Here is a 57,671-nt window from a genome sequence, read left to right as displayed (position 1 = left end):
AAATTTTGACTTCACCCTCTGGCTCGCTCCCCTCGGTATCCCCCTCTTTAGGAGCCGCTGCCTCGGAATCTTGAAGCTCGCTTTCTAATGCTGCCTCTTTCTCCAAAAACGCCGTCCAGACTTCATTTTGCTGTTGTACTTGATTCACTGCCTCTGCGGGAGTGAACTCCAGCACTTCCTCCTCTGTCGGCACTTTAAGCACCTGACCGACTTTCAAACCATTAATATTATCTTGCAGAAAAGCATTGGGATTAGCTCGCTGCAAGGCCAACATCATTTGTTGAGGGGTAATAGAGGAACTGGGCCGCACCTGTTGCGCGATGGGCCACAAGGTCTCAGCCGGCTGAGTAGGCCCATAGGTAGAAGAATCCGTCTCAGCCGTTGAAGAGGTTCTGGTGGCCTCAGCATTTGGCTCTGGAGTCAAAGCCATGGGGAGAGGGGTGGTCTTCTGCGGTACAGCCGACTCTCCTGGACTTTGCACACCTACAGCAGAGCTGGCGATGGCAGGCCCTGGCTCTAGCAGGAAAGGGGGATCCAAGAGCACTGTGTACTCCCGCATTAGCTGGCCCTGCGGCCAAGTCACAGCGAGTAAGAAGTTGAGGAAGGGCTCGCGGATAGGACCTTGCGAAGTCACTTCCACAATGATGTCACCCGTCTCTTTACGCAGCGGGCGAAAACGGAGCTTGCCCAGCACCAAAGCGCGATCGAGTCCTGCCCGAAAAAAATCTTCACTAGACGCCAGTTTTACATTGATATCTTCTAAAGGTGTATCCCGTACCGCATGCAGCACAATCTCTGCTCTAAACGGCTGATTAAGCCCCGACTTCAGCTCGATCCCCCCTAACCCCAGAGAATGAGCCTCCCAGGGTGAAGAGGCCGCTAACAACCCCGCTACCGATACGCTGACGATCGTCTTCCGCACCATTCAATTGCTCCCCATCTACAATCCAGAGCTCCGATCTAGAACCCGCGCGGCGATCGCACCAAGGCCTAATTGACTAGGCCAAGCGTTCTTATGACAAAGGGTTATAGGTAATCTTTAATTAACAATTCCGCGATTTGGATGCTATTTAACGCCGCGCCCTTGCGGACGTTATCGGCCACAATCCACAGGTCTATACCCCTGGGATGGGAAATATCTTCCCGAATGCGTCCCACAAAGACAGGATCCTTGCCCGAAGCCTCAGTAACCGCGGTGGGATACCCTCCATTTTTGTGCTCATCAAAAACCACAATACCCGGTGCTTTCTGCAACAACGCTTTAACCTCAGGTGCCGTAATTTTGGTCCGGGTTTCCAAGTGCACGGCCTCGGAATGTCCATAAAAAACAGGCACCCGTACCGCGGTTGGATTCAGCAAAACAGACTTATCCTCCATAATTTTTTGTGTTTCCCACACCATTTTCATTTCTTCCCGGGTATAACCGTTGTCCTGAAATGCGTCGATCTGGGGCAATACATTAAAGGCAATTTGCTTGGGATAAGCCTTTGGCGAAATGGGGCGCCCATTCAGCAGTGCGGAAGTTTGCTGTGCCAACTCCTCAATGGCTTCTTTGCCTGTGCCAGAAACCGCTTGGTAGGTGGCCACATTAATGCGTTCAATACCCACCGCATCATAAATAGGCTTTAGGGCCACTACCATTTGGATAGTCGAACAATTGGGATTGGCAATAATTCCATGGTCCTTATAACCTTCAATGGCCTGGGGATTAACCTCGGGGACCACTAAGGGAATCTCGTCGTCGTAGCGAAACTGCGAGGTGTTATCCACCACGACGCAACCTGCAGCAGCAGCTTTAGGAGCATACTCGGCTGAGACTTTGGCGCCTGCGGAAAATAAGCCAATCTGAACCTTAGAAAAGTCAAAGTCGGCCAGATTCTCCACAACCACTTTTTTCCGGCCAAATGACAACTGTTCACCCGCAGAGCGCTCGCTCGCCAGCGGGTAAAGCTGACGGATCGGAAAATCCCGCTGGTCCAGGATTTCCATCATAGCCTGCCCCACAGCTCCGGTTGCCCCAACGACGGCCACATCAAATGTTCTGCTCATATAAACTCCGTTTTTAGGTTAAATATTAATACTCCGCTTAAAAATCAATCAGGCGTATTGATTAAGGCTTCCACGACAGCATCCCCCATGGCCCCGGTGCTCACCTGGCTCATTCCTGGAGAATAAATATCGGGGGTTCGTAACCCTTGGTCTAGCACGGTACCCACAGCTTTTTCGAGGCGTGTGGCAGGGGCGGGCTCGTTAAAAGAATAGCGCAACATCATCGCCACGGAGAGAATAGTCGCCAGGGGATTGGCGATCCCTTGACCGGCGATATCCGGTGCGGAGCCGTGGATGGGCTCGTACATTCCTTTCCCGCTCTGATCCAGGGAGGCGGAAGGCAGCATCCCAATTGATCCGGTCAGCATTGCAGCGCAATCTGACAGAATATCCCCAAACATATTCGTGGTCACCACGACGTCAAATTGCTTGGGGGCCCGAACGAGCTGCATGGCGGCATTGTCCACATACATATGGCTCAGTTCCACCTCAGGGAACTCTTTGGCCACCTCATTCACCACCTCACGCCACAGCTCGGTAACTTCAAGCACATTGGCTTTATCTACCGAGCAAACCCGACGACCCCGTTTCATGGCGATGGTAAAGGCGACCTGGGCAATGCGACGGATTTCCGACTCTTTATAAACCAGGGTATTAAATCCCTCCCGCTCGCCATTTTCAAGGCAGCGTACCCCCCGGGGTTGCCCAAAATAGATTCCACCGGTCAGTTCCCGCACTATCATTATATCCAACCCCGACACCACTTCCGGCTTGAGGGTGGAGGCCCCAACTAGCTGCGGATAAAGGATGGCGGGACGCAGATTAGCAAAAAGCTTAAGCGCAGAACGAATACCGAGTAACCCCTTTTCCGGGCGTACACTGATATCTAGAGTTTCCCACTTCGGACCCCCCACCGCTCCCAGCAAAATTGCATCCGAATCCTGGGCCAGAGCAAGGGTGTCATCAGGCAGCGGAGTCCCAGTGGCATCATAGGCGGCACCACCAATCAGACCCGACTCCATGACCAAATCTAGTCCCCAGTGCTCCTGCAATGCTGCCAACACCTTAACCGCTTCGGCGGTGATCTCAGAGCCAATCCCATCGCCGGCTAAAATGGCTACTTTTTTTCTCATTTAAAATCTTTTCTCTTCAAATAACCACGGTGCTTCAACCCGCCGCCCCTTTTCATAGGCACGAATCTCATCCACATACTGCAAGGTCAAACCAATCTCGTCCAACCCTTCGATAAGACAATGCTTACGGAATTCATCAATGGTAAAGGAAATCACCTTCCCTTCAGGGGTGGTCACTTCCTGGGCGGGTAAATCGACCCGTAGGCGGTAGCCCGGGGTAGCCTCGACCTGATTAAATAGATCATCCACAATACCTTCATCTAAAGTAATCGGCAGGAGACCATTTTTAAACGCATTATTATGAAAAATATCGGCAAAACTTGGAGCAATCACGACTCGAAAGCCATCATCCACCAATGCCCAGACGGCATGTTCCCGGCTTGAGCCGCAACCGAAGTTATTTCTCGCAAGCAAAATGCTAGCCCCTTGGTAGCGAGGCTGATTAAGGACAAATTCCGGATTAATAGGACGATTACGACAGTCCTTTCCAGGCTCTCCGTGATCTAAATAACGCCATTCATCAAACAGGTTGGGACCAAACCCAGTGCGTTTAATCGACTTTAGAAATTGCTTTGGAATGATTGCATCGGTATCGACATTGGCCCGATCAAGAGGGGCCACTAAACCTTTTACTACAGTAAACGGTTCCATAACAAAATATTTCCCTTAAAGAGCAATAATTTTAAAAAAACGGCGCGGGAATTCCCACCCCCCCTAGGGGGTTGGCTCAATTTCCCAGCTTTCAGCCCCCTTTCCTCTCATGATACTCTATAGCGGCTCTCATTTAGAGGAAACCCCGTTGGGCTTGGGATAAGGACGGCCAGACCGTCGGCGGCAAGGGGTGGATTGACAGCGTGTCTGGTCCCGCCGACCCCAGGCCGCTAAGGTCTAATTCAAATGGGAAATACTAACTATATGGAAGGTGGTATCTATTTGCTATCTACCAGCTAAACAACCGGCAGATTTGCTGGAGGCCATCCCTGGCTCGCACCCTGCGGGCGTGCCACGCACGATCCGACAGTAGCCTGTTAATCTTTTTCTTGCTCCAATAATTGCTCAACCATCGTTTCAATACGCTTTACGCGGTTGCGCATTTCAGTCATATGGGTTTCCATTTTTTCCATATGAGAGCCCATGTCGCTGTGACCCCCACTTTGACCTTGGCCGCCCATCATGCCACCATGACCGCCGCCTTCTCCCTGGCCGCCCATCATGCCACCATGACCGCCGCCTTCTCCCTGGCCGCCCATCATGCCGCCACGACCGCCGCCTTCTCCTTGGCCACCCATCATGCCGCCATGACCACCGCGTTCCTCCATTTGGCTACCGCCTGATCCAGCCGCTTCCTCACTTTCTTCCGCCTGAGCAACAGTCCCTACCAGAGCAATTAAAACACTCGCCGCAACAAGATGTGGTTTCATTGATGCTACTCCTAAATTCAAACTAGAACTTACTTAAAAGATAGTTCAAAGCAAGCTATAAAAAAATACGTTCAGATTGATCTTAATTTTTCCCACGCTCCTAGGGCTCTACTTCCTCCGATTCTACTTCTTCAGTGCTCTCAACCTGCATCGGCGAAACCGGAACACCCTCTTTTGTGGTTAATCCTTCAGCAGTGGCAGGCTCCTTGGCGGCTTCATCCACTTCTTCCGTAATGTCCACCTGAGCCGGGGATACCGGCATCCCCTCCTCTGTTGTCCTTTGGGGGGCTTCTTCTGGCTCGACCTTGAGTTTCTCTGCTTCGCCCTGTTCCATTGCGCCCTTTACAGCCTCTTCTCCCGGGCCCCTTTCAACGGGCTCCTGGGCACTTTGTTCTCCTTGTCCACAAGCCGCCAACGCAATGAGCAAGATCCCGCCAAAGAGGAACCCAGTGCTTCTGCTATTCATAATATTCTTCCCTCATTCCTATTTATCGAGAGCCTAGACAATGAAGTTTCAATTCGCTAGGGAATTTTTAGGTTAGATAGGGACGGTAGTTCAAGGCCGCCCAGGTAGCCAAAATTGAGATCTGCTATCTTCAAAATAGGAGACAGGTAATATCCCTACTCCCCCAGCAACCAAAAGCCTCTTCTTAGCTTGATGCCAAGACCCGCTTTCATGACTATACACAATACTGAAATTGCTGAAATTTTTAATACATTAGCCGATCTGCTTGAAATTGAAGGCGCCAATCCCTTCCGGGTGCGCGCCTACCGCAATGGAGCCCGCACGGTAGGAGGATTCTCCCAAAACATTGCCAGCCTCCTTAAGGAAGGAAAAGATTTAACTGAGCTACCCCACATTGGCTCCGACCTGGCGGATAAGATTCGGACCATTGTGGACACAGGTCGATTGCCACTCCTAGAGGAGGTCGAGCAGCGCACCCCTGAGGCCCTCAGCAAGCTCATGGCGATCCCTGGCCTTGGCGCCAAGCGGATTGCTGCCCTGCACCGGGAACTCAAGGTCGATAGCCTAGAAGATCTAAAACGGGTAATACGCATGGGCAAAGTCCGGGAACTAGAGGGGTTTGGCAAGAAAACAGAAGACTTAATCAAGGCGGGGATCGAACGTATTGCAAGCAGTGAAAAGCGCTTCCCGCTGCTGCAAGCCGAGTCCATTGTAAAGCCGCTGCTTGCCTATCTCGAAACCATTGCAGGGATCAAGGACATTGAAGTTGCCGGCAGTTACCGGCGCAGGAAAGAAACGGTAGGGGATCTAGATATTTTGGTTACCTGCAAGCGGGGATCCCCAGTCATGGAGCGTTTTGTCACCTATGAGGAAATAAAAAAGGTACTCTCCCAAGGGGAAACCCGGGCTACCGTCCTCCTACGCTCTGGAATCCAAGTCGACCTACGGGTGGTACCTCAAGTCAGTTATGGCGCCGCCCTGCACTATTTCACCGGTTCCCAGGCCCATAACATCGCCGTGCGTCAGATAGGCGTCAAAAAAAATCTAAAAATCAACGAATATGGCGTCTTTAAAGGAGAGCAACGGGTGGCGGGGGAAACCGAACAAGAGATATTTGAGCAAGTGGGTCTTCCCTACATTGAACCGGAGCTGCGGGAGGATCGGGGGGAAATCGAGGCCGCATTACAAGGCGCCTTGCCCCGACTCATTACCCTGGAGGATATTCGTGGCGATCTCCATTGCCATACCAAAGCCACGGATGGCAGTAACAGTCTAGAAGAAATGGCCCAAGCTGCTGCTGAGCGGGGCTATGAGTACTTGGCCATCACCGATCACTCCAAGCGTGTCTCTGTGGCCCATGGTTTGGATGAGAAGCAGCTCGCGCGCCACATTAAAGAAATTGATCGTCTCAATAAAAAACTTGACGGTATTGTTCTATTAAAATCCATCGAGCTAGACATTCTGGAAGATGGCGCCCTTGATCTTCCCGATTCCATCCTCAAGGAACTTGACCTGACGGTCTGTGCCATCCATTACCAATTTGGCCTCCCCCCTAAGAAACAAACAGAACGCATCCTGCGAGCCATGGATAATCCTTACTTTAATATCCTGGCTCATCCTTCCGGCCGACTCATCAATGAACGTGAACCTTACCCAATTGACCTAGAAAGAATCATGACAGGAGCCAAGGAGCGCGGTTGTTTCCTAGAGGTCAATGCCCAACCCGCCCGCCTTGATCTCACCGATATTCACTGCAAGACAGCAAAGGACTTAGGACTGAAAGTCGTTATCTCCACCGATGCCCATAATATTACCCACTTGGATTATATGCGGCTGGGGATTGGCCAGGCGCGCCGAGGATGGTTAGAGCCTGAAGATGTGCTGAACACGCGCCACCTTAGTGAGCTCAAAAAGCTGCTGAAACGGAACTAGGATGCCAGAATTACCCGATGTTGAAACCTTCAAACGCTATCTTGATGCCACGGCCCTGCACCAAACTATTGATAGTGTATCCGTCAAAGCAACCGTTCTCCTTAAGGATCTCTCGATACGCCACCTACAACATTGCTTAGAAAAGCGGCAATTGAAGGAGACCCAACGCCATGGGAAATACCTTTTTGTCAGCTTAGACGATGGCGATTGGCTAGTATTGCATTTCGGCATGACCGGCTACCTCCAATATTTTAAGCACCGCAAAGACTCCCCCCCTGACACGGGCTTACTCATTGGCTTCCAAAATGGCTATTACCTTAATTTTAAAAATTAATCGATTTTCAACTATTTTATGTCTGACTAAAGCATCCGGGAGAGAATCCTAGTCGTGGATATTGAGGCCAAGGTTGCCTTTTTAAGACAACCGGAAAACTATCCGGAGCAGCCGCTCCGCGTAGAGGTGGTGGAAACCCACATGTCCTGGGTCTTCATCACTCCCCATCGGGTCTACAAGCTAAAAAAACCGGTCTGTTACGAGTTTCTCGATTTCAGCACTGTCGCTGCCCGGCATCGGGACTGCCTAGAAGAGGTTCGATTAAACCGCCGCCTAGCCGGTGATGTCTATCTTGGCATCATTCCTCTAACCGTAGATGCTCAAGGAAACCTACAGCTAGGAAAAGACAGCCTCCCTGTAGACTGGTTGGTTCAGATGCGTCGCCTGCCAGCGGATCGCATGCTCGATAACGCACTCCAAAAACAGACCGTCCAAGAAACAGACATCCGCCGATTTACCCAAAAACTAGCAAACTTTTACCGCCATGCCGAACCCATCCCCATCGCTCCCTGGCAGTATCGGCAGCGCTTCGAACGGGATATCAAGGCCAACCAACGGGAATTGTCCCACCCCGACTTCGAACTCCCCCTGGCTCAAGTCATGGCCATTACCCAGGCTCAGCTTCACCTTCTAGAACAAGCTCCTGAGCTGTTCGACCAGCGGGTTAATCAAAAAAAAATCATCGAGGCCCATGGCGACCTCCGGCCGGAACATATTTGCCTCACCCCCGAACCAGTTTTTATTGATTGCTTGGAGTTCAAGCGGGAATTCCGTCTCCTGGACCCGGTGGACGAGCTCAGTTTTTTAGCCATCGAATGCGAACATGCCGAAGCCGCCTTTGTGGGAGATATCGTTTTTGATGCCTACCGGCACGCAACCCAAGACTACCCTGCCGAAGAATTGATCCGCTTCTATAAGAGCTACCGGGCCTCCCTCCGGGCCAAATTGGCCATCTGGCATCTGAAAGACTCTCCGGTCCGACAGCGGTCTAAATGGACTCGTCGGGCTAGGGAATACCTCCAACTTGCAAAGAAATATTCTCCCCTTGGAGCGAGTGCGCCCTGAGGGTATCCTTTGGATGTCCCGATTCGCTCCCGGCAAATCGATAATGAACTAAGCTATTAACAAAAGGTATAAAAGTAGGTCATAAGAAGTAAGTATCTCGGCAAAAATTTTGGGAGGAATGGGGTCGTTTTCGCGCTCCCCTACAAGCCGACAAGTAGCGTGCGCTACGCGCACTAAGAGGAGGAATGAGAGGCCAGGAAAACAAAACCCTCGAAACTTTCGCTAGGGTATTTACCTAAACATTTCAGGGGGTAATGTCATACCAATTTCATGTAATTTTGCATTCTATAGATTCAGTCTAAACAAGCATTTGAAGCCTCAATAAATTGCATTCTTTAACTAAATTGGTATCACTATACCCTCCCAACACATCTAGATATTAGAAAGGAGGTTTAAGATGCCCAATGGAATTCGCATTGGCCGCATTGCTGGGATTAATATTTACCTTGATTGGAGCCTCTCGATTATATTCTTGTTGCTCACCTTTAGCCTGGCGATGGGAGTCTTTCCCCGCTGGCACCCGGATTGGAGCCCAGGGGTGAGCTGGGGGACCGCTGTTGCAGCAGCTACGCTTTTTCTCGCCTCGGTTTTTATCCACGAACTTTCCCATGCCCTAGTAGGCCGTGCCCATGGCATTGAAATCAAGCGTATTACCCTTTTTATCTTTGGCGGTATCGCCCAACTGGAAAGTGAACCGAAGGCCTGGCGCGCTGAACTTTGGATGGCTATTGCCGGCCCCATCACCAGTCTCCTCCTCGGGTTAATATTTCTCTCCCTAGCTGGACTCACTGCAGGCCCTCTGGAAGTCGAACCAGAAAATCCCGCGGAGCTTTTTGCAGCCTTAAGCCCCCTATCCACATTGTTACTATGGTTAGGCCCAGTCAATATTATTCTAGGACTTTTTAATTTAGTCCCTGGGTTTCCCTTGGACGGGGGACGGGTTCTGCGGGCAATCATGTGGGGAATCACGGGCAGTCTTCGGCAGGCAACCCGTTGGGCTTCCCGAGCCGGTCAGGCCTTTGCTTGGATGCTTATTATCACTGGCTTTGCCATGATATTGGGCTTTCAGGTCCCTTTCTTTGGAACCGGTCTCGTGGGTGGGTTGTGGCTAGCCTTTATTGGATGGTTCCTAAATAATGCCGCCCTTGTCAGCTATCGGCAACTGCTAGTGCGGGAAGTCCTGGAAGATGTGCCAGTATCTCAAATTATGCAGACCGATTTTATCAAGGTAACCCCCGAAATGGAGGTCAGTGCTTTTGTGGACGAACATCTGATGCGCACCGAGCAGCGCGCTTTCCCTGTGGAGGAAAACAACCGTCTCGCCGGTATGATTTGTCTCTCCGATCTCCGCAAGATTAGCCGGGAAGCTTGGACAAGCACCACTATTCGTGACATTATGACGCCAGCAAGCGAAATCGCCCTCACCTCACCGGAAAAGGATGCAGCAGAGGCCCTTTTCACCTTAGCCCACCGCAATGTGAATCAACTGCCCGTGGTCGAAAAGGACAAAATCTGCGGGCTTATTCGCCGGGAAGACCTGCTCAAGTGGCTCTCCGTCTATGGCAAGCAGCACCTTGAGGAGTTGGAAAACAAACAGACTTTTCCGGGATAAAAACCGCACCCGAACTGGTCTCGAATTGGCAAAAAACAATAACAATAATGGAACAACGCACCCGTTCAACCCCCGTCTCTAAAGCGGGCCTAGTTTCCTGGGCTTTATACGACTGGGCCAACAGCGCCTTTGCGGCCGTGATTACCACGTTTGTGTTCGCCGCCTACTTCACCCGGCAAGTGGCAGAAAACGAGACCCTCGGTAGCGCCCAATGGGGCTACATGCTCAGTATCGCCGGACTTGCCATCGCCATCGGAGGACCTATCTTAGGGGCTGTAGCTGACCAAGGAGGCCGGCGCAAACCCTGGATTATCCTCTTCACGCTACTATGCGTAACGGCTACGGCGCTCCTATGGCTTGTCAAACCGGCACCTGGTTATGCCTGGCTGGCGCTGCTACTCGTCGGCTTAGGCACCCTGGGTTCTGAGTTTGCCTTCATCTTTTACAATGCCATGCTACCTGGATTGGCCGGACCAAAGTATGTGGGGCGATGGTCCGGCTGGGGCTGGAGTATCGGCTATGCGGGCGGGGTCGTCTGCTTGATCATTGCCCTCCTTGCTTTTATCCAAGGAGGCAACCATTGGTTTGGGCTGGATCCCGCTTCCGCTGAGCCCGTCCGCGCCACCTTTCCATTAGTCTCCGTGTGGTATTTGGTGTTTGCCATACCCCTCTTTCTCATCACCCCAGACACCCGGGGCACCGGCAAATCCCTATGGCGGGCGGTGCGGGATGGAATGCGGCAACTCTATGATTCCATTCGCCATGTACGCCGTTACAGCCATATTGTGCGCTTTCTCATTGCGCGCATGTTTTATATTGACGGCCTAGCGACCCTATTTGCTTTTGGTGGCGTCTACGCCGCCGGGACCTTCGATATGAACGAACAGGAAATTCTCCTCTTTGGGATTACCCTGAACATTACCGCCGGCCTGGGTGCTGCGGCTTTTGCCTGGGTGGATGATTGGATTGGCAGTAAACAGACCATCTTGCTGTCCCTTACCGGCTTGATCCTGCTGGCAACCGTGGTCTTGGTCGTGGAAACTTCAACTCTCTTTTGGAGCTTCGGGCTTCTGCTGGGGATATTTGTGGGCCCGGCACAGGCCGCAAGCCGATCTTATCTGGCACGCGCGGCCCCCGAATCCTTGCGGAATGAAATGTTCGGCCTGTTTGCTCTTTCCGGTAAGGTAACCTCTTTTCTCGGTCCCCTCTTGGTAGGTTGGGGGACTTACCTATCGGGCAGTCAGCGGATTGGCATGAGCACCATCGTTATTTTTTTTCTCATCGGTTTTATATTAATGCTGACTGTCCCATCCGCTAAAAAATAAGGATAAGACCGTCGATGAATAGCCGAATCACTTCCTTGCACACAGCCAAGACAAAATAACAGCCCAAACAGTCTTTTTTTGCTTATCATCAAGTTCCTGTTCTTGGAGAGGAGGTCTCGGCGCGTAAAGGAAAAGGAAAAAATAACCCAATAAACCCGCTGCGATAGAAGCTATAAAAATAGCTATTTTAGCCTCACTGACCAAAGGAGTAGCTTCAAACGCTAAACTGGTGATAAACAAGGCCACGGTAAAACCTATGCCCCCTAGCAGTGCGACTCCACTCATATGGGACCAGCTCACATGGGGAGGTAAAGCCGCCCACTTTAAACGAATAGCTAGCCAGCTACTCCCCAAAATACCCACATATTTACCGACTATCAGTGCCACCAAAATACCTAGAGCTACGGAACTTTCCAATGCTTTTTCAAAGCCCTCCAGTGACAATACAATCCCCGCATTCGCGAGCGCAAAAATAGGCAATACACAATAGCTCACCCAGGGGCGTATCAGTCGTTCCAAGCGCTCCACTGACTCTTCTGTATATCGAGTGAGTTCTTCCAATTGTCCGAGTAACATGGATGTTCGTTCATGCTCACCCTGCTGGATAGCCTCTTGAGCCTCTTTAACAAGGCGCCCTGCATAGTAAGTAAACTCTCCATATTGATAATAGCGGTGCGTCGGCGTGAGAAGGCCAATAATCACTCCAGCGATGGTGGGGTGGATACCCGATTTGAGCACTGCAAGCCAAAATAAAATCGCGATGAAGGCATAAATACCACGATTTTGTATCTCAATTTGCCGCAACCCCAACCAGAAAACAATCAGAGCTAACGCCACCCCTATCGCCCCTAGGGAGAGTTCTCCCGTATAGAATAGGGCAATTACCAAAACTCCCCCTATATCATCCACAATAGCAAAGGCAATCAGAAAAATTTTGAGTTCCCTCGGAATTCGGCTTCCCAGCAATGCCAGCAATCCCAAGGCAAACGCAATGTCGGTTGCCATGGGAATACCCCACCCTCTGGCTCCTTCGCTGTTCCAAGTGAAAACCAAATAAATCAAGATGGGGAGAATCATTCCCCCTAAGGCGGCAATTGCAGGTAAAGCAGCTTGGCGCCAGTTAGAAAGCTGGCCATGCACAAGCTCTCGTTTGATCTCCAGGCCCATAAGGAAAAAAAATAACACCATGAGGCCTTCATTGACCCAATGGTGGGCATCCATGGAGATTTGAAACACATTCAGGTCAATGGTAAGCACCGTCTCCCAAAGCTGACGATAAACGTGATCCCAAGGTGAATTAACCCAAACCAACGCGACCACTGTCCCAATGAGCAGCGACAAGCCACTGGCCTGTTCAGCATAGATAAATTGTTGAACAGGCAAGGAGATTTTGCGGGTAACCATCGAAAGCTCTGCCCGCACATGGGCCTCGCCTCGGGCTCGCGGGGGAACAGGCATTAATCAACCTTTTTGTTTCTTTAAAAAGAAGCGTTGGCAAAAAACTTTTAAAGTGTTCTCAATGGCCTTTATTAATTCTGGTATTGCTGCTGCTAAAGCTGGGTTAGAAACAGTGTTTTGTGAGTTAACCGTGGGCGCTTCAATCTCAATGCCATAAATAAAGAGCTGGGGAGGCAACTCCTCCAAGGCTGCCCCTAGAGCCAGGGTGGAAGCCAAATCAAAGCCGTGGGTCGAATAAGGACTTTCAAACACCGAAAGAGAGTCGAACTGGACACATTTAAGGGTGCCAGGAGTGGCACCAGACATCATGGCATCAATAATAATGCCTAGTTCTGCCCCCTTTAAAATTTCTAACAACCGGGGACCAGGGCGATCACAAAGGCAGGTCGTGACCATGCCAGTAGGTAGGACCTCCAATACTTTTGACCGCTCTAGAGCCTCAATAGCCTGCCAACCAATCTGATCATCCCCAAAGGGAGAACCCACCCCACAAATGCGTATTGGTGTTGCCATTATCCAAAAAATCTTCTACCCAATTTAGCTGCTGTCAATTCTTGGTAATTACATGAATTCATTATAATTGTAGACATTCTTTCAAGTTCTTGTAGGGGTCCGAAGGCAGAGGGAACTTCCTGCCCCCCTATGGGCCACATGAATCAGCTCATTTCAGCACTGGATAGCGACATGGGCTCATGGCAATAGCCTCCCGCTTACCCAGAACCCAGGCTAAATTGGAATAAACGGTTCCTTGGATATATTCTAGTTACTTAGAGAAACCTTCAGAACCCTGGTGACCCCTTCTGTCAACATAAAGAGTCAATCGTGTCGCAACCATTCTCACCAAAAGAAGCAACCCTTAACCCTGGGCAGGTCGTTGCCGTACGAGGAAATGTGGTCGATGTTCAATTCTCCCGACTACCGCCCCGCTATCGCCAGTTACGGACCAAAGGAGGCCAAGGGGATATTATTCTAGAGATCCAGTCCCATCTTAGCGCCAATAGGGCTCGCTGCATTGCTTTGACCACTACCCGGGGTTTGGCTCGCGGCGCCTCAGTGGTTGACACGGGAAAAATGCTCGATATCCCGGTAGGAGAAGCCCTGTTAGGCCGAATGCTGAATGTATTCGGTGACCCTATAGACAATAAGGGGACTCTGGATGCCTCCGAGCGTCTGCCTATCCATCGTACCCCTCTCCCCCTGGCCCAACGGGTCACTACCCGCAAGATCTTTGAAACCGGCATTAAAGCCGTGGACCTATTGGCGCCACTGGAGGAAGGGGGCAAAGCGGGCCTCTTTGGGGGCGCTGGGGTGGGTAAAACTGTGCTCATTACTGAAATGATTCATAACATGGTGGGACGCTACCAGGGGATTAGTCTCTTTTGTGGCATTGGCGAACGCAGCCGTGAAGCCGAAGAACTTTACCGGGACATGAAAGAGGCGGGGGTGTTAGACAATACCATCATGCTCTTCGGCCAGATGAATGAACCCCCTGGCGCCCGGTTTCGAGTGGGTCATGCAGCGCTCACCGTGGCCGAATATTTCCGCGACATTGCCAAGCGCAATGTGTTATTGCTTATCGACAACATCTTCCGCTTCATCCAGTCGGGCACCGAGGTTTCTGGCCTCATGGGGAAGATTCCTTCCCGAGTAGGCTACCAACCGACTTTGGGAACCGAATTGGCGGAGCTGGAAGAGCGGATCTGCAGCTCCGCCAGTGGCTCCATTACTTCAGTTCAAGCGGTTTATGTTCCCGCTGATGATCTCACCGATCCTTCTGCTACCCATACTTTTGCCCATCTCTCAGCTTCCATTGTGCTGTCTCGTAAAAAGGCCAGCCAAGGATTTTACCCGGCTATAGACCCCCTGCAATCGGACTCTAAAATGCTGACCCCCGGGGTAGTCGGCAAGCGCCATTACAAGGTTGCCCAGGAGGTACGGCGCACCCTGGCAGAGTATGAAGAACTCAAGGACATCATTTCCATGCTAGGGATTGAGGAACTGTCTCAAAAGGATCGGCAAACGGTAAGCCAAGCCCGTCGCCTGGAACGTTTTTTGACACAGCCCTTCTTCACCACCGAGCAGTTTACCGGCTATACCGGGAAAATGGTGCCTCTGGAGCAGACCATTGCGGGCTGCGAGGATATCTTAGCTGGAAAGTTTGCTGACTATGGGGAAAAAGACCTCTATATGATTGGCCCCATTGAAGAGGCGGAGGCCAAAAAGGCAAAAGCATGACGGAAAAAAAGATGCACCTGAAGGTACTGCTTCCCACGGAAGTTCTCGTTGATGAAGTCGTCAGTAAAGTCATCGCCGAAGCCCGAAATGGCGCCTTTTGTCTGCTACCACGACATATTGATTTCGTTGCTGCTCTGGTGCCAGGCATCCTGGTGTTTACCACCGAGGACAAAAGGGAAAACTACCTAGCTGTTGATGAAGGGACTTTAGTGAAATGTGGTCAGGAAGTGTTGATCTCTGTCCTCAATGGCGCTCGCAGTACTGATCTGGAAGACTTAAAGGCCATTGTTGAAGAAAATTTCCGGCATCTGGATGAGTATGAGCGACTCACCCGAACGGCCCTGGCCCGACTGGAAGCCGGCGTCATCCGCCGCTTTATGGAGCTGGAGGAATAACCTTATGGCTGAAAATCAAGAAGACCCAAAACCGGTTACGCCTGAAAATCATTTTGGCAAAAACGTAGGCCGTAAAGCAAAACGAAAAATCCAGGCTAAAAAGGAAAAAAACCCGCCTACCTGGTTCTGGCTGGGAATGTTTGGCTTAGTCGGCTGGTCTGTTGCCGTACCGACCCTAATAGGGGTAGCCCTAGGAATATGGATCGATGCGACTTGGCCAAGCAAGGTATCCTGGACCCTGAATTTACTCATTGTGGGAATCATCATTGGCTGCTTAAACGCTTGGTATTGGGTCAAACAGGAAAGCCGGCGCAATGGGGACTGAAGTCCCCCATGCACTCTGGGTGTCCCTGGTAGGGACTGCCGTAGTCCTAGCAGCTTTAATTAAATCCCTCTTTGCCCGCATGGGCATTCCCGCCTTAGTGGGCTACCTCTTATTAGGTTTCTTACTGCGCTTAGCCGATCTGCGCTGGGGCCTGCTCACCGAACCGGTCCGCTATGCATTTGCTTTTCTTGCGGATATGGGCGTGGTGGCTTTACTTTTCGAAGTAGGGCTGAAAAGCCATCCGGGAGCACTGGCGCAGAAATTGCCACGGGCCAGCCTTATCTGGTTAGGTGATATCACGCTCTCTGCCCTGTTCGGCTACGCCGGTGCTTATTACGTACTAGGGCTTCCACTACTTCCTTCACTGGTAGTCGCCACCGGGCTAACGGCCACCAGCGTCGGCGTTTCGGTCTCTGCTTGGCAGCAAGCCATAAATTCCCCTAATGGGCAAGTCCTGATTGATGTCGCTGAATTGGACGACCTCTCCGGGATTGCGCTAATGGCCCTGTTATTTATTAGCTTGCTCCCTGTCCTGCAAGGGAGCCAAGAAGATTTCTGGCCAGCCCTCGGTCTTACTGGCGGCATTTTCCTCCTTAAACTGGCTTTTTTTCTTAGTTTTTGCCTCCTCTTTTCCCGCTACCTGGAACCCCGGTTCTCCCATCTGGCTCGATATCTTGAACCTTCAAGACCTCAACGCATGCTACTCATCGCAGGCCTGGGATTCCTCATTGCCTCTATGGCCGACTGGCTAGGTTTTTCTTTGGCTATCGGCGCGCTTTTCGCAGGACTTGTCTTCAGTCGAGATCCCGTGGCAGTAAAAACCGAAGCGTCCTTCCAAGACCTCTATAGTTTCTTTACCCCTTTCTTTTTTATTGGTATTGGCATCCACATTGATCCCACCGCTCTCACCCAGGCAATCGGGTTTGGGGATGTCTTTTTGTTGGCTGCGATTTTGGGGAAAGTGATCGGTGCAGGAATTCCCGCATTACTCATCGCACAACCCACCAGTGCGCTACTGATTAGTGTCAGTATGGTGCCCCGAGCAGAGATTGCCATGATTATTACCCACCAAGGCTATAAAATGGGCGTAATTTCCAACGAAGTCTATGCGGGCATGGCGCTGGTAACGGCAGGCACTTGTATTCTTGCGCCCTGGCTGCTGCGCGATCTCCTCCGCCATTGGCCTCAAACCGATGTTTCATCAAAGCCAACAAACTAGGAGCCTTATCTTTAAGAGTATTTCAATCCACACCCGCCCCGAAGGACGGGTGATGCCGCCTCCATGGATGACTATGCCTTAGAGTGGTGGAGGGTTTCAATCCACACCCGCCCCGAAGGACGGGTGATGCGCTGGGATCTGGAATCGTAAAGGAGAAGCAATAGAAGTTTCAATCCACACCCGCCCCGAAGGACGGGTGATGCGCCTTGACCTTCACCCCGTAGCGCAGCAAATCATACGTGTTTCAATCCACACCCGCCCCGAAGGACGGGTGATGCATGCGGCAGATGCAGGGGGGAGCTGGAGGTCGTGGGTTTCAATCCACACCCGCCCCGAAGGACGGGTGATGCGGCGTCGCCGCAAGATAATGATATTGCAGGTTCCACAAAACGCATAGCGCGATCTGGTCTTTTTTGATCCACTTTGCCCCAGAAATGTGCAACTATAGATACATTAATCCAATATATTTCAATAACATACATAATGCGCGAACCTCCCAGCCTTTCATTGCCCACTTAGGGTTCGCGCTATACAATTAGCGGAGCCTCAAAATCTACTGCACGAAATTTACCGAACTCTTGGACATTTCGTTCCAGTGGTTCGGTTAAACGATAAATGCGAAGGCTATCTTCCTCTTCGCAAATGATTTTCAACAAATAACGCTGTAGCGCCTCTAAACCAGCCTGATCAACCTTGCACTCAAATACCGATTTTTGTACCCTCTGCCCATAATTTAAGCAGGCTTTGGCTACTTGCCGTAATCGCCGACGGCCGGCAGGGGTTTCTGTGGAAACGTCATAAGTCACGAGAATTAACACAGCTTGTACTTTCCTTAACGGTTTAGAAAAGGTAGGTAGCCCTCCATTTCCCCCCTTAATGTGCGTGCCAATAAGCGCGCCTGAACATGGGGCAGTAAACCAATTGCTACGGTTTGTTCTAACAAGGGGTGGGTCAATTCTTCCTGCTTGCGTTGCTGATAAGCGGTAAGCACAACCTTACGGCCTTGTTCATTGAGATAGACGGCTCCCCCAACCCGTGATTCAAAATTCTGTTCTGTCAACTGGCCACGATTAATAAGGGTAAGCGCCAACCGGTCCGCGATAATAGGGCGAAATTCTTCCATCAAATCCAAGGCCAAAGCAGGGCGGCCAGGGCGCACTGCATGAAGAAAACCCAGTTGGGGATCTAAACCCACGCCTTCCAGGGCAGAACGGCAATCATTTACCAAAAGTGTATATAGAAAGGAAATCAAAGCATTGAAGCGGTCTAACGGTGGCCGCCGACTGCGGCGCTCAAAATTGAACACCTGACGCTGATTAGCGCGAATCAGTAAAGGAATGGCCGCGAAATAAATTCGGGCGCCATCCCCTTCCAAACCCCGTACAGCATCTAGATCCACTGCTTCCGGCAGCTTGCGGATCTGATTGGCCAACAGCCGGGATGCCTGCTGCAGGCTCTGGGTATCCTCAGTATTTTTGGCTTCTCGAGCCCCCCTCAGCAGGATTTGGCGGGCGTTCCGCAATTTGCCAACAACACAGGCGCGGGCAATACCCAATGCAGTGAGTGAATTACCGGCGGCATCATGCTGGGCCTGACGCAGCAGGATATTGCCGCTGACAGGTCCCTCTATCCGGGCACTGAACTCTCCATTCCGATCCAACAACACCACGCCTCGTCCATCCTGGGCGCAGCGGCGTAGGACGGCAGGAGTTAGCATGACATCGCCGAACGCCACTACACTGCCAATATGATGGAGAGGCACTTGCAGGCGCTTTTCCCGCTCCACTTCCACGCACAGTGTTTCCCCTTCCAAACGCAAATAGGCGTTGGGAGTAGTGACGAATAAAGTATTTAAGAGCTGGCGCATTCATCCTCCGGCGTGAACAAAGCCCTATGCAACCGATGCAAACGTTGCTTCGCCGCTACGGCGTGGGGCTGACAGGAATCGTTGAGAGAGCAATGCCGACAGCGCTCGTCGGCAACCGGAGGAGGTAATTGACCAGTCCGCAGCATATCCCGGATTTTTGGCACCATCGATTTCACCCTATCGCGCAGAGCAGGGGTAATTGCGACTTCACGCCGCCGACGGGAGCTATGGTGATAGATAGCCCCGACAGACACTTCCCGGCCGGTCATCTCCTCCAGGCACAGAGCCTGGGCCGCCAATTGGATATCGTCATGTTCACTCGACCGACGCGGGCCGTGCTTATATTCCACCGGATAAGGCGTACCATCGACAGCAAATTCCACCACATCCGCCTTCCCCACCAACCCCACGCACCGGGAATAAAGAGGCAGAGCACGTTCAATGCGCATGCCCTCTTCCAACCGACTTTCCGACATATCCACCTGTTCATGCACAGCCCGACCTCGGAGCGTATAGAGGTTCTCGTCAAAGGTCTGCTCCATATGAATCAGGGCGCATTGCCGCGAACAATAACTGTAGTGCTGCAAGGCAGAGATGGGAACCGCATCGTCCAGATCATCGCCAGGGTAGTCCATAGCTCAGCCCACTTGGCGCAGGAGAGTTACCCCCTGGGGAAGCCCAGTGTCGTTCACTGTCACTTGATAATCAGAGAATTCCCGCGGCACACTCACGCCGTCCCTAGGCTGTACCGTGATGCCATCGAATAGCACATGCGCAGGCGCATGGCCAAGGGCATTATCATGTTTAAAAATATACAATCCCCGCATCGACATTTGCCGACGAGCGGCAGAATGATCATGCTCGAACATATTGGTCAGCGCCTCCCATAGGAGCGCCAGATCCTCTTCGGAAAACCCCGTTTGCCTGGCCAGATGGGCAGAGATATAACCATGCCCTCGATAGAGGGCATAGGGAATGGTGAACTTGCGCCCCATAGTGCGGTTATCCCCACCCTGCTTCTCCGCTTCGGCTTCAGTAGCTACCGCCATGCGGGTGATGCTGTGCTCCAACGGCACTACAGGGCTAACACTACGGGCAAAGCTCATTTGCACCGGGCCGCGGACCTGACCGCAGTTGATACCGGTAGACATGACGGCACCAAAGGTGCGCACATCATAGAAATTTTTGCACATCCACTGCCGGGCAACCTCTACATTTTCGCCGCCCTTACGTTTTCCCGTATCACCCGAAAGATCAATATCTAGAGCCTTGTATGCCCGTTCATGCTGATGGTTTAGAATCGCCTTTTCTTTAACATAGATCTCAAAGGGCGGCTGCTCCCCATGAGCAATTCCTACATAATTGCGGACCTTGCGTTTCAGACAGACATCCGTCACCAAACCATTACCAGTTTCCGGATCCACACGGGGCAAATTGCCTGCATCCGGGTCGCCATTAGGATTGCCGTCCTGTACATCGAATAGCAAAACAAATTCATAGCGATTCTGGATAGGATTACTCATGATTACTCTCCCTGTTAGTTATCTAAATTCTTTTTATTGAAAAATGCCTGACGTTGGTGGTAATAACCCACAGCAAAGCGGCCTTGATCGTCCAAACTCAAATGGGCAGGAAAATATTCAATGCCGTCCATGATTTCACCCATCAATTTTTCCAACCAAATGATTTGTCCCTCTTCCAACTTATCGAGGTGGTAGTTCTTAAGCTTTAACAGGTGAGGAAAAGCCGTCCTAGGCGTTGAGGAAGCGGCGCTGTAAAAACGATCCCGGATAGTGGCTTCAACGTTGGGGAGAGCGAGCTTCTGGGCTCGTTCTAGCACGGCGAACAACCGTCCTAGCCGATAACCGATGTTCAAATTTTTCAAATCCAAAGCCACATTGACCTCCTGTTGGGAATGATTAAATAACCGGGCATTACGGGTTAACACTGCCTTAATCAAAGCAACTCGAGGATAAGTAATATGGTGCTCCGCCCTAACTCGGCGAAGAGCAGCCGCTAGCAAGGTTCGCGGATAAGGCATACCTACCAGAATCGCCTTCATGAAATCGCCAGCCAAATTAGGAGGAACATTTTCAACTTTGCCCTGTAAAGCGCTTGCCTTCAGCAAGCGGAATAACGGCAGAAATTCCGGCTCCTGGGGTGCATGGATGATATGGGTATCATTGAAATGCTGGCGTATATGCCGGGCTACTTCGCCCACGGTGCCCGGATACCAGAAGCGGACGGCGATACGTGCGGCGTTGGGGGCTAGGCCCAGCACATAAAAAGGGGTGTTATCTTCATCAATTGGCTTGGCCCCGCTTTTAGGGGCGGCATAAAGAGCACGAATAGCCTCTGTGCCCCGATCTGGATCATCTGGGTCGGGATCCAGCCAAGCTACAAATTGCTCCTCTGAAGGATGATCCTTTGCCGCCCAAAAGACAGTGGAAGCATCCCCTACCTGAATTCGCTGGCGCGATCCTTTGCGCAGTAGATGATTCAAAGCGGTAGTGTAGGCAAAGGTAGCCCGTTCGCCCACCGGTGCATTAATTCCTTGGTGCTTACCGTAGGACGTGAAAGCATCCCGATTGAAAGAAACGATATCCGCACCTGAAGGTTGTCCCCCCCAAACGCCTCTGATGGGAGGGTGAACTCGAGCGATGCTGTCCACCTCACCGCTAACCAGACAACGCTGGCGTTGTTTCTTGCGCTCTGTCACCCACTCGACGATAGCCCGCCGCACAGCATTTCGTTGGCAAATAAGTTCCGTACTATTTTGCAGGCGAAAGGAGAGGTTACCCGTGCTCCTATTAATGTCATCCCAAAGAGAGTGGGCATATAAAGATTGAAAATCGCCCTTTTCCAGAAAGGCCAATACAGCCTTTATCCCCTTATCAGCACCCACCTCGGGAAAGGTATCTTTAATACGTTGGATAAATGCCGCCCGTTTTTCCTTTGCCCGCTGTTGCTCCTTTTCCCGCTTGTTAGCCTCAAGTCTTTCAGCTTTTACAGCACTAACCGTGCCTAACGCATAATCGAGAGTATCCCATAATAAATTAGGCAGAATCCCTGAAGTTCTCTTCTCCCCCTGAGGAACAATAAATATCCGCCCGGTTTTCTTTTTTCCCTTCCCCGTCCGGGTATCCTCCAAGTCTACAAAACGCCCTTCTTCGTCCAGCACGACAATGAAAGGAATCTCCTTCTTCTCGAACCCTATCGGAGGCAGTTCATTACCACCCTCACGGGTTTTGCGCTGGTAATATTCACTAAGCGCCTGCAAGATCATCCCATCACCTCAGAGCTATCCCAGGCGGGCACCCGGATAGTTCCCTGCTCCATCATGGCCCGAAAAAAATACGGCCTAGGCTCAGCTTCTAGATGATCCAAATCGTAAAGCATCCAGCCCAAATCGCGGCTCTCTGAGATAGGCACCGGCAATTCTTCCCCCTGCTCAACAGGCTCGAAGGCGGCAGAAAATTCCCGGCAACCCAAGTAAGGCTGATTGAAACATTGACCTTTTTCTGCACGGCGACGGAACATTTGGGCAAATTTTATGTGATTGTCCTCATGGCCAGCTTTATCGGTTAGCTCAAAACAAGCGTGAATCAAATAGTCCACGTCCCGCAAGAATAACCCCGCTCGTTGCTGGCGGGCCTCTTCTATATAGAGGCCAAGATCTCCTCTGCCACTACTCATCGTAGTCGTAACATTGCGGGTGGAAACCACTGTCTCCACTTCATTACGCCGCACCGATTCCCAGCGAATGGGTTTGAGCACATCAATACGGGTTACTTGCCACCGAATGGCGGGCTTCCAGAGAATGGCTTCAAGGATTCCTCGAGCAGCGGAAGGGGTCATCACATCATAAGAGACTCGCTCCACCTTCATTTCCGGGCGGGTAAAACAAGCATTATCACCCCAGACCCGCAGGCAAACGGCATTTTTTCTGGCATCGTCCATTAATGGATCTCCTTATCTTGAAAGTCTAAGCGACACAAAAATCAGCAATAATCCCTCAAACAATCAACTGATCAGGATCGTAATAGGCAGGATCATCCCCGAGCAGTCCTAGATCCTGGTGGTACAAACCATCATGAGCCTGAATGAACAGTCCTGGATGGATTTCCTGAATATCGCCCTGATTCAGCAATTGTTGGTGTCGGTAGCGAGGCAAGTTGACCACATAGCGCTGAAGCTTGCGCAATAGCCAACGCTTCGGCCCAAGGTGACGTAGCTGTTCAATCAAATCGACTCCCTTCCCATAGCGTACGATCACTGGAGCTTGCTGAGTCTCATCGATTAGCCGGAACTTGGCGGCTGCGCTGCTGAAAAGAAAGCGCAATTGCCCGTTGTGTTTAAGATCCTTAAGAATGCCCTTGCGATCCAAACCCTCTGTCCCTTTTTTCCAATACAACTGCTGGAAATAAGTGATAAAATGCTCAGGCGCTAGGGGATCAGGGGGACGCTGTTGTAATATCTGCCGTCCACAATCCTGGGCTTGGCGCAGATGTCCGACGGGAGCCTGCTTCGGTGGAATAAACACCACTACTTTGCCCTTGCCCTCCAATAAACCCTCTCGATTACAGCGTCCGGCCGCCTGAGCGATGGAATCCAGTCCTGCCAGAGCACGGTAAACTACTGGGAAATCCACATCGACACCCGCCTCCACTAACTGGGTGCTAACTACCCTGACGGGTTCTCCCGCCTTCAGTCGCTGCTTGATTTCAGCAATCACCTCAGATCGGTGTTGACCACACATCAGACCGGACAAATGGAGGGTACCCCTGGGCATTAAACGGTGTAGCGTGCGGCAGTCATCCCGACGATCCACAATGCACAATACGGAATCATAACCGTGCAGCTCTTCAGCCAATTCCTCCCAGGCAGTGCTGTCATGCAGATCATCGGGAACCGTCACCTCGACCCGGCGCAGGGCTTCATGCAGCGCCTGCGGGCCATCCATGATCTCCTGCACCCCTTCCAAACCTTCAAAGGAACTGTCGAAGCCCTGGCGCGATTCAAGAGCTGGTTGGGTGGCGGTACAAAGCATAAAGCTGACTTGATAATTTTTGGCCAATTCCCTAATGGCATGAAGAATGGGTTTTAAAAAGTCTGGTGGTAACAACTGAACTTCATCCAGCACCACCACGCTGTTAATGATATTGTGCAGTTTGCGTACGCGACTGGTCCGGGCGGCGAATAGGGATTCAAAAAACTGTACAGAAGTGGTAACGACAATGGGTGCATCCCAATTCTCGCAGGCCAGCCGGCTGCGGGCATCCTCATGATCCGAATCCAAATTGCTGTGATGTTCCAGCACGGCATCGCCAAAAATCTGACGAAATACGTTGGCTGTCTGCTCGATAATGCTGGTATAGGGAATGACATAGATGATCCGCCGCTTGTCATAGGCCCGTGCATGATGAAGAGCGAAAGCCAGAGAAGACAGAGTCTTGCCTCCACCGGTAGGCACGGTTAGGGAAAACAGCCCTGGCGGCTGAATTGCCTGCCCTCGACAACGATTTAGAATCTCAGCCCGCAATCGATTGACGGGCGTGCTTCTTGCGCCTTTTTGCAGCCCCTCTATATAGCATTCAAAGGAGGACAAAAGCTCGCTCAAGCTCGGATAACCGCTGCGCGCAGCGGTCTTATCCCCATCCATGAACGACTCGGTGTCTAGGAAATCGGCATCTACCAAACAGGAAAACAGCATTCGGATCCACAAGGCAATATCTCTTCCCCTAGGCCGGCTAATAGGAGAAGCCACTTGCAGGATAGCCTCGGGAATCGGTTGGCTAAGAGCTTCATCTAGAAATGACTGCTGTTCAGGCCTAAGTCGATGAGCCAAAGCTTTCCTCCCAGCTTCGACACTCTGCCAGTCTGGCAAACCGGCATGATGCCCGGCAATAAGGTAGGCCAATATCCGTCCTTCCGGACCAAGCTGCTTGCAAGCATAGAGAGCTCCTACAGTGGAATGATCCACCCTGCCGGGTACTTCGATATGTGCATCCGGATCATAGCCAGAAGCACTTCTGATATAATGTTGGAAAGCCAGGCGGTATTTCCCCAGATCATGCCACAAGCCTGCAAGATAAGCCCAATCACCGCTTCCAAACGGGGTCGCAAATTGATTGGCCAACTGCGCCACAGCTTGCAGGTGTTCTTCAAGGACGTGCTCTCCCCAGTGCCCCGCCTGGGTCTCACGCACATGAGCAAGAAAAACTTTTTTGTCCCTACTAGTCAATTTATTCAAAGTTATAAAAAGTGCAGTTTTTTTATTTTATTTGTAAGTAGTCGGCCGAAATATTCCTTCTATTAGAAACTTTATAAATTCAACAGATTATCGAAATCCTTAGAAATTCTGGCCCAAGTAAGACAAGGGAATCGCTCGATAATTATGGAAGGTAGCAATGGGAGCCTGTCAATTCACAGGTCACTTAGGAGAGCTTACTGTAAATTATTCGAAGAATGCCAAGGGGCTATATCAAAAATTAGTCCGGGCCTGAAGAGAAAAATGGGGAAATCTCAATCTCCACGAAATTAGCCATTAACAACTAATTAGCAGCTAATTTAAAACCAATAGGCCTGCACACTAACGATAAAAAACATGCTTACCAATAAGCGCTGTTCTCTTACGCTTTCTCAACCAGGGAGGCGTTTTGGTCGAAGTATGGTGATACCAAAGCGCCCCCTGAGTCGGATCAGGCGGCGGATGAGTCAACAAGAGTTGGGCAACTTTCTGGGCTTTCTTCCAAGCTTCCTTTTCCCGTGGGCGGTCACTGCGGCCATCGCACCACCAGTTCCATTCGCAAGGCGGACTTTCCCCCCCTTGATAAACAATCGAGCAAACTGTTGCCGGATAGCGACTATCATCCATTCGGTTCAGCACTACCCAACCTACGGCCACCATTCCCTCGCGGCCTTCCGATCTGGCCTCCCAATAAAGATTGAGAGCCAAGCAACGGACTTCTTTCTCATTAAGGTTTGTCGCCTGGGATGGCTTTACCCACCCCAAGGATAAAACAAGCGTAATTAAAACCGTCGTTCTCAAAACGATCATACTGATTTTTTCAAAATCTTATTGTTATTATCTAAATATATAAGAAAAAAAATATTTGACAACAATGATTGTTGAACACAAGAGCACCCTTGCGGCAGCTGCCTCTATATAAACGGAGGATACTATGAGATATGGAGGACCCCTAGTTACAATTCTGCTGGCTTTCGCTACCGGCTCTGGTCATGCCGAATTATCCCTTGACCCGCCAACTTCTCTAAACACGCTCCCTGTAGCGGTGCAAGGAATCGATACTTACGGGACTCAGCTCGGCACCGTCTCCTTTCCGGTTTCTTGCAATGAGACAGCGAGCCAGCAAATGGAGCGAGGCGTGGCACTGCTCCATCACATGACTTATTCCGGCGCTCAAAAGGCATTTGCGGCAGCCTTAGAAGCTGATCCTGACTGCGCCATGGGTTACTGGGGAATGGCCATGGCCTCCATTCATCCTCTCTGGCCGGATGTCCCTACACCAGAGCAGCTAAAAAAAGGATGGAATCTTATTGGTGAAGCCAAGGCCCGAGGCCCCAAAACTCCGCGTGAGCAAGTCTATATCACAGCCCTGGAAGCCTACTTTAAAGACGGCTGGAAACGCAGCGAAGAAGCCCGCCTTATGAGCTTTGAGCAAGGATGGGAACAGGTTTACCAACAATTCCCGCAGGACTTGGAGGCCGCCGCTTTTTATGCCCTCGCCCACACCGCTATTGCCCACCCGGAGGATAAGTCATACCAAAAGCAGCGAGAGGCCGGAGCGATTGCGAAAAAGATACTGGCTAAAAATCCGGATCACCCGGGGGCCCACCACTACCTTATTCATGCCTATGATTCTCCTGGGCTTGCTGATCAGGCCTTAGCAATAGCAAGAAATTACGGGAAGATCGCCCCCCAAGTTCCCCATGCGCTCCATATGCCGACCCATATTTTCACCCGCGTCGGCCGGTGGCAGGAATCCATTGAAGGGAACCGGCAATCTGCCGCCGTTGCCTGGAAACAAAGCGTCAGTGACGGCGCAATTTCGCTACATTATCCCCATGCCCTGGACTATCTAGCCTATGCCTATCTGCAAGGAGCCCAGGATAAAAAAGCACAGGAAATTCGAGACCAGGTTCTTTCCCTAGAGGGGCCTTTTCTCCACCTCAATTTGCCTGCAATCGCCTATGCATTAGCAGCCATCCCCGCCCGCTATGCCCTGGAACGGCAGCAATGGGCGGAGGCTGCCTGCCTCCAACCGCGACAGCCCAGTTCTTTCCCTTGGGAGAAGCGGTTTGCTCCCTATGAAGCCATGACTTATTTTGCCAAAGCACTCGGAGCCGCACGAAGCGGAGACCCACACACAGCGCGAAAGGCATTGGATAAGCTAGTCTCCCTGGGTAAACAAATCACACCCACCGATTCTAATGCCTATTGGGCCAAACAAGTTGAGATTCAGCGTATGGCAGCGACAGCCTGGCTGAGATACGAAGAAGGCAAACCCAAAGAGGCTCTAAGAATCATGCGCAAGGCCGCCGAAGAAGAAGCCTCCACGGAGAAAGCAGCGGTCACACCAGGAGAAATCTTACCGGCCCGAGAACTGCTTGCCGATATGCTGCTTATCATGGGGAATGCCAAAGAGGCGCTTGCAGAATATGAAGCCGCTTTGAAACGGAGCCCCAATCGGTTCAATAGCTTATATGGCGCTGGCCGTGCCGCCGAGTTGGGAGGAAACTCCAACAAAGCAGCTAACTACTATCAAAAACTAGTCGAGATCACTATGCAAGCGGAGATAGAGCGGGAACGCCTTCAACAAGCCAAAGTATTTTTAGCCGGCCACTAGCAGCAAACATGCCCGTTGGGCCAGTTATTTGATTTTGCAGGCTTCGCCACAACAGACCAGATGAAGGGAGCCGCATTCGCGGCTCCCCCCACATCAAACCCCGCAGGTATCGAGGTTAGTCGTCGTCTTTGCCGTTCTTTCCTGTCACCTTGAAACCGGTGATCTTGATGATATCGTCGGTGTCACCGAGGACATCGGGATCAGAGTGCTGAATCGCCAAGAAGGCGGTCGTCCCCGAAGCATCGAACTCGAAGCCGGTGGGCTCCGCCGATTGATCTTTGACCGACAAGACCCGCACGCACCCATCCGTCTTGATGCCACGATCGGCACCATCCCGCAGGCAGGCCCAGACGTCACCATTAGCTGCGTCCTCAATGACATAAAGGTTGCCAGTCACCGGCTGAAAAGCAAGGTTATCCATGGAATTGAATTCGGAGTCCCCCTCGACAAAGCGGTTCACAACAACCGTCGCCCGATCCCCATCCGCCATCAGCGGCTGGAGATCAACACCGCAAATAACCTCAGCGAAATTCTGGGCCTCCACGCGGCCCGTGTTAGCCCAGCAGAAGCGGACCGCACCGGGGAAATCTTCCGGTGCCTGGAAAACCGGATCACGGTGGAGATCCTCCGGCCGGTAGTAGCCGGTCGCCCCGTTTGCATCGGCATCGACCCGGGCGTTGGCTGCCGAAACGGGAACCCAGGAGCCGTTGCCAATTTCACAACCCTGACCAAATTGCGGGAAGCTGCCGCTTTGGCCCTCGCCCACCAGAAGGGAAGCCGGCTCACCCTCGCGGCAGTCAGCCCGAAAGGCGTAATTTCGTCCACTGGCAAACGGCGAGTGTTCCAAGTCAAAGATGATCCCATCGTCTACCCTAGGCACATCAGGCACGAACTTAAACAACGCGCCGCCGTCGACATCATCCCTATCCGTCCCGGGCCGGAGTTCGTCACCGTAATAGACGACACCAGAGGACAGCACCGTAAGACCTTCCCAGGCGAGCGTGCCAAGAGCCGTGCGCTTCACTACCCCATCCGAGGCGTCGTTGCCCTGATAGTCGACGATTATGGCTGGGCCACCGGGCACCCCCCGGTCCATGACGAAATACACCTTGCCGGAGAGAGGATTTAGGAGCTCATAGGCTGCGCCATCATCGGTCTCCTCGGTGGCGAGCACCGTACCCCAGGGGGTGGTGCGGATACCGTCGCAGCGATCCATCCCAAACAACACGTCAGTGACTTGGCCCGTTTCCTTGTGGATGGCCTGTATCGAAACGTTGCTCCCGTCATCCGGGCGGCTATTCTCGATACAGAAGATCAGGTGGGTGGGGTTCTCCAATGGGAAGAAGGAGAACATATCGGCGTCGTTGGCGGCGTTCCGGGTCATACCATTTCTTTAAATATTTGCATGTTTTAAAGCGGAGAGGATGAAGGGGTAACCGGTTAAAGAACGAATCGTTTGTGGAGTGAGGTCCTGGAGGATTTCCCCGACAGTCTGTCGAAGGGAGTCCAGTGTGCTAAAGAGAACCCAACTGAGCTGATCTTTCATGTGTTGCCAAAGTCGCTCGATAGGGTTGAGCTCGGGGCTATAGGGAGGCTGGAACATCAACACGATATTCTCAGGCAACTCCAGCTTCTTGGCCCAATGAGAGCTGGCATTATCAAGTTGAACGATATGGAGAGCGTGGGGATAGCGTTGAGCGAGGTGATCCAAATAAATCTGAAAACAGTCGCTATCGTGATGAGAGAACTCCAAAAAGAAGCTTTCCCCGCTCAGCGGCTCCACCGCCCCATAGAGATAGAAGGCTTTAAATTGCCATTGCACCGGCGCTAGGGGCTTGGTGCCGGTCAACGTAATCAGTCGCCGAGGGATGGTTTTAAGCCCAAAGCGCGTCTCATCGTAACACCAATACCGCACCGCTAAAGCGGGGTCTTCCGCCCCGTAGAGGACCGGCAAAACTTCTAGGCGCCGCGGGAGTTTTTTTTAAAGTCCACCCCCGCCGCTTCCTCTCGATGAAGGTGGCTCGGGCGCGCCACTTTGAGCTTGGCTTTGAGCCGGTAACGTACTGTCTGATGTACCGTTTTATACTTAATCTGCAACCCGTATTCTTCCCTCAGCCACTGTTGAATCGCCCCATAGCTCTTAAAACCCGGCGGTTCTTTCAAACGCTGCTTTAAGGCCTGCTCCACCGCCGGCGGTATAGCTCGGGCACGCCCATTATGCGCCGTCCCAAGCTCAAGCAAGCCTGCTAACCCTCGGGCCCGATACCCCTCAAACCAGCGATAAAGGGTGGAGGGATTGCGCCCTAGCACTTTCCCCAAAGCTTTGAGTTCGGTGACCTGCTCGCTCTTGAGCAAATATAACGCCTGAACTCGTTCTTTGAGTTTCACCTCGCTCTGCTGGTGAAGCAGCGCTTTTAATTCCTCGGCACTCTCCGTGATTTCTAGCTCTAGGCGGCGACTCATCAACCTCGCTCCTCCCCATAAACTCGCTTTCAAACCTCCTCATTATAACATGCGGGGTCAGTACGAATTGGTATCAAAATCTCGGCACGAAGACCATGGGCGAGCTCGATAAGGTCATCGACGTCAGTGGCATTGAATGGATTCCCGCTACCCGGAAGCGATTCCGGATCAACCAACCGATCGACATTACCTTCGGCAGACTCCTTTAAGGGTCCTGCAAAACCAAACAGTTTTCGGGATTGCGCATGGAGCAAATGTTCCACCTTGGAACCAAAATCTTTGCCCCCTTTTTTCTTGTTGTCATTATCATCCGCGGACGCTGTACTAGTGATCAGCGTCAGGCCGATGAGGCTTATACACGCCACGCGTGCGTACTGGTACAAGCTCATACCGTCCTCCTATAGAGAATGCATTGTCGAACACCTTGCCCCTCGGCTTCGATGGTGGTAGGCAATTAATCCCGTGTAGGGCTCCTTACGCTCACGCCTGAAAGCGTGCTCCCACCGTTATGTTCGGGGCATTCTCAGCCTAGTTTCGCCATATTGCATGGAGATGATGATTCGACGACAACTTTGTTAAAGCCGAAACACAGATGGGGTGTTGAATCTCCTTGGTATAAAGAGCCGAAATTGAATTTAAGTTAGATCGGAGGCAAAAGCCGTCCCCCCATAACTTTATCCATCTGTGAATTTAAAGGAAATTTTCCACTTGGCGGTTCCGTAATCTTTACTCGCTTGAGCTTCACGATATGGTCGAATCTGCGAGCTTAAGCCGGTAGCATACCAACAAGCTAAATAATCACCGGGATAGGTGGGCATTTCTAATTACTATTCCAGTGCTGGCCACGACTAACTAATTGGCAACCCCTTACTGCCGGTTAGCTTTGATTGGCGAATCTTGAAACCTCCTATCAGGCGGGCAAGCATCTAGTAAAATCGACAAACTCACAAACAGCAATAGACAAGACCTGACCCCACCCGGTGCACGGGTATCGAGGTTAGTCGTCATCTTTCCCGTTCTTTCCTGTCACCTTGAAACCGGTGGTTATCAAGTACCACAAAAAGTTTGGTACACACGCTCTTTCGGCGCAGGAGGGTTTTTGAATTTAGTATATTTCTCTTTATCCTTATAGGGCTCAGACAGCACATCCAGCAGTTCATGTAGCTTTGAGAAGTCAGCGTTCTGTTCCATAGCGTTAAGCGCTGCTTCTACACGATGGTTACGGGGGATGACCACCGGGTTAGTCGCACCCATGAGGCACAGGGAGGATGAGAACGGTTTGGTGTTCCGTTCCAGCCGCTGTTGCCATCTCTCGTACCAATGCTTGAATGCTTGATCCTGATAGTGTGGATCTTCGGGAAAATGTTCATCCATCAGGTCACGGAATGTATTGGTATAATCCGCATGACTGCGCTGCATCCATTGCAGAAGCCCGTTGATGAATTCCATATCTTCGTTTTCTTCACCGAACAACCCCAGCTTACGACGCATCATTGCCAGCCATTCCTGCTGCAATAATGCCTTGAATGACTGGATGGCTTCCTCTGCCATTGCAGCAGCCTTTTCAATATTTTCATGCAGTAGCGGAAGGATAGCCTCAGCAAACCGTGCTAAGTTCCACTGCGCGATACGGGGCTGATTGCCATAGGCATAACGCCCCATGTAGTCGATGGAGCTGAACACGGTGCCGGGATCATAGCTATCCATGAATGCACAGGGGCCATAGTCAATGGTCTGACAAGCAATGGCCATATTGTCCGTATTCATCACCCCGTGAATAAAGCCTACTCGCAGCCATTCGGTGATAAGTTTTATCTGGCAAGCCATGACGGCCTTGAGCAGATCAAAGTAGGGGGTATCAGAGTCTATTATTTCTGGATAATGGCGCTGGATAGCATAATCAGTAAGTTGCTTCAGGCCTGCTTTATCTTCTTGGGCAGCCAGATATTCAAATGTGCCCACACGCAGATGACTAGACGCGACACGTGTCAGAATTGCTCCTTGCAGTACCGTTTCCCGGTAAACAGGTTCGCCGGTGGTGACTACTGCCAAACTCCGGGTGGTCGGGATGCCCAGCGCATGCATGGCTTCGCTGATGATATACTCCCGCAGCATCGGACCCAGCGCTGCACGCCCATCACCGCGCCGGGCATAGGGTGTTTGGCCTGAGCCTTTGAACTGAATATCTACCCGTTTGCCGTCTGGGGTGAGATGCTCGCCGATTAAATGGGCCCGCCCATCGCCCAAATAGGTAAAATGGCCAAACTGATGCCCGGCATAGGCCTGCGCTAGAGGCTCTGCACCTTCTGGAAGCTGATTGCCTGAAAAAAGCTGCGCTAACGCATCCTCAGAGATGGCTTTGAAATTTAATCCTAGTTCCTCTGCCAGAGCATCATTCGCAATGACAAGGCGTGGTTCACGCACAGGAACAGGATGCAGCTTCGTGTAAAAATGGCCAGGCAGCTGCGCATAGGTGTTATCAAAATGCCAACCGATATCCTGATGCTTCATGGCTGTGGACGATGGCATAGGTCTCCAAATCTTCAATCGTGACTAAGGTCTCCTGGTCTATAGTAGACGCTCCTGTTTCAGGTAACCCCTGTTTAATACTCGCTTCACCGTCTCTGCCCGAAACTCCGGCATGTTGTCTTGTTTAGGTTCCATTCCCTTGGATATCTACAAGGCCAGACGAAGCTCTCTGCCTGTGGGATTTGTACAAAGATTGGCAAAGAGCACAGCAAGGAAATATCGGCTGCAACAAACTAAGACTGGAGCAAGATAAAAAGGTACTAACTCCAGCCCAATCAATAGCTTAAAATCAAAAACTGGCGGAGGGCCAGGGATTCGAACCCTGGAGGGACTTTCGCCCCTGCTGGTTTTCAAGACCAGTGCCTTCAACCACTCGGCCAGCCCTCCGATAACCATAGTGCCAAAACGGTAGTGACTGATTTTGGCTTATGGAAGATAACTAAAAGATACCAGAGAAACCAAACTATTGCTATTTTCAAGAAAACTAGTAAGCTTAGAACTAAACCGCTAAGCGGTTGTCATAGTTGGCTAAACTCCTAATTCTAAGGTAAGGATGATCCAACGATAAAAGGGGTCAGAATCCATGAGTTACAATGATCAAGCAGTTTCACGCGCAGCACCTTCGGTACTTGCGACCAATAAGCTTCTACGCAACACCTATACCCTCCTCGCCGCGACGCTAGTTTTTAGCGCTGTTACTGCGGGGATTGCCATGGCAACCAATGCCTCTCCAGTGCATTGGGTGATTACCCTGGTAGGTTACTTCGGTTTATTATTTCTAACCAATGCCCTGCGCAACAGCGTTTGGGGGTTGGCTGCTATTTTTGCCCTGACCGGCTTTATGGGCTATACACTGGGACCCATTCTTAACTTCTATTTGGGTCTGCCCAATGGCCATGAAACAGTCATGCTGGCTTTAGGGGGGACTGGCGCTATCTTCTTCGGTCTCTCAGGCTATGCCCTGGCAACCCGCAAGGATTTTAGCTTTATTGGCGGCTTCCTGATGGTCGGCATCTTAGTGGCCTTTCTGGCGGGACTGGCGGCTATGCTCTTCCAAATCCCCGCCTTGTCCTTGGCCGTCTCAGCCATGTTCATCCTGTTAATGTCAGGCTTTATTTTGTTCCAAACCAGCCTGCTCGTTAATGGGGGGGAAACCAACTACATCATGGCTACGGTGAGCCTGTATGTCGCGATTTACAACTTGTTTTTGAGCCTGTTGCAACTGTTAGGCATCTTCGGTGGCGATGAATAATCGCCCCTTCCAACAGGCCATCCATAAAAAAGGCCCCGGATTTTCCGGGGCCTTTTTAGCTTGGTGAGTTTGGGGGTCTTATTTCAGGAGAGCTTAATATCCCCTTCCGTATCTATTTTAAGCTCAATGCCTTCCACTTTCACTGTAGCGTGGGCTTTAAGGGTTTCATCTCCTTGCAAACGCCCACTGTCGAGGGCGTCCCTTACCGCCTTTTCTATTTCCCGTTGTGCAGTCACCCCCAAGGTTTTGAGGAACTTGCGCACCGACATATTGAACTGTTCTTCATCCATTCTCGTCCCTCACTCGGCTAAAGCGGTTAAACGCTGAAGCTCTCCCCACAGCCACAGGAGGCAACCACATTGGGATTCTGAAATTTAAAGCTTTCATTCAAACCCTCGCGCCGATAATCCAACTCGGTACCATCAATAAACCCCAAGCTTTGCTTATCAATCACGATCTTAATCCCGTCATGGTCGAAGACGGTATCCTCCGGTTCTACCTGCTCCGCAAAACCGAGGACATAAGCATATCCCGAGCAACCGCTCTTTTTCACTCCTACCCGCAGTCCTTCCACATTTGCCTGCTGGGAGAGAACTTTCTTAATCTGTTTTAGTGCCGAATCTGTGACTGTAATTGCCATTTCTCGCCCTCTCCTTAATCAATCAATATGCACACAACAACATCCGTTGCAGCTGGTCTATTTGACTTTTTAGCACAGCAACCAGTTCATCTATTTGGCTCCAATTATTTCCAGCCCCAAAGCTGACCCGAATCGCGCCTTGTGCCAGCTCTGGCGCAATACCCATGGCCAATAACACATGGCTAGGCTGATGACTGCCGCTGCCGCAGGCCGAGCCACTAGAGACTCCAATCCCGGCCTTATCCAAAGCCATCAGCAAAGTCTCTCCTTCAATTCCAGGAACCGCAAAAAATACAGTGTTGGGCAAACGCTCAGCCATTTCTCCGAAAATGACCACCTCCGGTAGTTGCCGCAAGGCTTGCTCCAGATATTCCCGCCACTGGGACCATTCTTGGGCACGGTGATGCAATTCCGCGCTTGCAAGCTCGGCGGCCTTTCCAAACCCCACGATAGCGGCCACATTTTCGGTGCCGCTGCGCCGTCCCTTCTCTTGGCCACCTCCTTGCAGGAGCGGAGCAAGGTCTAAACTACTATCCACAACCAATGCGCCAATCCCTTTAGGCCCCCCCATCTTATGGGCGGAAAGACTCATGAGATGAACGCCACTACGGCGAAAATCAAGGGGTAATTTCCCTACTACTTGAACCGCATCGGTATGAAATATACACCCTTGATCTCGAATGCCTTCGCTCAGGGTAGGGATATCCTGCAAAACACCGGTTTCATTACTAGCCCACATTACAGAAACCAGTCGGGTATCGGGACGGAGTGCGCTCTCTAAGGTGGAAGGAGTCACCCTGCCCTGGGAGTCCACCTCAATTTCAGTCACCGTAAGGCCTTGGGCCCGCAAGGACAAAGCCGGTTCCCGCAGTGAAGGATGCTCCACTGCGCTGATGGCAAGATGCCCCTGGGGACGGGGGCCCATGCCCCCAAACACCGCCAAATTATTGGCTTCAGTGCCACCACTGGTAAAAACCACCTGGGAAGGCGCCGCCTGAACCAAGTCGGCTACCTGGGCCCGAGCTTGCTCTATGGCCTCTCGGGCGAGGCGACCATAACGATGTACGCTGGAAGGGTTGCCCTGCTGCTCCCGAAGGTAAGGAAGCATGGCTTCCAATACCCGTTCATCTAGGGGTGCTCCCGCGTTGTGGTCAAAATAAATTGCCATGCCTGCTTCCTCCTTAGGAAGCTTAATTGGTATCGACGACCACGACGGGGACGGCGCGGTCACCGCTGCCTACCGAGCCTGCCTTGGCGGCGTTATCCAGCCGGGCCGAAATTTCCTGAATGTCGCGGCGCTGGACCAGTTCACCCAAGGTGATACGGGAAAGAAATTCATAAATCTGCCGGCTGAGATCTTCCCACAACTCATGGGTCAAACAGCGCTGATCCCCCTGGCAGTTTTTTAATCCTCGGCAGCGCGTGGCATCCACACTCTCATCGACCGCACTGATCACATCAATCACGCTGATCTTTTCCGCCTCACGACTTAAGCGGTAGCCACCTCCCGGACCACGGGCACTGTCGACCAAACCTTTCTTGCGTAAACGAGCAAAGAGTTGTTCCAGGTAAGAGAGAGAAATCCCTTGCCGACGGGAAATATCCGCTAGGGTGATCGGCCCCTGTTCGTAATGTAGCGCCAAATCCAGCATCGCGGTTACCGCGTAACGACCTTTGGTTGTTAGCCGCATGTCATCCGCCTCATTATTAAGCGTTATCGGGTTCAACCAACCAAAGAGTTACATAACTGACCATATTAGTCAACTATTTGACTGCCGCCGATTTGCCCTTGCCCGCTTGCTGCTTCGCTTCCTCCTCATTGCCGCCTGCAGATAATTCACAAGCCTCCAGATCAGGTAACTGCTCCTCGGGAAGTTTTCCCCCCAAGCGCTGAATCTCGGCGGCCATTTGCTCAATACGGTCGTCTAAACTCTGGATATGTTCAATTAGGCCATGAATCGCCCGCTCAATGGGATCAGGAGTATCCTGGGGGGCACCATAGGCATCAAATCCAATGCGTTTAGCCATCGCCCGGCGCTTGGCCTCTTCCTTGCGCTGCTCCTTCGATCGGGCCACATGCCCTGGCACCCCCACGACAGTAGCATTCTCCGGGACATTTTTGACCACCACCGAATTAGAACCTATCCGGGCGCCACTGCCAATATGAATGGGTCCGAGAACCTTGGCGCCAGCCCCCACCACCACATTGTCTCCCAAGGTGGGGTGCCGCTTACCTTTTTCCCAACTGGTTCCCCCCAAGGTGACTCCATGGTAGAGGGTGCAGTCATCGCCGATTTCCGCCGTTTCACCAATGACCACCCCCATCCCATGGTCGATAAAAAATCGCCGCCCAAGCCGGGCCGCCGGATGGATCTCGATCCCGGTCAACCAGCGGCTCAGGGTAGAAATGGCTCGTGCTGGCCACCTCGCCCCTAAATTCCACAGCCGGTGACTCAACCGATGCCATAAAATAGCGTGGAAGCCGGGGTAAGTGGTGACCACTTCAAAAACATTGCGTGCCGCAGGATCCCGCTCGAACACACAATTGATTTCTTCTCGCAAACCTTCAAACATATTTCCCTAATCAATAGATTCCTAGCATTAAACCAATAACAACCTATTATTGTTTCATAATTATGGCATTATCACCCTTTTACTTTATCCTGGGCAGCCGTCAAAATCCCGCGCAAGATATTCACTTCACGGATCTCAAGATGAGCGCGAAAAAATAAGCGGCGTAGGCGGCGCATCAAAAGCTTGGGATTACTCGGATTAAGAAAACCGATCTCTATCAGGGTCTGCTCCAGATGCTGAAAAAAGCCTTCTACTTCATCGACGGATGCCGGCGGCGATTCGGTGGGGCGTCGGGCAGGGGGAGAAGCTCCTGCCATAGCGGCCATCCGAACTTCGTAGGCCATCACCTGCACCGCCGCCGCCAAGTTAAGGGAACTATACGCTGGGTTACTTGGAATATGGACCCAATAATGGCAATGATCCAGCTCAATATTGGAAAGTCCCGAATGTTCCCGGCCAAACACTATCGCCACCTCCCCCTCCAGGGCCTCCTGGACGGTCAGGGCACCACAGGCCCGGGCATCTAGGGCCGGCCAAGAAATATTCCGAGACCGGGCGCTCAACCCAAACACCATTCGGCAACCGGCTATTGCTTGGGGCAAGCTAGTGCAAATTTCCGCCTGGGCCAGCAACTCATCCGCACCGGAGGCCCGCGCTGTCGCCTCAGCACAGGGAAAACGCGCCGGATTCACTAAGTATAACCGGGATAATCCCATGGTATGCATGGCCCGCGCTGCCGCCCCAATGTTGCCGGGATGGGTGGTCCCCACCAACACAATACGCACTTTCGCCAATGACATGGGTTAGCCCGCTCCCGCCCCGGTAACCAACATGGCATCGCCATAACTGAAAAAGCGATACCCCTCCTTAACCGCATGGCGATAGGCGGCCAACACTCGGTCGCGGCCGGCAAAAGCACAGACCAACATCAACAGCGTCGTCTCCGGCAGGTGAAAATTGGTAATCAAGGCATCCACGGCCCGAAATCGATAACCCGGAAAGATAAAAATCTCTGTCTCCCCCTGGTAAGGGGCAATGGCTCCTCCCGCCGCAGCGGTTTCCAACGCCCGCACCGTCGTCGTCCCCACAGCTACCACCCGGCCCCCTAGTCGTTGAGTCTCCCGTACCTGGGCACAGACCTGCTCCGGCACCTCCACATATTCGGCATGCATCCGATGCTCAGCGATGTTCTCAACCCTCACCGGCTGAAAAGTCCCCGCCCCTACATGGAGAGTGACATAGCCTAGCTCCACCCCTTGGGCCTGCAACTGTTCCAACAACGGCCCATTAAAGTGCAAGCCAGCGGTTGGCGCCGCAACCGCACCTGGGCGGGAAGCATAGACGGTTTGATATCGCTCTCTGTCAATGGGGGTCGTCTCCCGGCGAATATAGGGGGGTAAAGGCATGCGGCCTACCGCTTCAAGGAGCTGCAGCAGTGGACGAGGGTCCAAAAAGCGCAGCTCAAACAAATCGGCAACCCGCTCCCCGACTTCCACTTCAACCGACTGCTCCAGTACCAGCCGGCGCCCTGACCGCGGGGGTTTACTCGCCCGCACATGGGCCAGGGCCCGGTGCTGATCCAAAATCCGCTCAATGAGCACCTCCACTTTACCCCCGCTATCCTTAACCCCCAGAAGCCGGGCCGGTATCACTTGGGTATCATTGAATACTAACAGGTCCCCCTCCGACAGCAAGGCAGGAAGCTCAGCAAACCGCTGATCCCTGAGGGCACCAGAAGCACCATCTAAAAACAACAGACGGCTTTCTCCACGCCGCTCAGGAGGATACTGAGCAATCAAGCGCTCGGGAAGGTCATAGGAAAAATCACTTAGCTGCATAACGCTAAATTTTAGCATTATCAGCTAAAATTCCGGTTTACCTCTTCTCGAACGTCAAAATTCCGATATAATGGGGGGGCAATGCCGAGGTGGCGAAATTGGTAGACGCGCCAGACTCAAAATCTGGTGGTGGAAACACCGTGCGAGTTCGAGTCTCGCCCTCGGCACCATTCTTTATATATCCTTATAAATCAGCTAGTTATACCCTATTTTAAGCTGGCTGTATGACACGCTCTGTATGACACGTTTTCGTGCTTATATAGGGTCATTATGCCGCTTTCCCTGCCTAATTGCGGAAACTACTAAATCCCGCTCCTATTCAGCCAGTGCCTAAAGTTTACTCCTGCTTGGACGCTATAGCGCGAAATGCAACCCATAAAGGAGAAAAAGTTAGGCATGAAAATCCGCGCTGCTTATTATATAAAGCTAGCTTTAGCTGGTTTAATGCTTTCCGGATGTGCAAGCAAGGCTGGCCCATTTGTCACCAATGTAAGCAGTGATGGTGATGGCGGGCTGCTAATAGAAAAGTGCATGGTCCGGCTAGACCGCATGATCAATACTGTTGAAAACGCAGACTGCACTACCAGTCCGATTAAGCTAAAACGGGCAAGCGCTGGTATTCGTTAAATTCTCAGAGATTACTAACGGGTCCAAACTTGGGTCGCGTAGTAAAGGTGGAAACATTCTGGAAACTAGCCCCTTAGAAACCCTCACAAGGCCCCATGTCGCATGGCCTTTGGGCAAGTTTCCAGTTTCCCCCTTATAGAGAGTAAGAAACCGGAAACTAAGCAAGAATCCTGTACGGCTCGAAGTCGAGCCGGACGACTTCTGTAAGCGCAATCCTTAGAAGTTAGACACATCGGATACTGCGTGCTCCTCCTCTTCGCGTACCTGCTGGGCCTCCTTTAAGCACTCCTCCCAAGCTTTGCTACTTACTAGATCCATATCTATAGCCCTGCGCTTCCATTTGGAAATAGTGCCCTTAGTAACACCGAATCTCTCGGCCAATTCATCTTGGGAAGCACACGCCAGTTCTTTCACTGCTCGCACCATTTCCACTATCTTGGCATCTGATCGCGGCTCGACAACCCACTGGGGGCGCTCTCCAGGGTCATTCTGAAGGCTGACTCTAACGGGTGCTACCCGATCATCTCTAAGACCCCGGTATTTTTCAAAGTCAATGTCAAATGTGGCTCCTCCTTGTGCGGGTATCCTGTCGGGATGATTTAGACTAATAATCGAATTGAAAATCACCGCTTGCTTAGAGGTTCCCCGGTAGCTTCCATTGCCGCTGGTGTTCTTCCTGGCATGGTGAACTAACATGGCCGCAATACGCCCTTGCTTTAGCTGACGCAGAAACCGCATGATCGGGTTAAAGCTAGAGGCGGCGTTTTCGTCTTCCACTTCACAAAGCGTGCTGAAGTTGTCGAGTATCACAAACTCTGCCCGATGGTTCTTTATGTGCTTCATCACAATGGCTTGCCCCTCATCGGTAGCCAGGTCAGGAAACTCGACATCCAGGCTTTGATCCTGCTGAGCAAGAAACAATAGGTTATTTCTGGCTGTTTTAATATTGACATCCAGGGGCTCTATTAGCTTCTCGCATCGCTCTTGCAGATCCTCTATATCCATTTCACCGTCGACGAAGACCACACGCCTAGCTATGGGGGCATCCCAGTGATACAACTTCCCGCCGCCTGCAACGGCAAGCGCCGCTGATAGCGCGAACCAAGACTTACCCACGCCAGCAGGTGCATAGACCATGCTCAAGTGGCGCTGGGTGAGCCAAGGAGCTAATAGCTCCTCTCTTGGTTTAAACTTTTCATCAAGCAATCCACCTAGGCTGCGAGATTTTAAATTCCGTGGTTTAGATTTACTACTCACGTTATTCATGACTGGCCTGGATAAGCAAAAAAGTGAATAACTTTGGGTCCTTTCTCAGGGATTCCTTGCTGCGGGTAGCGTGCGCGCGAGATTTCGCTAGGCTACAGGTCTTTCTTAGCATCCTTCCTGAACGCTCCTGGCGGGCCGATAGGAACTATCAATCATAAGGAGTACCCCAAGCAAAGAAGTATCTAGGGCTTCTGTACCGTTCATAGAGCATCCCTGCTTATTCCATTACGGGTGGAAAGAGAAAAACTTTAAAGTCTCACATGAGGTGTTAGACGCCGCTAATCAGATACTAGGTCTATTGCATAATTTATAAAGGCTGTACAACTAACAAGCATAAATCGCGCATCACTTTTTGTGATTGAATTCTGTTCCATTAATGCATGCCTGATACCATCAGCATCTGAAGTGTATCCATACAATGATGAAAATGATGACTTTAATGCGGGATGAAGTCCTTTTTCTTTTTCGATTCGATTTAGAGCTTTACCGAGGGTCGCCTTTTCATCACCTATTAAATGTTTGCATAATGATTCAATTGCCGATATTGATTCTTTTATTGAATTACGATAATCAGGATTTTCTCGATCACTCATCATGCTTAAAGCGGTTTCTAAATGCTCCCTTACCCCTGCAAATGGGGAAGATCTAGCAATAGCTTCTTCAATAGACTGAATTTCTTCTTCTGCAGTAATTTCTGTTAACTGACCATTTACAAACCTATAAGCAGAGTTTTCACGATTCAAACATGAGTTACAGGCTCTTATAAAATCTTCCTTTGTTCGTAGTGGCCCTTTAGTGGCCACAAACTCAACAAAATCATAAATCTCATACCATTGAGCAGAAAAAAATATCTCCTTAAATCACCAACGCAATCCCAAAAGTAAGGAGGTATTGTATCTATAGGCTTCTTGTAATAATATAACCAAAGATTTGTAATTAAAGGTTGCATGTTGCTACCTTCTATATAATCAATACGGCCAGCATACGTGTCATATTTGCGTTTATTGAACTTCTCCCAGTAGAAAATCCGTAACAAACTCCAGAGACTATTCTTCAGTTCATCGTCGATAGATTCTCGTTGAATAGCTTTTTCAGCTGCTGATATTCCTTGTCTTTGAGAAAACTGCATAAAGATTTATCCCCTTTGGCCGCCATTAAGTTACTGCCCATTATTAGTACGCTAGATCGGCGGCTCCGATGAATGCTCTAGCTAGATGGCATTTGCCAAACGTAGTCAGCAATTATCCGGGAAATTAAAGCTAGTAAGAAATGATCCGCCCTATCCGGTGCCTCTTTCACAAACCCTCAGCACACAGCCGATCCACCTCAGCTCCATAGCTTACCATCGCTACAGCCTCAGCCATCTTCTCTAGATCCACACCGGGGCTATACAGGCCATAGGTGAGGCTCTGTTTCTTATGCCCCACAATCTGCTGGGCAAGCGTTTCCGACACCCCCGCTTGCTCTAGTGCCCCCGCAAAATTCTTGCGAAAACTATGGAAGACGATCCGGCTATCTGTAAGGCCCGCCTTCTCGCGCTTAAATCTTCCGAAACGCTTCGCAAAGTAATGATGGCGCTTATTATCTTCGCCACCTCGGATAAGCCCGCTGATCAAGTAGCCCTCTGTGCTGCTCGCTTTCAGTTGTTCAATGAACGGTTTCAGAAGGGGATGAATAGGGGTATCCCGAATGCTGCTTTCAGTCTTCCCTTCCGGTATATGAATGTGATCGGAATGAACATCTTCAAGGCGGGTCTCGGCGATCTCGTTCTCGCGCATGCCAGTATAGAGGGCGATCACGGTCATGGCCCAGAGGGGATCATCCTCGCCAAGCCGGGCCTTAATCTCTAGCAGTAAGTGTTTAAGTTCTTTCTGTGTCCAGACGCGGCGCTTGCCGTTTTTCTTCTCCCTGGTGCCTCGGGTGGTATCGCGGACAGATTTGCTCATCCCTCTAAAGGGATTTGAGACTGTTTGCCCCCGCTCCATGGCCCAGTTAAAGAAGGCGGACAAGTCGCTAATCGTATCTTTAACCGTCTTCTGGGAGTTACCTCGCTTTAGCAACACCTGAGTCACGTAGCGTCCGGCATCTTCCCGCGAGATCTCTTTGAGCTTCCTATCGCCCCCCAGCCAGCGAAGAAAAGCATTCACCCGCCGCTCTCTCGCCCGTATCGTTTGGTTCAGGACCTGGCGTCCTCTCAGTTCCTCTAAGTTTTCCTCGAGTGCCTGTGAGGCCAGCATGACCCCCTTTCCGCTAGAGATAATCTCATAGCCCAGCCGGACGGCAGTCACGATAGCTTCATCAACCTTAGGCTCGCCAGTCTCAGGGTCAGGCTTACCATGCCTATCAATCAATTGATCGACATAGACATCCCAAACAATTTCGGCATTCTCTGGATCTTCTAGGCCCAGGTTGATCTCGTTTCGGGTCTCTTTAGCTCGCTGAATAATGACTTCAGGGCTATCTGGGGCTATAAACCCTTGTCGCGCTTGAGCATTGAGGTAAGCCTTGATTTCCTTTACCACAGACCAGCGCCTGGCCCGCGCCTCGTGAATGTCTCGCGTCTTAAGTGAGCGGGTAATATGCTTTTTCCCAATAACTGGATAAAGGCTATCAGGCACCCTGATTCGGATATACCATGTCTGCCGTCGGCGTAGGAGATACCGCTTGTTCACTGCTGTTGAAGCCTTCTGTATGACACGTTGTGGATGACACCATAGGTCGTTAAACCCTTATCGGTCAATGGCTTCAATAGTTTAAAAAATTGCGGAAAATGGTCTCGCCCTCGGCACCAATACCTGCCATATTAAAAGAGTTTTAGCGTGTCTCGGGTCTTAAGCGTCTGGCACGATATTTGGTAGATTCTCGGGCACGCTGACTTTGCCCGTTTATTGCCCCTCTACCCACAGGGGGTATAGGCACCCAATCCCTCTCCTTCCTTTCCGCTGGCACTCTTACAAGATAGCCGTTGGACAGTATGGTTCATCAACGGCTTCCTGCCATCAGAGGCAAAGAAAAGGGTACCCGCTCGCTTTGGGAAAAGCTTTTTTACAGGCACCCCCTTCTCTCCCGACTGCTATCATCCTTCCCTCTAGTATCCCCCGCCGCCTTCCTGTGCTCCGCGGTGGTGCTCTTTCTTATATTCCTTTTTATGCTCTTTAGCGGCGGCCTGCCACTCCTCCTGAGTTACAAAGCCGTCACCATCCTTGTCCTTGCGCTTAAATTTTTCTTCCATAGCCTCTTCAAATTCATCCTTGCCAATCTTCCCATTACCATCTTTATCCAGCTTTTGGAACATCTTTTTGTGCATATCCTTGTGCATCTCCTGCTTTTCTGGGGTCCCTCCTTCTTTACCGCCTATGATCCTATGCGGTATGACAGTCTGCGCAAAGACGGGTATTAAAACCAGCGATAAGCCCCCTCCAAGCAAGAGGGAATAACACATCACCTTGTATTTCGCTGCCATCCTGAAGTTCCTCCTTTCAACTATTACTTCAAAAGGGGCGTGAAGTACGCCTTGCCTTTAAAGCGTAGAAGCTTCTGCAAACATAACAAGGAAAGGCGTTATGGCGTATCTCCCTTCTTGCGGAACAACAATAGGGCTATAGTAATTCCGCGTTTTCACAGAGATCTAAAATTATCGGCAAATTTTAGGGCAAGATTCTGTACCGAGCATGGCAAAGATGCTACTCACCGGACTCAAGGGAGGAAAAACAGGGCGTAGCACTGGCGCCAGACAATACCGATACCCTTTGGATTGCCAGTGAAGGCAATGATCCTGGCACGCGCCCGAATCAATTGGTCCAGGTCGACACAGCCGGCGCCATTCTCAATAAAATTGGTCTGCCGGCGGAAATCGAAGCATGCAGGCTTGCCTCCAGCAATACAGGCAACCTGGATAATGGCTTCGAGGGCGTTGCAGTCCTGCCAATGCAAAATGGCAGATACCAGCTACTCGTCGCCCAACAGCTTCCCTGGGACTACACCACACCTGAGTGTGAGGATTTGGACGACGAACCCGGGTACACACGCATCTGGATTTACGACCCGGTTGCCATGACCTGGGACTTTGTACCCTACGAACTGGCGCCAGTGCCGGCCAATGCCAGTTGGGTGGGCCTGTCCGAAATCACCCGGGTCGGCGACGGCAGCTATGTGCTGATCGAGCATGACAATCGCACTGGTGATTTTGCTGCGTTGAAGACCCTGATCCGGGTTAGCCTCGCGGATGCAACGGACGGCATTACCGCCGAGGAGAAGACCGTCTACGATCTGATTCCGGATCTCAAAGCCACCCATGGCTGGATCACTGATAAGCCGGAGGGTGTTGCAATCAACCGCCACGGTGAGGTCTTTGTCGTCACCGACAACGACGGCGTCGGCGACTGGTCAGGCGAGACCTGGTTTCTCAAGCTTGGTAATGTCGACGACCTGTTCGAGTTCGAGGGCGGCGATGAGGACGAAAATGAGGATGGCGAGAACTAATTAGCCGTCGAAATCTGAATTTTCGTCCTGGTATATTTGCGCCGGCGGGGCAATGACTTAGCTCCGCCGGTCCCATCTTCACCCGGACAGAGTTATCTGATGAAGTTTTTCCTGCCCATTTTCATTTCGGCCTGGGACATGTTTCTCTCTCAACCGATCTGAATGAAAATGTTGCCCTCATCGACGGCCCGACATTTCACCATGCCCGCCAGGCATTGACAAAAGCAGAGAGTAGCCGTGCCTGGCTCATCGCAGAGGGTTTTGGCGATACTCCTGATCTCACTCTATCTGCTTTATTTCACTTAATGGATGCCATTAGGTCACGCTGGACTTTGAAATAATGTGAATATGTGCGGGCTTCCCAGGGGCAACTGCAAAAAGAGGTGGCCGCCGAAGTTGGCGTCAGTCCTTCGGTAGTCAGCGAAAGTTTGAAAGCAGCCTCAGCCGAGGCAATAGCCAACGGGATTGCTGCCCTGGAAGCTACCCTCACCCAATTTGGTCCAGATAAAGAAATTTCGCCTGAGCCAGTGGATAAATCCAACATTGGGATGAAAAATAAGCATTCCTCTAAGGATTCGGAATCCGGCTGATGGAAGCCAGCCCTACTGCCCCCTCATCCCCCTTCCTCCGGCCTGTCTTCCCTCTTAAGCTCAAATGGGATTTTCACATTAAAGAAACCCATTCGCCTAAGTGTCTCAGCTAGATGCTCACGGGCCAAAGGATAAACCCGATTGATATAAACCGGCATACTTTCTTCCAAAACAGCATGGGAAAGGCTTTCACTGTCCTCTATTGAAAAAATACCATCCACTATACAAGATGTCCGGAATACCTCCTTGGATTCTTCCCCTTCAGCAGCTGAGTGCCCGACAACCGTCACCTCAATACCCACTCGGAAACTCTGGCCAGGTGCAAAACCATGTTTAGGCGTTTCCAGTTCCGCGCCAACTTTAATAGTTACCGCTCCCTTACCTTTAGGTTCGTCAGACTGCAAACGCTCACACTCACATTTGCGAAGCAATACTGATCTTAATGTAGCCGGGACCGCACTGTAGTGTTGACTGTCCACCGCTCTTCACTCTCATTTAAACCTAAATCGGTTTCCTGCTCTACGCACAACTGTATGCGATGAATATGCGTTACCTGATGTTCACTCGGTGAATCGGTAAGCCTCTGCTTTAGGGCAAGTTTGACAAATTCATTAAGCGAAATACCTTCTTGAATAGATTGAACGGCAGCCGCTTTGTGTAACTCTGATCCTACACGTATATTGAAGCTACCGCTAAAGGGTTTTTGTGGCTCACGACCGAGCTCTTCACAAGTAGCTAGATAATCGTCCACTGCCTCGACAAAAGCCTGGTCTAATTCAGCCGGAGTCTGACCTTCGTAGGTTACAGTATCCTGAATGAACTGGATCTTGCCATGCAGGCAGTTATCTTCCAGGCTTACCTCAATGGTGCCGATATAGCCTTTATGCTTGAGTACGGTATTCATGATGATTCACCGCTGTTATCCAATGCCTCAATAATCTTATCTAATTGATAGCGCTTAAGAATTTTTCCAGGATGTGGTTCGTGAAGGCTAACCAGGATGTCCTTCTCTTCATGGTAGAATTTGCGCCGCGACCCACTCGACTTATGCAGCTTGAAACCGCGACCCTCCATCACGCGCACGGCTTCGTCCCAAGTGAAATCCTTGGGACGTTGGGGCAACCGGGCAATTGCCTTATCAAACTGTGTCATAGTTATCTTAGCGTATTATCGAATTCTTGCAACTATAATTTAGTTGCCAACTAATGCAGAAGAGATGAGTACCCCGTCAAGCATTATTTTCTTTTTTTTGGGCCTCAATCCACTGTTCGACTTTACGCTCTAGGATATCCAAGGGAATGGAACCGCTGCTAAGCACTAGATCATGGAAGGCGCGAATATCAAAGTCCTTGTCAAGTTTTTCCAGGGCCCGCTGGCGTAGCGCCTGGATTTTGAGTTCGCCAATTTTGTAAGCCAGGGCTTGGCCTGGCCAGGCAATATAGCGATCGATCTCATTGATAATGTCATGTTCCGTCTTAGCCGCATTTTTCTTAAAGAAATCGATGGCCCGCTGCCGGGTCCAACCCTTGGCGTGTATTCCCGTGTCCACCACTAACCGGATTGCCCGCCACACCTCATAGGTCAACTGGCCAAACTTGGAGTAGGGATCCTGGTAGAGTCCCAGTTCCTCACCGAGGCTTTCCGCGTATAACCCCCAGCCTTCCGAAAAGGCTGTAAAACCAGAAAAACGCCGGAAGTTTGGCAGCTCTCCCAATTCCTGCTGGAGAGCAATCTGAAGATGATGGCCGGGCACCGCCTCGTGCAGGGTGAGTACCTCCATTTCATATTTTGGGCGTACCTCCGGCTTGTAAAGATTAACGTAGTAATAGCCGGCCCGGCTGCCGTCAGCGGCCGGTTGTTGATAATAACCGGTAGGCAGATCCGGTGCAGAGGAACGGGGGATGGGCTTCACCCCGTAGGGCATGCGGGGCAACTTACCAAAAAGGTTAACCAATTCAGGATCAATCTTTTTCGCGATGGCCCGGTAACCTTCCAACAACGCCTCCGAATCTTGGTAATAGAGCTGGGGATCGGTGCGTAAAAAGTGAAGGAAAGCATCGAAGTCGCCATTGAACTCTAGCTGCTCAATGAGCTGCTCCATTTGATTCCGAATCCGGGCCACCTCCTGGAGGCCGATTTGATGAATCTCCTCTGGCGCCAGCGAAGTGGTTGTGAATTGGCGGGTTCGATAAGCATAAAATGCCTTGCCATCCGGTAGCCCATGGGCGCCCACAGTCTCTCGACAGTTCGGCAAATACTGCTGGTTGAAAAATACCTGGAACTGTCGGTAAGCAGGAACAATAACGTTGGCAATGGCCTGCTTTGCTTCTTGCCGCAGCTTAGCTTGAGTGGTCGCCGGAATGCCCTCTGGCATCTTCCTAAAAACCTGGTAGAAAGGGCTTTTTGTTGGTTCAGCAACGACCTGGTGGGCAATCTGATCCGGAATCCGTTCCATAATGATCTTTGGGGGGACACGCTCTTCCGCCAACCCCCTTTTCATGAGCTCCATGGTCTCCTCGACCACCCGGCCAATTTGATTGAGCCGCCCAATCCAATCGCGGAAATCCTGCTCTCTCTGGAAACGCAAGCGCTCAGCCACTTGGTGTAAAGTCTGAACGCCCCCCTGTTGATCGAAGGGCATGAGAAAAGCCCGGTACTGGAAACCCTCTATCTTCCTTTTCAGTTGCTGCTCAAAAAGGTCATAGTTGAGCTTTTCCTTTTTGGGCAACACCGCGCGGTTAATGTCGTAAAGTTGCGCTAGGGCTTTTTGATCTGCCTCGTGACGGGCACGAATAGCTTCCAAGGAATGATCGCTCCACTGATCATTGTAACGACGATCCCCCAGGGAAGAGGCAAATACAGGATTTTCCCGCAGGTGGCGTTCCCATTCGTCTTTAAAAAGCTGGCGCAGCCGTTGGGTGGCCTGGGGTGATGCTTCCCCCTTGGGGCTAGTCTCATCCGAGGCGGTGTCCTCACGGCCAGTATCCGGTTGGCAGGCTAACAGCAGAACCGCCAAAGCGGTGAAAAAAATGGCTTTGAAGCCCATGTTACTCCTTAATAAATCATCCCAATAAACGGCGAAACCACTTCAACGCGCTTTCAGAATAAGGGGGGTATTTGAAATTAGGATCAAACCAGGTGCCGCTGTGGAGCACGCTCTTGCGGTTGCTAAAGGTGACAAACCCTTCATAGCCGTGATAACGGCCTTGCCCAGATTGATTAATTCCACCAAAAGGCAAATCGGGATTGCTCAAGTGAACCATGGCATTATTGGTAGCACCGCCACCAAACTGGAAACGATTTAAATACCAGTCTTGGCTTTCTTTCTCGCCGGTAAAAAGATAAAAAGCGAGGGGATAGGGATTTTTTCTGATAATTTCCAGCGCTTCCGATCTGCTCTGGTAGGTGATAATAGGTAAAATAGGACCAAAAATTTCTTCTTCCATAACGGGCTGTGACAAGTCTGTCACTTGCAACAGGGTAGGGGCAATATAACGCTCCTCCAAACTGGATTGTCCGCCATATAAAATCTTGCCTTGCTCCAAATAGCTTACCAGCGTCTTCCAACGCCCCTCATTCACAATGCGGGCAAGATGCTGACTGGCTTGGGAAGGATCCCCATAGAATTTTAATAAAGTCTCTTTAAGGATTTTGATAAAAGGATCGGCTATTGCCTTATCCAAGAGAAGATAATCGGGAGCGACACAAGTTTGCCCGCTATTAAAAAACTTACCCCAAAGCAAGCGCTTGGCTGCTACTCCAAAAGCCGCAGAAGGCTCTACAATAGCTGGACTTTTCCCCCCGAGTTCCAAAGTGGTGGAAATCAGATGACGACCTGCTTGTTCCGCAATCATGGATCCCACGCGGGATGAGCCGGTGAAAAAGATATGATCAAGGGGATAATTATCAATTAATTCTGGAACGACTTTGGCCCCCTCTCCTTCCACCACAGTGAGGTATTCTGGTGGAAAATGGTTGCTAATTAATTTTTTTATTAAGGCTGAAGTGTGGGGAGTGAGTTCCGAAGGTTTAATTAGCACACAGTTACCGGCAGCCATGGCAGCTACGACAGGAGCTAAGGTTAATTGAAAAGGATAATTCCAGGGACCAATGACCAGAACGATTCCCTTAGGCTCAGAATATATGCGGCTTTTACTCGGTTGAAGCGCCAGAGGGGTGGAGACTTTCTTTGGTTGCATCCACCTGCGAAGGTATTTAAGGGTATGATGAATTTCTTGATATAGAAAAGCGATTTCACTGGCATAGGTTTCCACTGCCGGCTTACCAAAGTCGGCCGCTAACGCTTGGGTAATTTCTTTTTCATGCCCGGAAATTATCCGGTGTAATTTTTGTAATTGTTGCCTGCGAAACTCCTCATCGCGGGTATTGCCATTGGCAAAAAAAGACCGCATTTTGTCTCTATCAGGGAATAAAAAATCAGGATCAGCCACCATCAAACCAATTTCATAAATGTTTTTAAAACATTAACTAGCGTAGCAGCATTGTTTTTATAATTATAGGTAAGCTGAAAACAGCCAAAAGAAACCATCCCGCAGCCGGACCGGAATAGAACGCTGGTCCAAATCCTCTAACCGTAGGATCTGCGCATCTTTCCAAGCTTTATCAAGATAATCACTGACAGTTGCCGCTAGCGTAGCATCGAATAATTCCACCCCCACTTCGAAATTCAGCCTCAAACTGCGCGGGTCCAGATTTGCTGAGCCAGCCAACACATAATCATCATCCACCATAAAAATTTTGCTATGGGCAAATGGCGGAGGCTTAAGGCCAACGCGTACCCCCCACTGCAACAACTCCCACAATGAATGCCGAGTTGCCCAATCCACATAACGCAGGTTAGATCGCTGCGGGAGCAAAACCTCTACCATGACACCGCGTACAGCCGCACCCTGGAGGGCGCCTATCAGCTCACGGTGGGGGAGAAAATAAGGCGTCATAATACGAATCCGCCGACGTGCCCCCCCTACCACACCCATGAGAGTCATCGCTAACCGATCTAAGCCCTCATCTGGACCGTCTTCAATTACCCGTGCGCGCACATTACCCTGTTCTTCCCCCTTACCGGTCACGGTGAGCACTTCACGGGTAGCGGCGTACCAGTCGCGGGCAAAGACTTCGGCTAAGCTAATCGCCGCTGGACCGTACAATTCAAAATGCACATCCTTATGAGGATTATCAATCCGAGGAGCTGCGACAAAATGACGATCGTCAATATTGAGCCCACCAAAAAAAGCATAACCCGTATCGATAACCGCGATTTTGCGATGATTGCGCAGGTTAATGTGAAGTGACGGGGGCAATAGGCGCAGCGGTAGAAACTCAACATATCGAACCCCGGTATCCTGCAGTCGCCGCCGCAAACTATGCAGTGAATACCAAGCACCTACCCCATCTACCAACACGCGCGTATCTACTCCCCGTTTTACGGCTTCTGCAAGAGCACTAGCAATTTCCATTCCAACGCCGCTACCAGAGAAAATATAACTGGAGATCCAAACCCGTGCCTGGGCGGACTTGATAGCCTCGATCAGCCGAGGGTAAAAAGCATCACCGTTCTCGAGAAAAGTGACGTTATTGCCCCCTGTCAGCGGGGTGACCGTCGTGCGCCAGCCCACATGAGCTAGCGGATGATTATCAATCTTCGGTGGCGGTTCCTGTGGCAGAAATACCTCGCCTCGCTCGTAACCAAAATAGGGCAAGGTGGACTTCCAACCTGTGACTTCCCTAGCACTGTGGTGAATACGGTTAACACCGAAAAAAAAATAGAGCAAGGGACCGGCGATGGGAAATAAAATCGAAACGCTAATCCAGCCGAGTGCGGCACGATGGTCCCGTTTGAATAATAAAGCATGGACAACCGCAAACGGCGCGGCAATAAAATGAAAAAAAAGGACTATTAACCCGCCAAGCATATAGGGCCAAGATTATCGTATTTTAATGAGTCACCTGTTGAAATAATTTTTATTTTTCAGAAACCTTGCCACTGTGGAATTAAAAAAAAGAAACTTCAAGTCTGCACCGCACCATAGAGCCTGGCATAGAGACCATCGTTACGGATCAACTCATCATGGTGGCCCTCTTCAATAATACGGCCACCATCAAAAACATAGACCCGCTCTGCCTGTTTCACGGCACTGAGGCGGTGGGCAATAATAATCGTAGTCCGTCCCGCGAGGAATTTCTCTAACTCCTGATGCAACTTACCCTCAGTCTCTGTATCCAAGGCCGATGTTGCTTCGTCCAAAATCACCACCTTGGGATCGGCCAAGATCATCCGGGCAACGGCTAAACGCTGGCGTTGGCCACCAGAGAGCCTCACCCCTTGACGTCCGACCATGGTATCCAATCCCTCGTCCATTCCTGCCACTGTCTCGCGCAATTGGGCAATTTCCAGAGCCTGCCAAAGACGCTCATCGGGCATCTCCCGATCCAGGGTAATATTAGCCCGCACGGTATCGTTAAATAAGGCGGGATACTGCAACACAGTGACCACATTCTCCCGTACCACATCAAGACCAATCTCAGTGACCGGCACACCATCGAAAAGCAAAGCACCAAATTGTGGAGGATATAGCCCCAATAGTACTTGGACCAAGGTCGTTTTCCCGCCGCCACTGGCGCCTACTAAAGCCACCTTCTCCCCCGCCTGAATATCTAAGCTGACGTGATCCAACACCCGAGGACCATTACCATAAGCAAAGCATACATCTCGTAAAGATACACTGGTGGTAAGTTTGCCAATAAAGGGATTCTGACGATGGGGATAATGGGGTTCCTTCTTTAACGCCGGCAATCGATTTAAACGTGCCAGCGCTCCCTTCGCACTAGCAAGAGCATATTGAATATTGAGCACTTCTTGCACCGGCCCCATCATGAACCATAGATAGCCAAATACGGCGAACATTTGCCCAATAGTTAAATCAGAAAACACGACCATGAGCATCGCCGTAGCTCGAAATATCTCAAAACCACAGAGGAATACTAAAAAGGATAATCGATTAGCCGTCTCGCTTTTCCATGCATAGGCAACGGAGCGATCCCGTACTCCTTGGGCTAGATCCATAAGACGTCGGACATAATGTCGTTCCCGGTTGGCAGCCCGGATCTGCTGGATAGCATCCAAGGTCTCTGTAAGGGCGCCTTGAAAGATTTCATAGGCCGTATTTTCTCTTTGCTTCAGATGCTTGACCTGTTTTCCCAACACCATTGTGAAATAAATCACGAGGGGATTCATCAGCAAAATGAATAGCCCAAGCTGCCAATTTACCCAAAGCAAAACTGCCGCTACGCCAATAATGGTCAGCACGGCCACGATAAATTTGCTGATAGTGGTACCCACAAACTGGTCCACAGTATCTAGATCGGTCACAAAGTGGGAGGCTACGGCGCCACTGCCCAATATTTCATATTCGGCCATGGAAACCTGCCTAAGGCGGGCCAGCAGATCTTTGCGTAGACGATAAGTGATGTCCTTGGCAATATGGATGAACTGGCGCATCTGCCACACCCCTAATAACATCGATCCCAAGCGCAACAGCAAAGTTAATACTAATACTGCCAATACATAGAGAATCGGCCCCTGCCAAGTCGACGGAAACAGGGCATTAAGAGTCGATACGATAGCCCCAGGTTGCTCTAATAATACTTCATCGACTAAAAGCGGCATGAGCATGGGTATAGGGACACTCGTAAGCGCAGCCAGTATGGCAATTAGCTGGGCAAAGAGCAGTTTACGGCGGTGCTCCAAAACCATTCCTAATATATATTTCCAGCCATAAGTATTGTCGGAGGATTGGGCTGGTAATGGCGCCACCGGAGACTTAAGGCCATTATTTACTGCTTGATTCATTTTGAAAAAATTCTAGTAGAAAAGAAAACCTGTCGACCCCATGGAACTAACAGGAGTTTGAGAGCGAAGGCGGGTGGCATAAGTGTCGCCTAAAGCAAGACAAAACCTAACTCGTGCTTGGAAAATAAATTTCCAAATTTAATATTTTACGCTGAAATGCCGTGACATCGAAGAGATCCGGCTCAAATCGGAGTTTTTCGTAACAGGAGGGATTAATTGGGAATAGAATTTTCCGGGATGGGTATAAAGGCAGCAAAAAATAAGCTCCCCAAAAATGAAAACCCCCGGCCGAGGATATCAGCCGGGGGTTTTACTCAGATAAGATGCCTGGCGGTGACCTACTTTCACATGGGCAACCCCACACTATCATCGGCGCTGAGTAGTTTCACTTCCGAGTTCGGTATGGGTTCGGGTGGGACCTACTCGCTATGGCCACCAGGCAAAAACTTGCTCTCTCTACGTCGGGGAAGTCTTCTCTAAAGCTCTCTCTTTGGCAATCCACCCAACTTGCTTGGGTGTTATATGGTCAAGCCTCACGGGCCATTAGTACGGGTTAGCTTCACACATTACTGCGCTTCCACACCCCGCCTATCAACGTTGTCGTCTCCAACAACCCTTCAGGAACCTCGCAGGTCCTGGGAGATCTCATCTTGAGGAGGGCTTCCCGCTTAGATGCCTTCAGCGGTTATCCCCTCCGGACATAGCTACCCGGCAATGCCACTGGCGTGACAACCGGAACACCAGAGGTCCGTCCACTCCGGTCCTCTCGTACTAGGAGCAGCCCCTCTCAAATCTCCAACGCCTACGGCAGATAGGGACCGAACTGTCTCACGACGTTCTAAACCCAGCTCGCGTACCACTTTAAATGGCGAACAGCCATACCCTTGGGACCGGCTACAGCCCCAGGATGTGATGAGCCGACATCGAGGTGCCAAACACCGCCGTCGATATGAACTCTTGGGCGGTATCAGCCTGTTATCCCCGGAGTACCTTTTATCCGTTGAGCGATGGCCCTTCCACTAAGAACCACCGGATCACTAAGACCGTCTTTCGACCCTGCTCGACCTGTCCGTCTCGCAGTCAGGCACCCTTTTGCCTTTGCACTCACTACGCGATTTCCGACCGCGCTGAGGGTACCTTCGCGCTCCTCCGTTACCCTTTGGGAGGAGACCGCCCCAGTCAAACTACCCACCATGCACTGTCCCCAACCCGGATAACGGGCCTAGGTTAGAACTCCAAACATGCCAGGGTGGTATTTCAAGGTCGGCTCCACCGAAACTAGCGTCCCGGCTTCAACACCTCCCACCTATCCTACACAAGCAGGTTCAAAGTCCAGTGCAAAGCTGTAGTAAAGGTTCACGGGGTCTTTCCGTCTTGCCGCAGGTACACTGCATCTTCACAGCAATTTCAATTTCACTGAGCCTCGGGTGGAGACAGTGTGGCCATCGTTACGCCATTCGTGCAGGTCGGAACTTACCCGACAAGGAATTTCGCTACCTTAGGACCGTTATAGTTACGGCCGCCGTTTACCGGCGCTTCGTTCAAGGGCTTCGCCTCGCGACTAACCCCATCACTTAACGTTCCGGCACCGGGCAGGCGTCACACCCTATACTTCCTCTTTCAAGTTCGCAGAGTGCTGTGTTTTTAATAAACAGTCGCAGCCACCTGGTCACTGCAACCCCCTTCCGCTCCAAACGCTCAGTCCTTCACGTACCAGGGGCACACCTTCTCCCGAAGTTACGGTGCTAATTTGCCGAGTTCCTTCACCCGAGTTCTCTCAAGCGCCTGAGGATTCTCTCCCCGCCCACCTGTGTCGGTTTCGGGTACGGTCTAACATAACCTGATGCTTAGAGGCTTTTCCTGGAAGCCGGGCCTCAACTGCTTCGCCCTTAAATAAGAGCTCGTCATCACGCCTCGGAATATGCGCCCCCGGATTTGCCTAAGAACGCTCCCTACACGCTTAAACCGGGACTTCCAACCCCCGGCCAGTCTAGCCTTCTCCGTCACCCCATCGCAGCTATGTCAGGTACCGGAATATTAACCGGTTTCCCATCGACTACGCCTCTCGGCCTCGCCTTAGGGACCGACTCACCCTGCGCCGATTAGCGTTGCGCAGGAACCCTTGGGCTTTCGGCGAGGGGGCCTCTCACCCCCTTTATCGTTACTCATGTCAGCATTCGCACTTCCGATGCCTCCAGCATGCCTCTCAGCACACCTTCTACAGCCTACGGAACGCTCCCCTACCGCGTCAATCCCCCGCAGAGGACCAACACCCGCAGCTTCGGTATATCGCTTTAGCCCCGGTACATCTTCCGCGCAGGCCGACTCGACCAGTGAGCTATTACGCTTTCTTTAAAGGATGGCTGCTTCTAAGCCAACCTCCTGGCTGTCTTCGCCTTCCCACATCGTTTCCCACTTAGCGATAATTTCGGGACCTTAGCTGACGGTCTGGGCTGTTTCCCTCTCCACGATGGACCTTCTCACCCACCGTGTGTCTCCCATGCTCTCACTTCCCAGTATTCGGAGTTTGCCTCGGTTTGGTAAGACTATACGCCCCCCTAGCCGAAACAGTGCTCTACCCCCAGGAGTGATACATGAGGCACTACCTAAATAGCTTTCGGGGAGAACCAGCTATCTCCGAGCTTGTTTAGCCTTTCACTCCTAACCACAGCTCATCCCCTGATTTTTCAACATCAGTGGGTTCGGGCCTCCAGTGGGAATTACCCCACCTTCACCCTGGCCATGGCTAGATCGCCCGGTTTCGGGTCTACTCACAGCGACTCATTCGCCCTGTTCAGACTCGGTTTCCCTTCGGCTCCCCTCTCGGTTAACCTCGCCACTGAAAGTAACTCGCTGACCCATTATACAAAAGGTACGCAGTCACCCCCCTAAGGAGGCTCCCACTGCTTGTACGCATACGGTTTCAGATTCTCTTTCACTCCCCTCTACGGGGTTCTTTTCACCTTTCCCTCACGGTACTTGTCCACTATCGGTCGGTAGGGAGTATTTAGCCTTGGAGGGTGGGCCCCCCTTCTTCAGACAGGATAACACGTGTCCCGCCCTACTCAATTTCACCTGTAAAACCCTTTCGCGTACCGGGCTATCACCGTCTACGGCCGGACTTTCCAATCCGTTCCACTAAAATCCTACAGGCTTTTGGGCTGCTCCCCTTTCGCTCGCCGCTACTCAGGGAATCTCGGTTGATTTCTTTTCCTCTAGGTACTGAGATGGTTCAGTTCCCCAGGTTCGCCTCAACTGCCTATATATTCAACAGCTGATACCTAGCCTAAACTAGGTGGGTTCCCCCATTCGGATACCCCCGGATCATCGCCCGTTTGCCGGCTCCCCGAAGCTTTTCGCAGACTACCACGTCCTTCTTCGCCTCCTACCGCCAAGGCATCCACCGTATGCGCTTATTCACTTGACCATATAACCCCAAACAACCTGGGCTATACTAACAATGCCAACATACCTCGCAAGCTCATCGCTTGCCTCGCCTTGAACTTTCTTTTACACTTCCCCTCATTTTTAAAGAGCAATTACAACTACTTGAGTGAGATACTGCAAGTAATTTGTGTGAGCACTCACGACCTGGTTTAGCGTGCTAAACTTTTTAGGAGGTGATCCAGCCGCAGGTTCCCCTACGGCTACCTTGTTACGACTTCACCCCAGTCATTGACCACACCGTGGTAAGCGCCCCCCCGAAGGTTAAGCCACCTACTTCTGGTGCAGCCAACTCCCATGGTGTGACGGGCGGTGTGTACAAGGCCCGGGAACGTATTCACCGCGGCATTGCTGATCCGCGATTACTAGCGATTCCGACTTCATGCAGTC

52 protein-coding genes, 2 tRNA genes, 3 rRNA genes, 1 pseudogene and 1 CRISPR repeat array (2 of these 59 cut by a window edge) are annotated in these 57,671 nt (G+C 51.2%); of the genes and pseudogenes, 15 read left to right on the top strand and 43 right to left on the bottom strand.

Annotated elements, in window-relative coordinates:
• The 6 genes from NHAL_RS09540 to NHAL_RS09515 all read right to left on the bottom strand — a co-directional run.
• Window positions 1-925 carry the start of a motility hub landmark protein FimV gene (locus NHAL_RS09540; protein WP_013032938.1) on the bottom strand. It extends 1,769 nt beyond the left edge of the window, so 925 of the gene's 2,694 nt are visible here — the first part of the coding sequence; its start codon is at window positions 923-925; the stop codon falls past the left edge of the window.
• A 101-nt stretch (window positions 926-1,026) separates the two neighbouring features.
• On the bottom strand, window positions 1,027-2,049 hold the full coding sequence (locus NHAL_RS09535) for an aspartate-semialdehyde dehydrogenase (RefSeq protein ID WP_013032937.1): 1,023 nt from the start codon (window positions 2,047-2,049) through the stop codon (window positions 1,027-1,029).
• A 44-nt stretch (window positions 2,050-2,093) separates the two neighbouring features.
• Window positions 2,094-3,182: a 3-isopropylmalate dehydrogenase gene (gene leuB, locus NHAL_RS09530; protein WP_013032936.1), complete on the bottom strand. Its 1,089-nt coding sequence runs from the start codon at window positions 3,180-3,182 to the stop codon at window positions 2,094-2,096.
• A complete protein-coding gene (gene leuD / locus NHAL_RS09525; RefSeq protein WP_013032935.1) occupies window positions 3,183-3,833 on the bottom strand; it encodes a 3-isopropylmalate dehydratase small subunit in 651 nt (216 codons plus the stop codon). It abuts the gene before it with no gap.
• Between the two features lie 377 nt (window positions 3,834-4,210).
• Window positions 4,211-4,603: a hypothetical protein gene (locus NHAL_RS09520; RefSeq protein ID WP_013032934.1), complete on the bottom strand. Its 393-nt coding sequence runs from the start codon at window positions 4,601-4,603 to the stop codon at window positions 4,211-4,213.
• Between the two features lie 100 nt (window positions 4,604-4,703).
• A complete protein-coding gene (locus tag NHAL_RS09515) occupies window positions 4,704-5,069 on the bottom strand; it encodes a hypothetical protein (protein ID WP_013032933.1) in 366 nt (121 codons plus the stop codon).
• A gap of 210 nt (window positions 5,070-5,279) precedes the next feature.
• Between NHAL_RS09515 and polX the strand changes: the two genes are divergently transcribed.
• The 5 genes from polX to NHAL_RS09490 all read left to right on the top strand — a co-directional run bounded on the left by polX (window position 5,280) and on the right by NHAL_RS09490 (window position 11,337).
• Window positions 5,280-7,001 (top strand): DNA polymerase/3'-5' exonuclease PolX, encoded by a 1,722-nt coding sequence (gene polX, locus NHAL_RS09510; protein ID WP_013032932.1) that lies wholly within the window; start codon window positions 5,280-5,282, stop codon window positions 6,999-7,001.
• A 1-nt stretch (window position 7,002) separates the two neighbouring features.
• Window positions 7,003-7,335: a DNA-formamidopyrimidine glycosylase family protein gene (locus tag NHAL_RS09505; protein ID WP_013032931.1), complete on the top strand. Its 333-nt coding sequence runs from the start codon at window positions 7,003-7,005 to the stop codon at window positions 7,333-7,335.
• A 54-nt stretch (window positions 7,336-7,389) separates the two neighbouring features.
• Window positions 7,390-8,400, top strand: a complete 1,011-nt coding sequence (locus NHAL_RS09500) for a hypothetical protein (protein WP_013032930.1) — start codon at window positions 7,390-7,392, stop codon at window positions 8,398-8,400.
• Window positions 8,401-8,797: 397 nt separating this feature from the next.
• Complete coding sequence (locus tag NHAL_RS09495; RefSeq protein ID WP_013032929.1) at window positions 8,798-10,012, top strand: site-2 protease family protein; 1,215 nt, start codon at window positions 8,798-8,800, stop codon at window positions 10,010-10,012.
• A gap of 47 nt (window positions 10,013-10,059) precedes the next feature.
• Window positions 10,060-11,337 carry an MFS transporter gene (locus NHAL_RS09490; RefSeq protein ID WP_013032928.1) on the top strand — a complete coding sequence of 426 codons (1,278 nt, stop codon included), beginning with the start codon at window positions 10,060-10,062 and terminating at the stop codon, window positions 11,335-11,337.
• A 27-nt stretch (window positions 11,338-11,364) separates the two neighbouring features.
• Here NHAL_RS09490 and nhaA read toward each other — a convergent pair whose 3' ends face one another.
• Both nhaA and NHAL_RS09480 read right to left on the bottom strand, forming a co-directional pair.
• Entirely contained in the window at window positions 11,365-12,795 is a 1,431-nt protein-coding gene (nhaA, locus tag NHAL_RS09485) for a Na+/H+ antiporter NhaA (RefSeq protein ID WP_013032927.1), read from the bottom strand.
• 3 nt (window positions 12,796-12,798) lie between these two features.
• Window positions 12,799-13,308: a hydrogenase maturation protease gene (locus NHAL_RS09480; protein ID WP_013032926.1), complete on the bottom strand. Its 510-nt coding sequence runs from the start codon at window positions 13,306-13,308 to the stop codon at window positions 12,799-12,801.
• A 309-nt stretch (window positions 13,309-13,617) separates the two neighbouring features.
• Between NHAL_RS09480 and atpD the strand changes: the two genes are divergently transcribed.
• The 4 genes from atpD to NHAL_RS09460 are packed head-to-tail and all read left to right on the top strand — an operon-like array spanning window position 13,618 to window position 16,969.
• Complete coding sequence (atpD, locus tag NHAL_RS09475; protein WP_013032925.1) at window positions 13,618-15,030, top strand: F0F1 ATP synthase subunit beta; 1,413 nt, start codon at window positions 13,618-13,620, stop codon at window positions 15,028-15,030.
• Entirely contained in the window at window positions 15,027-15,425 is a 399-nt protein-coding gene (locus NHAL_RS09470; RefSeq protein WP_013032924.1) for a F0F1 ATP synthase subunit epsilon, read from the top strand. Before atpD ends, NHAL_RS09470 begins: the two co-directional genes overlap by 4 nt.
• A gap of 4 nt (window positions 15,426-15,429) precedes the next feature.
• Window positions 15,430-15,750: an AtpZ/AtpI family protein gene (locus NHAL_RS09465; RefSeq protein WP_013032923.1), complete on the top strand. Its 321-nt coding sequence runs from the start codon at window positions 15,430-15,432 to the stop codon at window positions 15,748-15,750.
• On the top strand, window positions 15,740-16,969 hold the full coding sequence (locus NHAL_RS09460; protein ID WP_013032922.1) for a cation:proton antiporter: 1,230 nt from the start codon (window positions 15,740-15,742) through the stop codon (window positions 16,967-16,969). The genes NHAL_RS09465 and NHAL_RS09460 overlap by 11 nt, the downstream gene beginning before the upstream one ends.
• A gap of 19 nt (window positions 16,970-16,988) precedes the next feature.
• Window positions 16,989-17,319: direct repeats of the CRISPR family, unit length 37 nt; unit sequence GTTTCAATCCACACCCGCCCCGAAGGACGGGTGATGC.
• Window positions 17,320-17,496: 177 nt separating this feature from the next.
• On the opposite strand, the gene cas2 is transcribed toward NHAL_RS09460, so the two are convergent.
• The 8 genes from cas2 to NHAL_RS09420 form a co-directional block, all read right to left on the bottom strand.
• The gene (gene cas2 / locus NHAL_RS09455; protein WP_013032921.1) at window positions 17,497-17,787 is read right to left on the bottom strand and encodes a CRISPR-associated endonuclease Cas2; all 291 of its coding nucleotides are present in this window, start codon (window positions 17,785-17,787) and stop codon (window positions 17,497-17,499) included.
• A 14-nt stretch (window positions 17,788-17,801) separates the two neighbouring features.
• A complete protein-coding gene (cas1c, locus tag NHAL_RS09450; RefSeq protein ID WP_013032920.1) occupies window positions 17,802-18,836 on the bottom strand; it encodes a type I-C CRISPR-associated endonuclease Cas1c in 1,035 nt (344 codons plus the stop codon).
• The gene (gene cas4 / locus NHAL_RS09445) at window positions 18,821-19,471 is read right to left on the bottom strand and encodes a CRISPR-associated protein Cas4 (RefSeq protein WP_013032919.1); all 651 of its coding nucleotides are present in this window, start codon (window positions 19,469-19,471) and stop codon (window positions 18,821-18,823) included. Before cas4 ends, cas1c begins: the two co-directional genes overlap by 16 nt.
• Before the next feature lie 3 nt (window positions 19,472-19,474).
• Window positions 19,475-20,359, bottom strand: a complete 885-nt coding sequence (cas7c, locus tag NHAL_RS09440; protein ID WP_013032918.1) for a type I-C CRISPR-associated protein Cas7/Csd2 — start codon at window positions 20,357-20,359, stop codon at window positions 19,475-19,477.
• 14 nt (window positions 20,360-20,373) lie between these two features.
• Complete coding sequence (cas8c, locus tag NHAL_RS09435) at window positions 20,374-22,122, bottom strand: type I-C CRISPR-associated protein Cas8c/Csd1 (protein ID WP_013032917.1); 1,749 nt, start codon at window positions 22,120-22,122, stop codon at window positions 20,374-20,376.
• Window positions 22,119-22,796, bottom strand: a complete 678-nt coding sequence (cas5c, locus tag NHAL_RS09430) for a type I-C CRISPR-associated protein Cas5c (RefSeq protein ID WP_013032916.1) — start codon at window positions 22,794-22,796, stop codon at window positions 22,119-22,121. The genes cas8c and cas5c overlap by 4 nt, the downstream gene beginning before the upstream one ends.
• A 55-nt stretch (window positions 22,797-22,851) precedes the next feature.
• Window positions 22,852-25,044, bottom strand: a complete 2,193-nt coding sequence (locus tag NHAL_RS09425; RefSeq protein WP_013032915.1) for a CRISPR-associated helicase/endonuclease Cas3 — start codon at window positions 25,042-25,044, stop codon at window positions 22,852-22,854.
• A 384-nt stretch (window positions 25,045-25,428) separates the two neighbouring features.
• Window positions 25,429-25,896, bottom strand: coding sequence for a cell wall hydrolase (locus tag NHAL_RS09420; RefSeq protein WP_013032914.1), 468 nt, complete (start codon window positions 25,894-25,896; stop codon window positions 25,429-25,431).
• Between the two features lie 124 nt (window positions 25,897-26,020).
• On the opposite strand from NHAL_RS09420, the gene NHAL_RS09415 reads away from it, so the two are divergent.
• Entirely contained in the window at window positions 26,021-27,706 is a 1,686-nt protein-coding gene (locus tag NHAL_RS09415; protein ID WP_013032913.1) for a hypothetical protein, read from the top strand.
• Window positions 27,707-27,821: 115 nt separating this feature from the next.
• Here NHAL_RS09415 and NHAL_RS09410 read toward each other — a convergent pair whose 3' ends face one another.
• The 6 genes from NHAL_RS09410 to NHAL_RS09385 form a co-directional block, all read right to left on the bottom strand.
• Window positions 27,822-29,090, bottom strand: coding sequence for an alkaline phosphatase PhoX (locus NHAL_RS09410; RefSeq protein WP_013032912.1), 1,269 nt, complete (start codon window positions 29,088-29,090; stop codon window positions 27,822-27,824).
• 9 nt (window positions 29,091-29,099) lie between these two features.
• A complete protein-coding gene (locus NHAL_RS21960; RefSeq protein ID WP_157862509.1) occupies window positions 29,100-29,660 on the bottom strand; it encodes an IS630 family transposase in 561 nt (186 codons plus the stop codon).
• A gap of 5 nt (window positions 29,661-29,665) precedes the next feature.
• Window positions 29,666-30,169, bottom strand: a complete 504-nt coding sequence (locus NHAL_RS21955; protein WP_041354723.1) for a helix-turn-helix domain-containing protein — start codon at window positions 30,167-30,169, stop codon at window positions 29,666-29,668.
• 29 nt (window positions 30,170-30,198) lie between these two features.
• Complete coding sequence (locus NHAL_RS09395; RefSeq protein WP_013032911.1) at window positions 30,199-30,558, bottom strand: hypothetical protein; 360 nt, start codon at window positions 30,556-30,558, stop codon at window positions 30,199-30,201.
• A 658-nt stretch (window positions 30,559-31,216) separates the two neighbouring features.
• Complete coding sequence (locus NHAL_RS09390; protein WP_013032910.1) at window positions 31,217-32,698, bottom strand: protein adenylyltransferase SelO; 1,482 nt, start codon at window positions 32,696-32,698, stop codon at window positions 31,217-31,219.
• 297 nt (window positions 32,699-32,995) lie between these two features.
• A tRNA-Ser gene (locus tag NHAL_RS09385) sits at window positions 32,996-33,085 on the bottom strand.
• 196 nt (window positions 33,086-33,281) lie between these two features.
• Between NHAL_RS09385 and NHAL_RS09380 the strand changes: the two genes are divergently transcribed.
• Window positions 33,282-33,950 (top strand): Bax inhibitor-1/YccA family protein, encoded by a 669-nt coding sequence (locus NHAL_RS09380; protein ID WP_013032908.1) that lies wholly within the window; start codon window positions 33,282-33,284, stop codon window positions 33,948-33,950.
• 83 nt (window positions 33,951-34,033) lie between these two features.
• On the opposite strand, the gene NHAL_RS09375 is transcribed toward NHAL_RS09380, so the two are convergent.
• From NHAL_RS09375 to queA, 7 genes are all read right to left on the bottom strand, one after another.
• The gene (locus tag NHAL_RS09375) at window positions 34,034-34,240 is read right to left on the bottom strand and encodes a DUF6494 family protein (RefSeq protein ID WP_013032907.1); all 207 of its coding nucleotides are present in this window, start codon (window positions 34,238-34,240) and stop codon (window positions 34,034-34,036) included.
• Window positions 34,241-34,266: 26 nt separating this feature from the next.
• Window positions 34,267-34,590, bottom strand: coding sequence for a HesB/IscA family protein (locus tag NHAL_RS09370; RefSeq protein WP_013032906.1), 324 nt, complete (start codon window positions 34,588-34,590; stop codon window positions 34,267-34,269).
• A gap of 22 nt (window positions 34,591-34,612) precedes the next feature.
• Window positions 34,613-35,758 (bottom strand): cysteine desulfurase family protein, encoded by a 1,146-nt coding sequence (locus tag NHAL_RS09365; protein ID WP_013032905.1) that lies wholly within the window; start codon window positions 35,756-35,758, stop codon window positions 34,613-34,615.
• Window positions 35,759-35,780: 22 nt separating this feature from the next.
• Entirely contained in the window at window positions 35,781-36,281 is a 501-nt protein-coding gene (gene iscR, locus NHAL_RS09360; protein ID WP_013032904.1) for a Fe-S cluster assembly transcriptional regulator IscR, read from the bottom strand.
• A gap of 73 nt (window positions 36,282-36,354) precedes the next feature.
• Window positions 36,355-37,164, bottom strand: coding sequence for a serine O-acetyltransferase (cysE, locus tag NHAL_RS09355; protein ID WP_013032903.1), 810 nt, complete (start codon window positions 37,162-37,164; stop codon window positions 36,355-36,357).
• A gap of 71 nt (window positions 37,165-37,235) precedes the next feature.
• Window positions 37,236-37,964, bottom strand: a complete 729-nt coding sequence (gene trmJ, locus NHAL_RS09350) for a tRNA (cytosine(32)/uridine(32)-2'-O)-methyltransferase TrmJ (RefSeq protein ID WP_013032902.1) — start codon at window positions 37,962-37,964, stop codon at window positions 37,236-37,238.
• A 3-nt stretch (window positions 37,965-37,967) separates the two neighbouring features.
• On the bottom strand, window positions 37,968-39,002 hold the full coding sequence (queA, locus tag NHAL_RS09345; RefSeq protein ID WP_041355601.1) for a tRNA preQ1(34) S-adenosylmethionine ribosyltransferase-isomerase QueA: 1,035 nt from the start codon (window positions 39,000-39,002) through the stop codon (window positions 37,968-37,970).
• Window positions 39,003-39,085: 83 nt separating this feature from the next.
• Between queA and NHAL_RS09340 the strand changes: the two genes are divergently transcribed.
• Both NHAL_RS09340 and NHAL_RS09335 read left to right on the top strand, forming a co-directional pair.
• Window positions 39,086-39,172: transfer RNA gene (locus NHAL_RS09340), tRNA-Leu, on the top strand.
• Window positions 39,173-39,398: 226 nt separating this feature from the next.
• Window positions 39,399-39,629, top strand: a complete 231-nt coding sequence (locus tag NHAL_RS09335; protein WP_049780629.1) for a hypothetical protein — start codon at window positions 39,399-39,401, stop codon at window positions 39,627-39,629.
• A gap of 216 nt (window positions 39,630-39,845) precedes the next feature.
• Here the strand turns inward: NHAL_RS09335 and NHAL_RS09330 are convergent, their stop codons facing one another.
• From NHAL_RS09330 to NHAL_RS09315, 4 genes and pseudogenes are all read right to left on the bottom strand, one after another.
• The gene (locus tag NHAL_RS09330) at window positions 39,846-40,835 is read right to left on the bottom strand and encodes an AAA family ATPase (RefSeq protein ID WP_041354817.1); all 990 of its coding nucleotides are present in this window, start codon (window positions 40,833-40,835) and stop codon (window positions 39,846-39,848) included.
• 338 nt (window positions 40,836-41,173) lie between these two features.
• Window positions 41,174-42,024, bottom strand: a pseudogene (locus tag NHAL_RS09325) (AbiJ-NTD4 domain-containing protein).
• A gap of 166 nt (window positions 42,025-42,190) precedes the next feature.
• Window positions 42,191-43,567: a DUF6538 domain-containing protein gene (locus NHAL_RS09320; RefSeq protein ID WP_013032897.1), complete on the bottom strand. Its 1,377-nt coding sequence runs from the start codon at window positions 43,565-43,567 to the stop codon at window positions 42,191-42,193.
• 416 nt (window positions 43,568-43,983) lie between these two features.
• On the bottom strand, window positions 43,984-44,358 hold the full coding sequence (locus NHAL_RS09315; RefSeq protein WP_013032896.1) for an EF-hand domain-containing protein: 375 nt from the start codon (window positions 44,356-44,358) through the stop codon (window positions 43,984-43,986).
• Window positions 44,359-44,552: 194 nt separating this feature from the next.
• On the opposite strand from NHAL_RS09315, the gene NHAL_RS09305 reads away from it, so the two are divergent.
• Together NHAL_RS09305 and NHAL_RS09300 are read left to right on the top strand one after the other, a co-directional pair.
• Window positions 44,553-45,377 carry an esterase-like activity of phytase family protein gene (locus NHAL_RS09305; RefSeq protein WP_083761388.1) on the top strand — a complete coding sequence of 275 codons (825 nt, stop codon included), beginning with the start codon at window positions 44,553-44,555 and terminating at the stop codon, window positions 45,375-45,377.
• Window positions 45,378-45,727: 350 nt separating this feature from the next.
• Window positions 45,728-45,967, top strand: coding sequence for a hypothetical protein (locus NHAL_RS09300; RefSeq protein WP_013032895.1), 240 nt, complete (start codon window positions 45,728-45,730; stop codon window positions 45,965-45,967).
• A 23-nt stretch (window positions 45,968-45,990) separates the two neighbouring features.
• Here the strand turns inward: NHAL_RS09300 and NHAL_RS09295 are convergent, their stop codons facing one another.
• The 10 genes from NHAL_RS09295 to NHAL_RS09250 all read right to left on the bottom strand — a co-directional run.
• Window positions 45,991-46,371: a hypothetical protein gene (locus tag NHAL_RS09295; protein WP_041354809.1), complete on the bottom strand. Its 381-nt coding sequence runs from the start codon at window positions 46,369-46,371 to the stop codon at window positions 45,991-45,993.
• 35 nt (window positions 46,372-46,406) lie between these two features.
• The gene (locus NHAL_RS09290; protein WP_013032893.1) at window positions 46,407-46,871 is read right to left on the bottom strand and encodes a type II toxin-antitoxin system HicB family antitoxin; all 465 of its coding nucleotides are present in this window, start codon (window positions 46,869-46,871) and stop codon (window positions 46,407-46,409) included.
• Window positions 46,868-47,119: a type II toxin-antitoxin system HicA family toxin gene (locus NHAL_RS09285; RefSeq protein WP_013032892.1), complete on the bottom strand. Its 252-nt coding sequence runs from the start codon at window positions 47,117-47,119 to the stop codon at window positions 46,868-46,870. The genes NHAL_RS09290 and NHAL_RS09285 overlap by 4 nt, the downstream gene beginning before the upstream one ends.
• A 76-nt stretch (window positions 47,120-47,195) precedes the next feature.
• Window positions 47,196-49,013: a DUF885 domain-containing protein gene (locus tag NHAL_RS09280; RefSeq protein WP_013032891.1), complete on the bottom strand. Its 1,818-nt coding sequence runs from the start codon at window positions 49,011-49,013 to the stop codon at window positions 47,196-47,198.
• A 16-nt stretch (window positions 49,014-49,029) separates the two neighbouring features.
• On the bottom strand, window positions 49,030-50,379 hold the full coding sequence (locus tag NHAL_RS09275) for an aldehyde dehydrogenase family protein (protein ID WP_157862645.1): 1,350 nt from the start codon (window positions 50,377-50,379) through the stop codon (window positions 49,030-49,032).
• Between the two features lie 102 nt (window positions 50,380-50,481).
• Window positions 50,482-51,900 (bottom strand): phospholipase D-like domain-containing protein, encoded by a 1,419-nt coding sequence (locus NHAL_RS09270; protein WP_013032889.1) that lies wholly within the window; start codon window positions 51,898-51,900, stop codon window positions 50,482-50,484.
• 95 nt (window positions 51,901-51,995) lie between these two features.
• Entirely contained in the window at window positions 51,996-53,837 is a 1,842-nt protein-coding gene (locus NHAL_RS09265; RefSeq protein WP_013032888.1) for an ABC transporter ATP-binding protein, read from the bottom strand.
• A gap of 325 nt (window positions 53,838-54,162) precedes the next feature.
• Window positions 54,163-54,277, bottom strand: a 5S ribosomal RNA gene (gene rrf / locus NHAL_RS09260).
• A gap of 82 nt (window positions 54,278-54,359) precedes the next feature.
• Window positions 54,360-57,264: ribosomal RNA gene (locus NHAL_RS09255) — 23S ribosomal RNA — on the bottom strand.
• A 186-nt stretch (window positions 57,265-57,450) separates the two neighbouring features.
• Window positions 57,451-57,671: ribosomal RNA gene (locus NHAL_RS09250) — 16S ribosomal RNA — on the bottom strand; it runs 1,324 nt beyond the window's last position.
• Together the 16S, 23S and 5S rRNA genes form the textbook arrangement of a ribosomal RNA operon.

The organism is Nitrosococcus halophilus Nc 4 (genome assembly GCF_000024725.1).
GTDB lineage: Bacteria > Pseudomonadota > Gammaproteobacteria > Nitrosococcales > Nitrosococcaceae > Nitrosococcus > Nitrosococcus halophilus.
This window is presented reverse-complemented; position numbering and strand designations above follow the sequence as displayed.

Coding starts and splice junctions, on each gene's coding strand:
- NHAL_RS09535 (WP_013032937.1), bottom strand. CDS start 2,049: ATGAGCAGAACATTTGATGTGGCCGTCGTTGGGGCAACCGGAGCTGTG.
- leuB (WP_013032936.1), bottom strand. CDS start 3,182: ATGAGAAAAAAAGTAGCCATTTTAGCCGGCGATGGGATTGGCTCTGAG.
- leuD (WP_013032935.1), bottom strand. CDS start 3,833: ATGGAACCGTTTACTGTAGTAAAAGGTTTAGTGGCCCCTCTTGATCGG.
- NHAL_RS09520 (WP_013032934.1), bottom strand. CDS start 4,603: ATGAAACCACATCTTGTTGCGGCGAGTGTTTTAATTGCTCTGGTAGGG.
- NHAL_RS09515 (WP_013032933.1), bottom strand. CDS start 5,069: ATGAATAGCAGAAGCACTGGGTTCCTCTTTGGCGGGATCTTGCTCATT.
- polX (WP_013032932.1), top strand. CDS start 5,280: ATGACTATACACAATACTGAAATTGCTGAAATTTTTAATACATTAGCC.
- NHAL_RS09505 (WP_013032931.1), top strand. CDS start 7,003: ATGCCAGAATTACCCGATGTTGAAACCTTCAAACGCTATCTTGATGCC.
- NHAL_RS09495 (WP_013032929.1), top strand. CDS start 8,798: ATGCCCAATGGAATTCGCATTGGCCGCATTGCTGGGATTAATATTTAC.
- NHAL_RS09490 (WP_013032928.1), top strand. CDS start 10,060: ATGGAACAACGCACCCGTTCAACCCCCGTCTCTAAAGCGGGCCTAGTT.
- nhaA (WP_013032927.1), bottom strand. CDS start 12,795: ATGCCTGTTCCCCCGCGAGCCCGAGGCGAGGCCCATGTGCGGGCAGAG.
- NHAL_RS09480 (WP_013032926.1), bottom strand. CDS start 13,308: ATGGCAACACCAATACGCATTTGTGGGGTGGGTTCTCCCTTTGGGGAT.
- NHAL_RS09470 (WP_013032924.1), top strand. CDS start 15,027: ATGACGGAAAAAAAGATGCACCTGAAGGTACTGCTTCCCACGGAAGTT.
- NHAL_RS09465 (WP_013032923.1), top strand. CDS start 15,430: ATGGCTGAAAATCAAGAAGACCCAAAACCGGTTACGCCTGAAAATCAT.
- NHAL_RS09460 (WP_013032922.1), top strand. CDS start 15,740: ATGGGGACTGAAGTCCCCCATGCACTCTGGGTGTCCCTGGTAGGGACT.
- cas1c (WP_013032920.1), bottom strand. CDS start 18,836: ATGCGCCAGCTCTTAAATACTTTATTCGTCACTACTCCCAACGCCTAT.
- cas4 (WP_013032919.1), bottom strand. CDS start 19,471: ATGGACTACCCTGGCGATGATCTGGACGATGCGGTTCCCATCTCTGCC.
- cas7c (WP_013032918.1), bottom strand. CDS start 20,359: ATGAGTAATCCTATCCAGAATCGCTATGAATTTGTTTTGCTATTCGAT.
- cas8c (WP_013032917.1), bottom strand. CDS start 22,122: ATGATCTTGCAGGCGCTTAGTGAATATTACCAGCGCAAAACCCGTGAG.
- cas5c (WP_013032916.1), bottom strand. CDS start 22,796: ATGGACGATGCCAGAAAAAATGCCGTTTGCCTGCGGGTCTGGGGTGAT.
- NHAL_RS09420 (WP_013032914.1), bottom strand. CDS start 25,896: ATGATCGTTTTGAGAACGACGGTTTTAATTACGCTTGTTTTATCCTTG.
- NHAL_RS09415 (WP_013032913.1), top strand. CDS start 26,021: ATGAGATATGGAGGACCCCTAGTTACAATTCTGCTGGCTTTCGCTACC.
- NHAL_RS09410 (WP_013032912.1), bottom strand. CDS start 29,090: ATGACCCGGAACGCCGCCAACGACGCCGATATGTTCTCCTTCTTCCCA.
- NHAL_RS21955 (WP_041354723.1), bottom strand. CDS start 30,169: ATGAGTCGCCGCCTAGAGCTAGAAATCACGGAGAGTGCCGAGGAATTA.
- NHAL_RS09395 (WP_013032911.1), bottom strand. CDS start 30,558: ATGAGCTTGTACCAGTACGCACGCGTGGCGTGTATAAGCCTCATCGGC.
- NHAL_RS09390 (WP_013032910.1), bottom strand. CDS start 32,698: ATGCCATCGTCCACAGCCATGAAGCATCAGGATATCGGTTGGCATTTT.
- NHAL_RS09380 (WP_013032908.1), top strand. CDS start 33,282: ATGAGTTACAATGATCAAGCAGTTTCACGCGCAGCACCTTCGGTACTT.
- NHAL_RS09375 (WP_013032907.1), bottom strand. CDS start 34,240: ATGGATGAAGAACAGTTCAATATGTCGGTGCGCAAGTTCCTCAAAACC.
- NHAL_RS09370 (WP_013032906.1), bottom strand. CDS start 34,590: ATGGCAATTACAGTCACAGATTCGGCACTAAAACAGATTAAGAAAGTT.
- NHAL_RS09365 (WP_013032905.1), bottom strand. CDS start 35,758: ATGGCAATTTATTTTGACCACAACGCGGGAGCACCCCTAGATGAACGG.
- iscR (WP_013032904.1), bottom strand. CDS start 36,281: ATGCGGCTAACAACCAAAGGTCGTTACGCGGTAACCGCGATGCTGGAT.
- cysE (WP_013032903.1), bottom strand. CDS start 37,164: ATGTTTGAAGGTTTGCGAGAAGAAATCAATTGTGTGTTCGAGCGGGAT.
- trmJ (WP_013032902.1), bottom strand. CDS start 37,964: ATGTCATTGGCGAAAGTGCGTATTGTGTTGGTGGGGACCACCCATCCC.
- queA (WP_041355601.1), bottom strand. CDS start 39,002: ATGCAGCTAAGTGATTTTTCCTATGACCTTCCCGAGCGCTTGATTGCT.
- NHAL_RS09335 (WP_049780629.1), top strand. CDS start 39,399: ATGAAAATCCGCGCTGCTTATTATATAAAGCTAGCTTTAGCTGGTTTA.
- NHAL_RS09315 (WP_013032896.1), bottom strand. CDS start 44,358: ATGGCAGCGAAATACAAGGTGATGTGTTATTCCCTCTTGCTTGGAGGG.
- NHAL_RS09290 (WP_013032893.1), bottom strand. CDS start 46,871: ATGAATACCGTACTCAAGCATAAAGGCTATATCGGCACCATTGAGGTA.
- NHAL_RS09285 (WP_013032892.1), bottom strand. CDS start 47,119: ATGACACAGTTTGATAAGGCAATTGCCCGGTTGCCCCAACGTCCCAAG.
- NHAL_RS09280 (WP_013032891.1), bottom strand. CDS start 49,013: ATGGGCTTCAAAGCCATTTTTTTCACCGCTTTGGCGGTTCTGCTGTTA.
- NHAL_RS09275 (WP_157862645.1), bottom strand. CDS start 50,379: ATGCGGTCTTTTTTTGCCAATGGCAATACCCGCGATGAGGAGTTTCGC.
- NHAL_RS09270 (WP_013032889.1), bottom strand. CDS start 51,900: ATGCTTGGCGGGTTAATAGTCCTTTTTTTTCATTTTATTGCCGCGCCG.
- NHAL_RS09265 (WP_013032888.1), bottom strand. CDS start 53,837: ATGAATCAAGCAGTAAATAATGGCCTTAAGTCTCCGGTGGCGCCATTA.